The following is a 57671-nucleotide window of genomic DNA, read 5'->3' on the forward strand; positions in this document are numbered from 1 at the left end:
AGCCATTTTCATAAGGCGAAGTCCCTCTATCCTTGCCCGATGTATCTTCAACCGCATAACCGCAGGTTATAGAGTTGCCAAACACTTCAATGCGGCGCTTTTTCGGCGAGGGCGCTTCTGTTAACTCTGCGCCTTTGTTGAACGAGAATTGGTAAAGCCAGGTGCGGCCCATACTCCATTCGGTTCGTTTAAACAATTCGAGTTCATGTTTGCCGTTAGGCAATTCTTCGGCAAGTGTATATTCATGTCTACCTTTTTGCGGATGCAAAATCTGTTTAATTTTACCGTCTACAATAACGTTGTAATAGTTGTCGCCGGCTTCATCGTTCAGCAACACCTTAGCTGACGTGCCTTTAAAATTTACTTTTACTGATGTTGCCGTCCATGACAGCATGGTGTTACTGTCGGTAACAGCTACCCGCCCCACGTAGCGGATATGCTGCAAGTCATCATTCTTTAGAATAACATTCTGCGCCGAGCATGATAGATATGTAACGCTTAGTAAGGCAGCGCTTAGGTATTGGTAAAGTTTATTCATATTGTTGCCGGTTAGGTACGACTATACAAATATAAAATATCCCGCTACTTTTAAGTCGCTGTTTTAAATTGCTTTGAGAGAATGCGGATAAATTACTTATTAGCTTTCTCCCCACCTGAAGCTATTGCTCTCTAACCCGATAAGGTCAACCACGCGATCAACCACCGTAAGCGCCACCTCTTCAATCGTTTTTGGTTTGCTGTAAAACGATGGAACGGCCGGACAAACTATTGCACCGGCCTCAGTCACTGTCACCATATTTCGTAATTGAATGAGGTTAAATGGTGTATCGCGAGCCACTAATATTAACTTACGCCGTTCCTTAAGTATTACGTCTGCCGCGCGGGTGGTCAGATCGTCAGATACCCCGCTGGCTATCCGGCCCAAAGTGCCCATAGAACAAGGAACAATTACCATCGTATCGAATCTGGCAGAACCCGATGCAAAAGGTGCGCTAAAGTCATACTTGTCGTAAAATTTAAATGGATAATTTTGATAATCATAGTTCTCCAATTCAACCCGCCAAACTTCGCGCGCATTGGTCGACATGATAATGCCAACCTCAGCTATCTGACCCTGCAATTGTTGTAATTTATCTAATAACAGCCGGGCATAAATGGCGCCGCTGGCTCCGGTAATGGCTATAACAATCTTTTTCTTCATAAACAGAATTGCAAGTATAACAAAAGCGGCGGGATAAAGTTGCGGCACAAAAAAAGGGTCGAATACTATGTACCCGACCCTACATCTACCTATGAAAAACATACCCTATGAGAGGGCACTACAAATATACTAAGATTTTTACAAAAACTTAATAATTTGTTTTCAAATTTTTCACTAGCGATATTGAGGGAAATTCTTCTCTATCAGTGTTTGTATAATGCCGTCAACCATGCCTACACTTGGCACGTAAATCTGCTTTATCCCGGCTGTTTTCATTACCGTGATATAGATTTCGCAAGCAGGAATTATAACGTCCGCCCGGTCATGATTCAGGCCTAACACATTTATCCTGTCTTTTAATGAAAACGAACTCAGATAGCTATAAAGCGATTTAAGTTTGTTAAATAGCATGGGCGACTTGTCCTTTTGTTCGGCCAGGCGATAAAGCTTATTGATGTTTCCACCAGTACCTATGCCCGCGATATCTTTAAATCCACGGGTATGTTTGCGGATAAATTCGCGCATCTCGTCCCATGTTTCCTCTTTGTCCTGATTATCGAGAATACGTATTGTACCCAGGTTAAATGATTGGGATGCAATAAGCTCTCCGGCAGAAAATAAAGACAATTCGGTACTGCCGCCGCCAACATCTATATATAAATAGTTTTTGCTTTTATCTATTTCCTGATCGGCATGGCTTGCGTATATAATTTTGGCTTCTTTTTCGCCATGTATAATCTCCAGGTTAATACCAGCCTTTTCCTTTATTGCCTTAACCACTTCATCGCCGTTTTTAGCTTCACGCATTGCAGAAGTAGCGCAAGCCATATAATCCGTTACCTTGTAAACGTCGATCAGGTTGCTGAACGCCTGCATGGTTTTAACCAGGTCAGCGGATTTCTTTTCCGAAATTTGCTGATGAAGAAACGCATCGTCACCCAACCTTAACGGCACACGTATGAGCGTATTCTTTTTAAATGATACCGAATGATTATTTTCAACAATTTCGGCAATCAGCATTCGTACAGCGTTTGATCCTATGTCTATGGCAGCGTATCTCACTTTAAAGTATTTTTGTTTTTTAGGTAATTATAAATGTCTATTTGTGCCCGGTGCGGGTTTACGTTATGTGTGCGGTGGTATTTATTACTATTGTTGGAGTTAATATCACGCGACTTTGTGTTATCAGCTAATTGCAGGTTGATAATGTCTTTTATCTCTTTCTTCAGATCCTCATCATATACCGGGAAACCCACTTCTACCCTATTATCAATATTGCGCGTCATAAAATCCGCAGATGTCAGGTAGATCAGCTCGTTGCCGCCGTTACCGTATATGTGTACGCGCGCATGCTCCAGGTATTTATCAACTATACTAATAACACTGATGTTCTCGCTATATCCCTTAATGCCGGGTACCAAACAGCACATGCCCCGCACAATCATATCTATCTTAACCCCTGCCTGGCTGGCCTGATAAAGCTTTTCTATCATTTGCTCATCGGCAAGGCTATTCATCTTTAAAATCATGTACGCCTCTTTACCTGCTTTAGCGTTGCGTATTTCACAATCTATAAGCTTGTAAATCGCCGGGCGCGAGTCAACTGGCGATACGATCAGGTTTTTGAAACCTTTAGGCAATACGCTTCGGTTTAGCGCTTTAAATACCCCGGCAAGTTCATCGGTGATTTTTTTGTTTGCGGTAAACAAAGTATGATCGGCGTATATCTGCGCGGTTTTTTCGTTGAAATTACCGGTTGAAAGGCAGCCATAATTAACAACCTTACCCTTTTCAACCCGGCTCACCATACAAATTTTTGAATGTACTTTATAACCCGGAATACCATAAACCACGCGTACGCCTTCTTCCTCTAAACGGTTACTCCAATGTATGTTATTCTGTTCATCAAAACGGGCACGAAGTTCAACCAGGCAATTTACCTTTTTGCCATTTTTTGCTGCGTTGATGAGTGCATGTACAACTCGCGAGTTATCAGCCAGGCGATAAACTGAGACGCTGATCTCTTTTACCTTGGGATCAATGGCTGCTTCGCGTAAAAAGTGGATGATATAGTCGAACGATTGGTAGGGCGTACTAACCAGGTAATCCTTTTTGGCAATGAGACTGATCAGGCTTTTGCCAAAGGAAATACTATCAACAGGTAGCGCCGGATACTCATTGTATTCCAGCTCGGGCCTGCCTACATTAGGGAATTTAATAAAATCTTTGAAGTTGTGGTACCTGCTGCCCGGTATAAGGCTCTCGCCCTGCAAGCCCATTTTAGCAACCAAAAACTGCAGCATATCCGCAGGCATATCGGTATCGTAAAGCAAACGCATGGGTTTTCCCTTTTTGCGTTTTACAAGACTTTTAGAAAGTGCGTCGACAAACTTTTCGCTTACCTCCTTGTCCAGATCAAGTTCAGCATCGCGGGTAAGTTGTATGGAATAAGCCTCAATGTTATCATGGTCAAATATGAAAAACATATCTTCCAGATTATACCTGATAATATCATCAAGCAGGATAATAAACTTTAAATTGTTGGTTTCGGGCAGTACCAAAAAGCGCGAGAGGTTATCCGGAAACTCAACAAGCGCGTACCTTGATTTTTTATTTTTTGTTAATTTAACGAAGAAGTAAATGGCGCGGTCCTTTAATTCAGGTAGTGGTCCTGCATCCGTCAGCATAATCGGCACGAGTGTAGACAGCAGCTTTTCGCGAAAGTAGCTTTTAACAAAACCGCCCCTGCTCACGTTTAACTGCTTTTCGTCCAATATAAATATCTTCTCTTCAGCAAGTTGTTTGATGATGATATTTTCGTACAGATTATTAAATTTTTTTTCCTGCTTAACTACGATGTTTTTAATTTGATTAAGCAGCTTTTTAGGGTTATAACCTAAAATTTGTTTTGACTTTTGGTTTAAGTTGGCCAGCCTATTTAAAGTAGCAACCCTAACCCGGTAAAACTCATCAAGGTTTGATGAAAAGATGGCCAGAAACCGGATGCGGTCTATAAGCGGTACTGTCGGGTCTGCCGCTTCCTGCAGTACACGGTCATTAAAATACAACCAGCTTATTTCACGATTGGTTAAAGGTATCTGTTTGGCATCCATATAATATACTATCCTGCTTTGCAGCCGAATTGACAAATGTGCTTATTTATTTGTTAAGTTAGTATTAACTCATTGTTAGCATCGTTTTTATAACCATTAACTTAGCTTTTTGTGCTACTTTTGCAATTTAAACACTACCCATATGCCATCATTTGATATAGTAAGCAAAATAGACGGACAAACCCTTGATAACGCTATTAATAACGCTAAAAAGGAAATTTTAAACCGGTACGACTTTAATGATTCCAAAAGCACCGTTGACCTGGATAAAAAAACTAATGAGATAACCATCGTAACAGAAAATGATATGCGCCTTAAGGCAATTACTGATTCTATTATCTCACGCATGACCAAACAAGGGCTTGATGCAAATGCGCTTGACTTTGGTAAAGAGCACTATGCCGCAGGTAACATGATCCGTAAAGAAATAAAGGTTAAAGAAGGCATTGACAAGGAAGCCGCAAAGAAGATTGTAAAAGCAATTAAGGATAGCGGCCTTAAGGTACAAGCTTCAATTATGGATGACCAGGTACGTGTGCAGGGGAAGAAAATTGATGACCTGCAAGCCGTTATAACCCTTTGCCGCGGGAACGATTTTGGGCAACCGCTGCAGTATATTAACATGCGTAACTAAGTTTATTCAGTTTACATTTTGATGGCCCGCTTTGCACTCGCCCGAAAGCGGGCTTTTTATTGTTTTTTATAATCAAAGCCTTTCAAACTCATATATATAATTTGAGAGCAACAAAAATGTTACAGAGTTTATAAAAATCGGCTTGTTTTTGATAAAACGATATAACGAAATATTGCTGTGATCACAAAATTTTTCGGAAAAAAGATAATTCGTTTTATCAATATGGATGCCAAATATTGTTTTATTGACAGTTAAATTTTACCATATTTTTAATCAATCAAGTTGTATTGTAACAAAATGGTTAAGATTTAGCCATGTTAAGATAATATCATAAACAAAATTGGGGCTTGGTGGAGATAGTTTTGAGATAATTATTCAAACTATTAACTCTGCAACAATTAATTTATGACCAAAAGATTTACTTTTTTAAAAGCCGTCTTGGTTGTTTGCTGCTTACTTTACCTGTTTGTTCCGTATAGCGCGCACGCGCAAACGGTAATTACGGGTACGGTTGTCGATAAAGACAATCTTCCGGTGCCGGGCGCAACCGTAAGAGAAAAAGGCGGAACAGCTACCACATCAACCAATCCTAAGGGTGAATTCTCTATCAAAGTCACCACTTCAAAGCCGGTTTTGGTTTTTACTTTCGTTGGCTTCCTCACAACCGAAACAGAAGTAGGAAACAAACAAAAACTAATAATTTCATTAAAAGACAACCCACAGCAATTAAGCGAGGTTGTATTGATTGGTTATCAAAAAATCACCCGTAAAAAGTCTACCGCAGCGGTTTCCAGTTTATCAGCAAAAGAAATTGCCAATTTACCCGCTGCGAGTTTTGACCAATTGTTACAAGGACGTTTATCAGGTGTAAACGTGCAAAACTTTTCGGGTGCACCGGGCGCTACGCCAACTGTATCCGTACGTGGTAACTCGTTAGTTAGCCGTGGTTACAACGAGTATAACGTTGTAAATAGCCCACTCTATGTAGTTGACAACGTACCTCAACCCACTGAAGATTATGTAGGCCCGGGCACGGGTACAGGCGCTAACTATTTAGCTGGTATTAACCCGAATGATATTGAAAGTATTGACGTTTTAAAGGATGCATCAGCAGCCGCAATATACGGTTCACGCGCAGCAAATGGCGTAATCCTAATCACTACGAAGAAGGGCTTATCAGGTGATCCTAAAGTAACGATTAACAGCTACTATGGTTTAACGCAGCGCCCCCAGTTACGTGATGTTACACTTGGCGCTGCTGAACGTCGCCAAAAAATGCAAATAGTGAACGAACAATTAACCTATGATCAAAAACAACAACTGCCTTATTTGCTTACCGACAGTTTAAATGAGGCATTTAATGGCAATACGAACTGGCAAGATTTGTTTTATCAAACCGGCAAAATTTCAAACGTTGACTTAGGTTTAAGTGGTGGCGGCGCGGGTAATATGGTGTACCGTTTTAGTGGCGGTTATTACAATGAGGAAGGTATTATTAAGGCTACCGGTTTTAAACGTTATACCGGCAGATTGAACCTTACAGCACACGCCCTCAACAACAAACTTACTATTAACCCACTAATAGCTTACTCTCGATCTGACAGAGCACGAGGCAATGGTAATAACGCCAGTCCGATAAGCTTGGGCGCAGGAGATATGCCTTCATCATTATTTAACTTATCGCCTGATAAAAAAGAATATTACCTGGGTGCATATCAAGCCAATCTGGATAAGAATATTAGTAACCAGCTCACTTTTAATTTAAACTTCGCTCTTGAGATAAACAAACATTTAACTTTAACCTCTCAATCGTCGTTTCTGCAAACCAATGCCCGGCGAGATCAGAGCCGAAGCAGCCTGTTACAAAATGGACAGGGCAACTATTCATACAGCTATGCTGATGCAGGTTTACAGGCTAGTACATCAAACTTTTTTACTTATAACAATTCATTTGGTAAACATAATTTAAGCGGCGTTGCCGGACAGGACATCTTATATAACACCTTCCAAACCACCACCGCATCCGGTTATAATGGCCCATCTGATAATATACAGGTTGTTCGGGGCTTTCAGCAATCAAAAATCGGCGCCGGATCAGACTATCAGGCCTACGGATTACTATCCTACTACGGAAGAGCTAATTATGATTACGATAGCCGATATATGCTATCTGTAAGTGCACGTACCGACGGCTCGTCGCGTTTTGGTAAAAATCATAAGTGGGGTTTCTTTCCAGCAGCGTCAGCCGGTTGGTTAATCTCTGAAGAGTCGTTCATGAAAGAAAACGAAAATAATCCTTTCACCCTATTAAAACTTCGCGGTAGCATAGGTGTGTCTGGAAGTTTACCTACTAATAACTATCTGCAATATAACTTATACAATGTTAATAACGGTGGTTTTGAAGGTAACGGCGGCGCTGCATCATACAACGGCGTAACTGCTATTACACCCAACTTTTATGATGGGGCGGCGCAAAACAGCTTAAGCTGGGAACGTTCAAAACAATGGAATATAGGTACTGATATTGAGATAAAAAATGGCAAGTACGCTGTATCTTTTGATGTTTACAATAAAGAATCATCATTGCAATTATTCAGCGTTGACCTGCCGGTTAACACCGGTTACGACCTGGCACTTACAAATTCAATCGGTGTGCGTAACGCAGGGTTCGATCTGACTGTATCTGCCAACCCGTTAGAAGGTAATTTCAGGTGGTATACCCGTTTAAATCTTACCTATAGCAGAAACAAAATAATGAATTTGCCTAATGGCAACCGCGACCTGGTAATGAGCGGTGACCGTTTTGATAAATCGCACATATTATCGGTAGGCTCTCCAATTAACGCGTTTTATTTATACAAAACCTTGGGCGTTTTTCCTACCGTTGAGAGCATACCGGTTAACCCGTACACCGGCGAGCGCTATCGTAGCAGTAATGGCGAATATGGCGCTGGAGCATTTTATCTGGCTGACTTAGACGGAGATTATTTTGTTGACCTGTTTAATGACGGCATCAATCCTGACAAAACTCCTATAGGTGACCCAAATCCGAAGTATGTAGGCGGATGGAGCAACGATTTCAATTACAAGAATTTTTCATTAAATATCTTTTCAACGTTCACTTTTGACCGTGATGTACTTAATCTTTTTGAGTCTGATCGTTTTTCTAACTCTACAGCTAATGATGCTATTAACAGACTTGCTTACTATTCAACGCCTGATTTTAGCAAGCTCAACATTTGGAGAATGCCGGGAGATAATGCGCAGTACGCTAAATACGATATAGGTACTTTCAGGTATTACTACACCGGCGCTCAAACCTTCTTCCTTGAAAAAGGCGGTTATTTCCGCATCAAGAGTGTGAGGTTGAGTTATGACTTCCGTCCGGAGGTTTTAAAAAGATTAGGATTAGGAAGATTGAGGGTTTATGGAATCATGGATAACGTAAAGATGTTCCAGCAATCAAAGCGTTTGCCTGATGCTGAAGCGGTTAACCCATACGGCGAATACAATGGTGCCGGTTATCCTATACCTAAAAAATACACTTTAGGCCTCGATATTCAATTTTAATAACGCACAAAATCATGATAAGAAAAATATATAAAGTAATAAGTGTGATAGGTTGCGTGGCGGCTTTATCAACATTCAGTTCATGTAAAAAACTGCTCGAACAAACACCAAAAAACTCAACTTACTTTGATGTTTATTGGAAAACCGCTCAGGACGCTAATAATGCAATAGCAGGTAATTATGCCTTGTTACGTAACGCCATGAGCAATAAATACAACCGGTATTATATGTATGGCGACGCAGTTGCTAAAAACTATTTTACCATACAATATGGCGGCGATGGTATTGAAGGCATACAAGGCGGTGATTTTACCTTTCAATATAACCTTAACTCATTAGCCAATTATACACTCTACTTTAAATCAATAGCAATGTCAAACATTGTATTGAAGAATGTGAGTAAGATGACTGATGAACAGTTAAAAGACGTTGACGACCCGGAAGAGTTCAGAAACCGGATATTGGGCCAGGCATACTTTTTACGCGCCTTAAGTTATTTTATGATGGTAAGAGTTTGGGGTGATGTACCGGTAGTAACCGAGGCATATGATGATCCTATAAACGCGCCACAACTTGCTCGCAGCCCTAAAGCGGAAGTAATGAAGTTAATTGAAGATGATTGCCATAAAGCAGCTCCATTATTAAGCTGGACTTACTCAAATGTAGGCGATGCGAAGGTTACCGCTAATCGTGGGTCAGTTTACGCTTTACTTACGCATCTCTATTTATGGAGAGCAACAATGCTTGATGTAAGCACGGCCAATCCGAACATGACCGACGTTAACAGTGCTGATACTACCATCAACGCTATTGTATCTAAGGGCGGTTATTCGCTAACTGATACCGCTAACTATAAAAACATTTTCATAGGCCGGTCATCAGAAGGTATTTTTGAAATTAACGTGAGTGAAAATACGCTCGAAGGCTCTAACAGCTCCATTGGTATGTACTTTTTAAATTCCCTGTATATCAATAACGGCACAAATAATCCGCGCATGTTTGTGGTACCCAGCTATCTTAGCAATCACTTCCGTAATGCTGATACCAGCGATGTACGCTATAAAAAGAATTTCGCCCTTACAACCTCTGAGCGCCCAATGTGCATTAAATATGCAAATGTAATATATCGTAACCAAGGGCAGCAATTGGATCCATTTCTAAGTAACAATATGGTAGTTTTCAGATTAAGTGATATCAATTTGTTAAAAGCTGAAATAGCGCTTTATAAAAATAACGTAAGCACTGCTATCAATATCATCAATGCATCAAAAAAACGGCATAATGCCAACGCTATTCTGCTCGATAATACCCTTACTAAAGACGAAGTGATGGATGAGTATATTTTGGAGCGCGGCAGGGAATTGTATCTGGAAGGCCACTTGTTTTACGATTTGCTCCGTACACGTAAATATGGGAACGTGGTTGATTGGCTTACGGACCAAAGGTTCCAACTTGAAGGTTTCTATTTCCCGGTTGACCCTGCTTTGTTCAGGCAAAATCCGAAGCTTAAACAAACTACTTACTGGTTAGGCAAAGTATAATATTAAACTTAAATGAATTTGTTTATGAAAAAATATATAGGATCAATTGTATGCGCTGTCGCGATTTTGCTGAGCGCATGTAAAAAGGATGACTATAAAAACGACGGGGGCACAAGCAACCCCTATGTTGATATGACTACGTATGATTTTTTAAAGTCAAAACCACAGTTTGATTCGCTGGTTAAGATAATAGATCACGCAGGGCTTAAGGATGCTGTTAATGGCAACATTACCTTTTTTGCTACCACTAATTACAGTGCCGCACCTTATGTAGCAGCCAAAAAGAATCAAAAGGCTATTGAAACCGGTAATGAAAATTTCGAGTTTGGAATAGAAGATATTCCCGTAAAAGAGCTCGCTGACTCTATGAAAACCTATATGTTTCCAGGCAAAATTAATCGTGATGTAATAACAGTTTCCGGTAAGTTCTACCCTACGCTGCTAACTACACCACCTGCTGACGTAAGTTATCTGATAAAATTCAGACGTACATTTGACTACAGCCAATTTGTAGATTATGTAGATTATGTAAGCTACGTGAAGGTAGTAGGAACGCGTGACGATAGAGAACCGGACCCTGATAAAGTGCCAGAAAACCAAAAAGACCGATCTGTTGATTGCCAAACTTCAGGCATTATTACCAAAACCGGTATAGTACATGTAATAGACGGCAGGCACCGCCTGTTCTTTAACGCGCAACCATTAGGGAATTAATAATAAACAGATCAATAATTTAAAAGATATGAAAAAAGTTATATTGGGTTTGTTTATCATAGCAAGCGCTGTAGCTTGTAAAAAGATTGACAATGGCTTTCAGAGTGATAATATTCGCTATAAGGATAATAATATTTATGCTAAACGAGGATTGATATTATTCCAGTCAGACAGGATAAACGCCGACGGGTCTACCCCACCATACAAATACAAAATGTTAAATCTACGTAATGTTGACGGTGCCCCGTTGCCTAAGGAGTTCAACACCGAATACGAGATAACGCTTTTTAAGCCTGGCATGTCATTTAATGCTGAAACTGATACCACTATAGAGCTTTTGAACATGAAGCGAGAAACGGTAAAGCGCTTACCTATGGAGTTTAATGAAACCAGCGGCCAGCTTACCTTCAATAGGGCTTCAGCCAACCTTCCATTAGGTAAATATGTTTTTGATGTGCAAATGACTAACCCTACCGGTACAAAGTTATATCCTTCGTTAGCTACCATAAACGTGGTTGACCCTACTACCGATGACTTATTTACCATTACGGATAACGTTGCAAACGCTTTTCATGATGTGACAGGCGCGGTAACGCCGATGAAGAATCCACAGATTACTTGTACTAAAATTTCAAATGAAGGTGCAAGGGCCATCTTAAAAATGGTGGATAAAAATGGTAAGCCTTTTAACCCTAAAACAGGCGAGATTATTAAACGTGGTGACAGACCCGTGTTTGAGAACTACGCCAAGTTTAACCCGGTTACACTTACCGATACCGCAATGATTTGTGATTTTGAGATTGCGCCATTCCCGCTTACCAAATACGTTACACCTACTACAGACTGGGGCTTCCTGATGTATTATCGTATACCAAGCCAGTTTGTAAACATCGACGGATTCCCATCATCGCTTGGTACTTTCTCTGTTAATCCGCGCTGGTCATGGCAATTAAAGCTTGAGGGCACTTACACTATACAGGTTAAATTTACCGATGTGACCAAAAAGAATTGATGACGAATATATAAGCGATAAATAAATGCAGCTGTAAATTCAGGCTGCATTTATTTGCATAAATAATTTTATTACAGGAAGTTAAAATTATCTATATTTAGAAAACAAACCAAACCACATGAAATCAAAATTATTTTACCTCCAGTTTTTGCTGCTTGTTTTTCCTATAGCAGCTATTGTTGCCTCAACAACAAAACCTAAGGACGAAAAAAACTTTAAGGTGATAAAACTCACGGCCTTGAACAGCTCGTTAGGAGCGTATGAAAATCGTTTGAGCTTTGCTACCACATATCAAATGATATGTCCGAATGGATCTACAGGGTGTGGTACAGGTCCGGGGCCGGTTTGTACGTCTACAAATAACTGTACTCCATTGGTTGTATACCACGAGGTTTCTTGCACAATTAACCCAACGGCGAAAGCATGTCAATTGGTCGGAACAACCTCGCCTACCTGTAGCGGCCCGAAGTCTTGTCCCGACAATCCAACTTTACCTACCAAGCATCCGCTACCTTGTGATTTTGGACAAATTGCATTTGGTTGCTTTAGCGGTTGGGTAAGTGGTCCATCTTGCGGAACCCTGGTAAACTGCCAGTCTCCTCCAAACTAATCAGCGTATATGATTAGAGTCGCTAATTTGTATTTAATTATTTTTATCGCACTATTACTTTGTGCTTGCCATAAAGCTGATAAAAATATATTTATAATTAATTCTAAAGTCGCAGATGATGCTGATGACTATAAACTTAAAATTGATAGTGTATCAATTCCTTTAAAAGAAGGGTTTGATACACTATATTATACCTACACCACATACGCGCAGCAAAACCAGGATTTTTTGATTGGTTATAATGCAAAAAAAGCGTGCCTGGACATCATAAACCTCACTAAAGCAAAATGCGTAAAACACTTGTTTTTAAATAAAACAGCTTTGTTTACGCAAAAGTTAGACCGTCAAGACCTCGACAAAAGCAAAAGCATTACGGATATAACAGTAATCGGCAATGATTCTATTTTGATTAATGACAGTAATAACCGCCTGTTACTTGTTGACACAAATTTGAACCTAATAAAGGCATTTGATTTAAACGCGATTGCTAAAAACAACAATTTACCAGGTAGAGTGATATCTTATAGCTCTAATTTTAGGATGCTTGAGCATGATAATAAACTTTTGCTTAATCAAATTTATCCACAATACAGTTGGGAGAAAAAGGTATCTGTGTTTTCTGCTTTAGACATGAAAAATGAAAAGCTCACTGAATTACCACTTTCTTTTTCTGACTATCTATATGAGATAACAGGCAAGGGAGGTTACTTGGTGAATGTTGGCACAAGTGAATATCAAAAAAATGGATTATTGACTTACAATTATATGTATGAATCAAATATCTATCAGTTTAAGGACAAAGATTCTACTCTTACTATATACGGTGGTACAATGTCAGGCGGCTCTAACTATGTAACCCCTATTGAATACAAAGGCGGTGATGACCTAAAAAAATGGGACATACATAATGTAGAGAATACTCAATTTTTCAACGTTATGTATGATAAATTCCGAAACGTTTATTACCGCTTTAGTCTGAAAAATATTGATTATAAAAATGGGAAGTATTTCAATTCCATACTCGACAAGCCACTTGTGCTGATGATTTTTAACGAAAAATTTGAAGTTATTAAAGAGATTACACTGCCTTTATATATTTATGCCCCAAACACCTGGTTTATTAATAAACAGGGTTTATATATTTCGTCAGCCAATAAGAAAAATAAATTCTACGCCCCAGACAAAATAAAGTTTCACATCTATAAAATAACCCGATAACATGTTAAAGAGGTTTTTCATTCTGTCAACAATCATATTCATATGCTATAGCTGTAGAACTTCTGGCGAACAAAAGTCGATAGAATTAGAGCATATCAATATGTATCTTTCGGAGAAACATAAGATAACGCTCCCAAACAACAACAAGGCGTTTGTAGTGGTTATATCAGGCAATTGCGGTTCATGTACCGAAAAAACAATCAAATTTCTTTCGCAATTAGGTGACAAGTCGAACAAAACTTATGCAGGATATCAGAAATTAGTTATAATTCCAAGTAATAATGCTTATGTGATAGATTCACTAAAAAATTCAGACATGAAGTTTTACACTGACGAAGGGTACGAATTGGAAAAGTACGGCATAAATTTTCCCCGAAACATGTTCTTCGAACTTAAGCGCGGAACGCTTTATTATAAAGACACGTTGTATTTAGAAAAAGTGGACACTATTGCATTAAAGTACGGGTTCAAGATATAAACCGGTACTAAAAAGCTTATTTGATATTATAAAATCGCCACTTGGTTTCAAAGTCTGCGTCTAATTGTTGTTTGGTAAGTATAGCCCTGAGCATCTCTACAGGTATCAGGTTTTCCTTTATTGCTGCATCGTGAAATTGCTTATAGGTCATTTTACCGCTATCAACCATTTCATGCTTTAAGGCCATGTATTGCAATCCACCTAATAAATATGCTACCTGGTAAAGCGGACTATAGCCTCCTTCAAAAGATCTTCGAACCTCACCTTCTGCATTAGCGCGTTCATGGCCTACGCGGTCAACCAAAAAGTCGATACATTGCTGTGGCGTCCACCGGTTGAGGTGGTAACTCATCGAGAAAATAATGCGCGCGCATCTGTGCATGCGCCAAAACAACATGCCCACACGTTCTTCGGGCTTTTGTGCAAAGCCCTGATCCCAAAGCAACATCTCCCAGTATAACGCCCAACCTTCTGTAGAAAAAGGGGTTGAAAACTCATGCCTGTATGGTTTATACCGGCTATTCATAAAATATTGCAGATTGTGGCCTGGTATCAGCTCGTGTTGAACAGTGCCTCTTGAAAAGTAAGGATTGTTACCGCGCATGCTCATCAACCGGTCATCATAAGCCATTGAGTTGGTTGGGTAAGATATACTGATCTCTTTACCGCCTGTAAAAAACGGATTAACCAGCTGTCGCTTGGGAGACATCATCACCATGCCCCAGGTTTCTTCGGCCAGTGGTGGTACGGTTATTAAATCACGGGCTTTAATAAAGTCGATGGCGTCGTTGTATAATTTAACTATAAGCTCAGGCTGATGGCCTAACGGCATATAGCTGTTCTTTACTTTCTCGAGCGCTTTTTTCCAATCGTCGCCAAAACCCATCTGGCGCGATGCTTTTAGCATTTCCTTATCGCACCAGGCAAATTCTTTGTTGGCCAGTTCAATAAGTTCTTCTGGCGTATACGGAATAAATTCGTCGTTCAACTGCGCAATCAATGCTTTTCGCCCGATAGGTTTGCCTTTTATGCCGCTGCCATCATCTTTCTGGGTGGTACTTATCTTGCCTTTTGATGATGCAAGCTCAGTGAAACTACTTAGCTGGCCGTTTATTTTTTTATATGGTACAGGTACCCACCAGGTAAAGGCCGGATCGTAAGTGTTATAAAAATCAAAAAAACTTTTTAATCGTGCTTTTAGTGCGGATGCCGCGTCACCAAGGGTATTGGCTAATGGCTTATCTAAACTTTTGACGTTGCTTAGCTTTGCTGAATCGTTAGCTATATTAACAGCAAGCCTACTGAAAATTTTAGCTACCTCTTCCCCATCCACATGTTCCCCCCGCCTGCGCTTTTTCTCCAGCGCATATACATCATCGGCAAAGCTCAGGTATATTTTTATTTGGTCATACCTTGTGTTTTCTTCTGAAAGATTTTTTACATGCTTCGCAATCTCCTTTTTGAGCATCAGGTAGTCGGCCTGACCGTAGATACTCAATCCTCTGAAATCCACTTTTTTTAGATCTGCAAGATAAGTGCTGTCAATCTGCAGCAACCGGCTTCGCTGCTCGGGCGAGTTCAGTACATAAACCTTAAATTGATACTCACTTCGTTCGTTTACCTCATAAGGCAAATAAAAATCACGTATGGCATCGATATCTTGCTCATACTGAATTATCGGCCCGGCAAGTTCGCTTGTTTGATCGTATAATACACTTGATGGATGACTTTGCCCATAAACATTGCCAGCCAATGCCAGCAATGTCCATAGCGCAAGCTGCGTTTTTCCTGTTTTATTTAGTTTGTTTTTATACCTGCGTATAAGTGTGCGTTTGCGTAAAGGTTTATCCATGTAATTAACTTGCGGCGCGATTTAAACTGATCATGTTATTATTGTAAGCATCCAGGTAACCACGTGGCGAGTTGCCGATTATGCACTTGAACACGCGGTTAAAATTGGTTATGCTTTTAAAGCCACATTTGTAAGCGATGATGTTAATATTCTCAAAACGTTGCGAAATCAGTTTTTTACAGGCCTCGTTAATCCTGATCTCATTTAAGAATGATACGAAAGTGTGTCCGGTGTGTTTTTTAAAATACCGGCAGAAAGATTCGGGTGTCATGTAAGCAATCTTGGCTACGTCCTCAAGTGTTAAAGGTTCGGCGTAATGCTGTATTATGTAATTATATATTTTACCGATGCGGATACCCTCGCTATCAGTTATTCCCGGCAAGCTTCCGTACGTTGAAAGTGGCTCAAGCTTGGATTTTATGCCGTTCATGCATTTCATCAGGTTAAAAAATTCAACTAATTGATCCTGTCCCGAAGAGCGTTGCAGGGATGACATGATTTGCGAAATATCATTAACCAGGTAATGCGGAAATTTAAAACCCTGTTGATATTGTTGCAGTAGCACAGTATAACCCTTCATTTCGGGCAATGCAAATAAAGGAGCCAAAGTCCCCTCGGGATTAAAAAATATGGTTAATGCTTCAATCTGTTTACCGTTATCAGCATTAAAGTACTCCGGGTTGCTCTTGAATACGTGCGGCAGGTTAGCACCTATAAAGAAAACATCTCCGGCAGAGTAATCGTGCATATTATTGCCGGCTATGAGAGTTCCCTCTCCCTTTTGTATCCAGGTAAGCTGCACTTCTTTATGACGGTGCAGATAAGGATAATGGTGTTGCTGACAAACCTTGTCGACTACCACACTCTTGTCGTATGGCATTGGAATGGTGAATTGCAGTACTTTCATGGTTCAAATCAATTAATAGGGATTGTTAGTGAACAATTTACAGTTAATTAACATGTAGTTGCAATATTTAACACGATGTGGGTAAAATTTGATAAAGAGTAGTTAAAATGTTGCTATAGTTTGAAGTCATCTCCCAATTATATGCTGAGAACGGCACCCTACATAAAATAATTGATGGCTAAACACGCTTTCAGCGTGATATGTAAAAGCTATTAAAATCAAAAGAGCACCTCCATCGCGGCAGTGCTCCTTTGTTAACTTACTGATCGTACTATAAACCCGAAATGATTATAATACATTTTCTATTTGACAAAAATGCGTTGACGATTGTTAACGCATAACAAACATAGCCAATCAGTTAGCCGATATAATACAGATAATTACCTGCTTATAAGCAGATATTATCACAAAATAGTTACAAAGTTAAATAAAAATAATAAGAAATCATTACAGCAGGTTATTTACCGGCTGTAATGATTGATAGTATTACCGCGGCAGCCATAAGGGTGCCTACGCCCAATAAAAATGTAATGTTTCTGGAGCCATACGGATACCTCACAAATTTCCTTTTCCTCTTTTGGCAATGCATTTTAGTAGATATTTATTTATACCAGCAAACGGATTGCAGTAATATTTGTTTCGGATTTTGATTTTTTTAACAATTGTTTAATTCCAAGTAAACATACCGGTCAAAATCACCGTAGCGTTCTTAAAATTATTGACGTCGCGGGCAGATTCGAACTGCCGTATAAGGTTTTGCAGACCCCCACCTCACCACTCGGTCACGCGACTATTTTTTTGGATCAGGCAGCGGCTGCGTTGGAGAGCGCCGACAGAAGACTTAGCGTTTTGTCCACTTCATCGGCGGCATTATACTTACTAAAAGAGAACCTGATGGTTTGCCTGCTATTATTGGTTCCGATTGCTTCTAATACATGTGAGGCATGGCCCGTAGAACATGCGCTACCACCTGAGACCGAGATGTTGTTTTCGTCCAGATAGTTCATCAAAAAACCATGAGCCAGATCTGCCGGGAAACTCGCGCTTAAAACGGTGTACAAACTTTCATCCGCTAATGCAGAGTTTCCGTTAAACAAAACACCCGGTACTGTTTCTTTAAGCCCATCTATCAGCCTGTTTTTTAGCGACTGGATATGGGTTCTATGTTGATCTATATCGGCATAGGCAATTTCAAGCGCTTTGGCCAGACCTGCTATGCCTGCCACATTTTCGGTGCCTGCGCGGAGCTTGCGTTCTTGTGAACCACCATGAATAATTTTGTGTAAGTCAACGCCATCACGGCAATACAAAAAGCCTATACCTTTTGGCCCGTGAAACTTATGCGCAGAGGCTACAACAAAGTGAGCACCCAGTTCTTTAACATCGTGCTTATAATGCCCCATGGTTTGCACCGTGTCAGTATGAAAAATTGCCTTGTGCCTACAACATTGCTCAGCTATAAGTTCGATGTTGTTGATGTTTCCGATCTCATTATTGGCATGCATTATAGAAACCAGCGCTTTACCCTTGCTTTGTAGTAAAACATCCAACTGCTCATGGTCTAAGTTGCCGTTTCCATCAACCCTTACAAAGCTAAGCTCTATTTCATTTGCGGCTTGCAGGGTTTTCAAGGTATTAAGTACCGCGTGGTGCTCTAAGGGCGAAGTAATTACATGCTTAATATTTTGCAGGCGAATGCCGGATAAAAGAGCGGTATTATCAGCCTCGGTACCACCACTGGTAAAAATAATTTCGGAAGGCCTGGCGTTGATTAACCTTGCTATTGTAGCCCTTGATTCCTCTACAATTTGCCTGGCAATACGGCCATGCTGATGCGATGATGATGGATTGCCGAAATGATCTAATAGAAACGGGGTGATGTGATTGAATACCTCACTGTCAATACGGGTGGTTGCTGCGTTATCAAAATAAATGCTCATGTTCGTTATCGTTTTTAAATGCATTAATTAACTTATCCACGACACGAGTTTTTATCAAACGCTATCTTATCTATCCCGGCATGTTACCGGGCAGGAATTAGCACCTTATACCAAGTACAGGTTGCTAAGACGTCATAGGGCCTTTCCCTCCGTCTTTCTGGATAAGTATGTAAAAGAACTACGTTGCAAACATACTTATAAAATCTATAAATCCTATAGATTTTATATTTTTTATAAAAAATTTTCTGAGCCCGCGGTTACGGCAGCGTTACTTTGTAAACTGTATAAGGTAAACTAACCTGGTTTTGCCCGTTATTCCACTGCGGATCGCGGTTTAGCTGCGCACAGGAAAAATAGAGGAAACCATCGCTTCCTATTCCCATAGAGTCAGGCCAGATAATGCGTGAGTCTTGTACCAGCATATTCAACTTACCATCAGGTGTAATGTATTTAACAGAATAATCGGTAGAGGTTGTTAAATAAATATTCCCTCTTTTATCGGCTTCCAGTCCGTGCGTTACACCCACAATGCCAACATCCTCAACATGCGATGATAACGATTCGTCATTGAGTTTGGCATCAGCTAAAAAGCGCGTTTCAATACGGTATAAATGTAGTTGATTAACAGGCTTAAAATACAGATACTTATTATCCTTGGTTATCGCAATGCCATTAACGTTCGAGCGAAATGGCTTGCCTTCCTTATCCCTCATTTCCACCCCATCATAAGTTAAAACAATGCTTGTATCAGCTAAAGTTGATGGTTTTTGTTTTAAAACAGTACGTGTTTTGCCACTTACCAGGTCGAGTATCACAATGGCCGCCTGCCCCGGGTCTGACAGGTAGCCCAGTCCCTTCTCCGTGTCAACCCGTATATCGTTTAATCCTGAATGAGCTTTATCCAGATCATCAAACGTATAAACCTTTTCAACGGTATTGCTTTTTAGATTAATCTTAACCAGTTTAAAATACCCTTGAGCTGGAATTCCCCCATTGTTACCGAATATTGATCCGCCTGACGAAGGCTTTGAATCAAGCACCCAAAGTTTATCATCGGTATCAATATACAAATCCTGCACATTTACAAAACGTTGCTTCGGGTCGCCAATATTGCTATTCCAGGTATCATCCGGAAAAGGTACTTCCCTACCGTTCCGTACCTCAACCAAACCATATTTATAGCTTGCACCACGATTTGGAAAAGAAACGAATAAACGGTTGGTTGACGACACCTTTACACCGATGGGCCTCCTGTCGCCAAAGGTGGCTGCAGGTATCAATTTTTCGCTGTGATATTTAGGCGCCTGCCCTGATACGTTGTTGTTTGCAAGTAAGCTAAAAGCGAATAAACCGAGTGTAATTTTGGCGATCATCATAATTAAAAATCGCTTTAAGACTAAAGAATGTTTCAATAAAGTTGAAATATCGCCATCTGAGCTATAAATGACCTTGATAGTTAAGCAGATACTGGTCTGTAATTATAAATTACATTCGGTACATAAATTGCCTCAACATTTTCAATAAAATACCGTTTAAAAATTACATTTTTGCCAAAATTTTAAAGCATGCAAAGTTACCAGGAATTTCTTGACCTAAGCGTGGGCTTTCCGCAAGAGGGTTTTGAGATAATTGAAGATGAATTATACTTTCACGATCTGAACCTGATGGAGATGATTGAAACGTATGGTACTCCCCTGCGTTTTACTTATTTGCCCATTATTTCAAAAAAGGTTCAGCAGGCTAAATTGCTGTTTCAGCAGGCCATCATCAAAAATAATTATAGGGGCACATATAAATATTGCTACTGCACTAAAAGCTCTCACTTTAAACACATTGTTGAAGAGGCGCTCAAAAATGAAATCCACCTGGAGACTTCGTCGGCATTTGATATGCCTATGATTGACGCGCTTGAGAAAAAAGGCACAGTTACCAAGGATATTACGGTAATATGCAACGGCTTTAAAACATACCAGTACAAGCAGTATATTGTAGATATGCTGCATGATGGCTTCAAAAACATCATCCCCGTATTAGATAACAAGGAAGAATTTAACATCTACGATGATGAAATAGAACTTGATGAGCCTTGTAACCTGGGCATACGTATAGCATCTGAAGAGCAACCAAATTCGCAGTTTTATACTTCGCGCTTAGGCATCCGTATGGAAGACGTGATCGATTTTTATCATAATAAGATCGAAAAAAACCCTAACTTTAAAGTTAAGCTGCTTCACTTCTTTATCAACTCCGGTATATCTGATACGCCTTATTACTGGAACGAGCTTGAAAAATACGTTACCTTATACTGTAAATTCAAAAAGGTAAATCCTGATCTGGATACGTTAGACATTGGCGGTGGTATGCCATTTAAGGATTCGTTGGTATTTGATTTTGATTATGAGTACATGATCAACGAGATTGTAAGCCGTATTAAAGAGATCTGCGCTATACATGACACCATTGAACCGGATATTATCACCGAGTTTGGTAAATACACCGTTGCTGAAGCTTCGGGAATACTCTATAAAGTAATTGGCCGTAAACAGCAAAACGACCGTGAAAAATGGCTGATGCTGGATGGATCGTTCATTACCAACCTGCCTGACGTTTGGGCGCTTAATCAAAAATACATCCTGCTGCCTATTAATAACTGGGATGCCGAGTATGACCGTGTTAACCTTGGCGGTATTACCTGTGACGGACAGGATTATTATAATCAAGAGGCGCATATGAATAGCGTGTACATGCCTAAAACACGTAAGGTACAATACCTGGGCTTTTTTAACACAGGTGCTTACCAGGAAGTGTTGAGCGGTTACGGCGGCATACATCACTGCCTTTTACCTTCACCAAAACATGTTATCATCAGGCGTAACCGCGATGAAACGTTCAACTTTGAGGTATTTGGCGAAGAGCAAAACAGTAAGCAGGTATTAAAAATACTGGGTTACAACACGTAAAGCTGACATTAAATATTGTATAAAAGGAGCATAAGCAATTATGCTCCTTTTTTGTGAATTAATAGCGCGCTTAAAATGTCCGTTCAAAAAATTATAGCCGTTTGGTTTAACATCAAACTTTCCGTTTTAATTGATGTTTAGCTATGGCTTTGTAATTATAGATGCCGGAGCAAATTATTTAAGATCATCAATTTATGTTAGTAGCTAATAAGATTTCAGTTGTCTATTTTTTAAAATTAATTAAGTGGGACATCTTTGGCATATTTCTGTATGCTTGTTTGGTAGGAATGTTAGATTATTACACCTTTTTTAAAGATTTAACTATCCCGCTAAGTGTTTCAGCATTGGTTGCTACGCTATTATCCCTGCTGCTTGCCTTTCGTACGGCACAATCATACGAACGCTGGTGGGAAGCACGCATTATTTGGGGCGCTGTTGTAAACGACAGCCGCACCCTGATCAGGCAGTTATTACAGTTTTTGCCAAACGATGATAGGAAAACCGGTTATGTACAAAATTTCGCCATAAGGCAATCCATATGGTGTTATGCACTTGCTGAAAGTTTACGCAAATGCCCACCGACGGAAAAAGTGCAACAATACATTCAAAAAGTTGGCGCCGATAGCGATAACCGCCCTAACCTACTCTTATCAAAACATGCTGCCGAACTTGCTAAGTTAAGCGAACATTATAACCTTAATAATAACAAGCAGGTGCAATTGGATAGCACACTGCAACGCTTAACCGACTCGATGGGCAGGTGTGAGCGTATTAAGAATACCGTTTTCCCTCGCGCTTACAGTATACTTATTCATTTTTTAATATACGTGCTGACAACTATCTTCCCGTTCGGGTTGGATGACCATCACTGGGCAGTTGAAATTTGCCTGGCTACACTTGTACCGGTATTATTCATCGCTATTGAGCGTACAGCCATACTGATGCAGGATCCGTTTGAAAACAAGCCTACTGATACGCCGATGACAGCGATATCAAAAACGATAGAACGAAATTTAATGGAGATGGCGGACCTGCCTAAACCACAGCAGGCCGCTCCCGCTGATACATTCTATTTGATGTGATTGAAGGTACAGTTAAATTAAAAAATCCCGGTAGTTGATACCGGGATTTTATTACATTTTAGATGTAGTGTCTTTCTGAGTATCGCCAGCCGGTACAGGTGCTGATGCTGTATCAGTTACAGGTGTTGCCTGTGATGTATCGGTTACCGCAGTAGTTGAATCTGCCGCGCTGGTATCAGAACCTGTTGCCTCGCCTTGCGAATAACAGCCCGTAGCTAACACGCCGATTATTGCTGCGGCTGCTACAAAATTTACAAATTGCTTTTTCATGGTATATGCTTATGTTTTATTAAGTATTAATTAATAATATAACATATCCCTTCTTTCTTTGTTTAAATAAAGGCCGTGATAGCGCTTTACGGTCATAATATTCAAGGAGTTATCAAAATCTTGAAAATAATCTGAAGATTTTTTAGCCGCATAATGTTATATTTAATGCATTATGGTTGTAAGCGAAAATACCCTTAAATGGGCTATGCGTTTTTACCCTCCTCTACTCTTCCAGCGCGTTTGGGTACAAAAGGTTGAACCTGGTTTTACAGGAATTACCGTTACCATAAGCAATAGCTTACTTAACAGAAATTATAACAGGTCGATTTTTGGCGGTACGCTGTTTGCCGCTGCTGACCCGTTTTATCCGGTTTTATTACACCAGTTATTTAGCCATAAAGGGTACAATGTTATAGCGTGGCTAAAATCATCAACCATACAGTACTTAAAACCGGTCCGCAGCAAATTATGGTTCAGCATTAAACTATCTAACAGCGATGTAAAAGCGATAGAACACGATCTCAAACACATTGGCAAACATGTGGAGCACTACCCGGTTGAAATGTATAATGACACCGGCGAATTGTGTGTTACCATTAATAATGAAGTGTATCTGCGGAATCTCGATTTCGTGTTGCAAAAGGAGGCCGTACAATGAGTACAATAATGAATGACGCTTTTTTTGTGAACAAAGGTTACCTGATATCTACAGATAAAACCCTGATCGATATAAATTCAGTATATAATTATCTTAATGAAGAATCGTATTGGGCTAAAGGCATGCCTTTTGAGAAATTGAAGACGGCAATCCAAAACTCGATGTGCTTCGGTGTTTATTTAAATAACAGACAGGCAGGATTTGCGAGAGTAGTAACGGATAACGCAACGTTCGCTTACCTATGCGATGTTTTTATATTGCCCCACCACCGAGGTATTGGTTTATCAAAATGGTTGGTACAATCTATATTAAACCATCCCGAATTACAGGGATTGCGCAGGTGGGCCTTAGCAACGGCAGATGCACATGGCCTGTATGAACAGTTTGGGTTTTCGGTATTATCCAACCCCGAACGTTGGATGGGTATTTATAAACCATACGCTATAGTTAATAAAAACGAAGAAGTGAAATGAACATACGAAGATTGATTTTTGAAGGCGAAGGCGTTTCACTCGACTTTAAAAAAACTATTACCCGGTACGAAAAGATCGCCAAAACAATGGTATCATTCGCTAATAACAAAGGTGGTAAACTTTTGGTTGGCGTTGCTGATAATGGTGCTATAGTAGGTGTAAAATCTGAAGAAGAAGAAAAATACATGCTAACCAAGGCTGCGCATTTTTACTGCAGGCCCGCCATTGAACCATTATTCGAAGAAGTATATATTGATGATAAAGTAGTATTGGTGGCTGAGATACCACCGAGCGACGAAAAACCGCATTATGCGCTTGCTGAAGATGGCAAATGGTGGGTATACATCCGCGTAAAGGATAAAAGCGTGCTTGCCAGCAAAATAGTGGTGGATGTATTAAAGCGCTCTAATGACGATCATGGCGTGCTCATAGAATATTCGTCTAAAGAAAAGGCTCTGCTGGAATACTTGGATAAAATGGGCCGCATTACCGTTAAGCAATTTTGCACGCTGCTCAACATCGGGCGGAGAAGAGCGCAACGTATCTTGGTTGACTTGGTTCTGTCGGGGGTGATACTGGTACATACCACCGAAAAAGAAGAATTTTATACCGCCGCGTAACGAATAGCATAACATCTGCGTATTTGTTATTTTTGCCGGCCGCTTTACGGCCAAATCGTTATGAAACAGATCTACGCTAAATTCAAGCCACACTACCAGGACACACTTAAACTCGCTATACCCATTGTAATATCACAAGTTGGGCACGTGGCCACACATTTAGCCGATAGTATAGTAGTTGGCCATTTTGTGGGCACGGTGGCTTTAGCCGCCGTATCATTGGTGGGCAGTATTTTTATTATCCCGATGCTGATCGGCATAGGAATATCTTATGGCATAACTCCTTTAATATCCCAAGAAAACGGCCGCGGCAATTATGAAGAATGTGGCCGTCTATTATCAAACAGTCTCATTATAAATTTAATTACCGGCATCGTACTTTTTACAGTGATGTACTTCGGCTCAGTATACGTGCTCGACCATTTGAATCAGGCACCTGCGGTTGTTGCACAGGCTAAGCCTTTTTTTGTGATACTTGGGTTTTCAATCATCCCGTTAATGATATTCAGCACCTTCAAGCAGTTTGCGGAAGGTTTGGGCTTCACTAAACAGGCCATGCAGATATCTATATGGGGAAACGTGCTTAACATTATATTGGGGCTAACCTTTGTTAAAGGACTGTTCGGCATTGAGCCGATGGGTATACGCGGCGTTGGCTACAGTACACTTATTGACAGGAGCCTTATGGCTGTGGTAATGGCAATTTATGTGCTTAGGGCACCCCGCTTTAAGATGTATTTAAAAAGCTTTGTGTATACCCACATAGATAAGGTTCGCACTGCCAAGATTTTAAGGATAGGTGTACCTGTATCTATGCAGAGCACATTTGAAGTGAGCGCCTTTGGTGGGGCTAATATCCTAATTGGCACCATAGGCGCGGTTGAACAGGCGGCTCATCAGGTTGCTATTAATATGGCCGCTGTTACTTTTATGGTTGCTACCGGCATATCATCAGCAGCAGCTATTAAATCAGGTAATAACACGGGCGCGCGTAATTACAATCAGCTGCGCCTGTCAGCTCTGTCAAGCTACCATATTGTATTACTTTTTATGGCATTTACAGCTATTGTATTTGTAGTGGCGAACCCATGGTTGCCATGGATAGTTACTAATGACACCCAGGTAATTGCCATCGCCTCTCAGCTACTGTTGCTCGCGGCGGTATTCCAGATATTTGATGGTGCGCAGGTCGTGGGCTTAGGGATATTACGGGGCATGGGCGATGTAAACATCCCTACAATAATAACGCTGATTGCTTATTGGGTAATAGGTTTGCCGGTAGGCTACCTAATGGGAATCCAGTTTGGTTTAGGTGCCGGCGGCGTTTGGGTTGGATTAGTTTGCGGACTCGGTGCAGCTGCTATTATGCTCTACTTCCGGTTCAACAAACTAAGTAAGAAATTGGTATTAACACCTTAATTTAGAAAAACATATCATTCGCTATTCGGTAGGTGTTACAGTGAGCTTCCACAATGTCACGTATATCTGTCGAATAGCCACCACCCATACTTACTTGCACGGGTATGCCGCGTTGCCGGCATTGATTTAGCACGAAGCGATCGCGTTGTGCACACCCTTCACGTGTCATGGCTAACCGGCCTAATTTATCAGTTGCGAGTACATCAACTCCCGACAAATAAAATATAAAATCCGGTTTATGATCGTTAATGATTTGAGGGAGCGTTTTTTTCAATTTAGCCAAAAACTCGTCATCACCCGTACCGTCAGCCAACGGGATATCGAGATCCGATTGCTCTTTACGATAAGGAAAATTATTGGCCCCATGCATGGAAAAGGTAAATACCCGATCTTCCTTTTCAAAAATTTGAGCGGTGCCATTACCTTGATGCACATCTAAATCAACAATTAATATAGATTTAGCTAACCCTCTATTTAATAAATAATTAGATGCAATAGCCTGGTCGTTCAACAAACAAAAGCCTTCGCCCCAATTGCTGCCGGCATGATGCGTTCCGCCTGCCACATTAAACGCTATTCCGTTCTGCATGGCATAATGGCAACCATCTATTGTGCCTTGCGCAATACGTATTTCTCTTTTAATAAGCTGTGCCGAAAGTGGGAAACCGGTTCGTCTAACTTCTTTGGGTGGTAAAGTAAGATCGCGCAGATGGTGCCAGTAATCACGGTCATGCGTAAGCAGGATAACATCTTCCGGGCATTCATTGGGCGAAAACAAGTTTTCCTGGCTTATCAAACCTTCATGCAGTAACTGACCGGGTATCAATTCGTACTTCAGCATCGGAAACCGGTGCCCTGCTGGCAGCGGATGAATGTAAACCGGATCAAACGCTATCTTTAACATCGCTAATAAAATATTTCGCCTATGTGCAGCCTGATGTTGTCGCTGATTGTTTGCAATGGCAGATCGTTTGCATCGGTACCGAAAGGGTTTTCAATTTCTTCGGCAATTAATTCAATACTGGCAAAAACAAACAGAATGAAGGCTACAAATGGCACCACGTAATAGCTCAGGGTAAACGCCCAGGCGAAAGGCAATGTCATGATATAAGTGAAGATAAACTTCTTGATAAACACGCTGTACGAAAATGGTATAGGCGTTTTCTTAATACGTTCGCAAGCGCCACAAATATCTGTAAATGAAGTAAGTTCCGGATTCAAACTTAACAATTGCTCCTGGTTAATTATTCCTTGCTTGTTAATTTCATAAACGCGCCCAATTATCGAAGCAGCAATTTGGTTAGGCACATGTTTGTTCGGGTTGATGCTGAGTATATCCTGCTCCTCCGGGTGATACTGATCGCGCAGATGATGCATCAAAGCCCTTGCATACAAGGGGATTGTGAAGTTAAAAAAAGCAATATCTTCCGGTTTATTGCTTAAATGCTTTAGCTTAATAGCCAGATTCCGGCTGTTATTAACCAGGCTTCCCCATAGCTTTCTACCTTCCCACCACCTGTCGTAAGCGGAGTTGATACGGAAAGCCAGTAACAAGGAAAATAAGAATCCTATAGTTTGATGCACATAACTGATCTTCACCAACGCGCTATCGGGCGTTACCCTAAAAACTTCTGTCATCAAAAATTCAACCACCACTGCATAAACCGATACCGCAAAAAGTAACGGAAACAACTCACGTAACGTATCCGCCCGGTGAATAGTGAATATAAACCTAAACCACTCTTTCGGATTGTAGTTTATCATAATTATTTATATATCAATAATTTGAATTGCTTCTCTTAACCCAAGGTAAGCCGTGTAAACATCAGCAAAGCTGTTGTACAATGGCACCGGGCTTAGCCTTATAACGTCCGGTTCGCGCCAATCGCCTATTATGTCTTTACTTACCAAATGGTTAAAAGTTTCCTTTGGCTTGTAACGACAAATGATGGATAATTGACAACCGCGTTCATCGGAATTGGCAGGTGTAATAATTTGATAAACCTCTTTACCCAAATCTTCATTAATGCTTTTTATGAGGTACTCAAAATACCCGGTTAACTTAACGCTTTTCTCGCGTAACACATTAATTCCCCCGGCTTGTTCAAATATATCCAACGAAGCCTTGTGGAGTGCCAGCAGCATAACCGGACTTGTACTAACCTGCCATCCTTCTGCGCCCACAGCCGGGTCGAAACCGGGCTGCATCAGGAAGCGCTTGTCTTCACGGTATCCCCACCAGCCTGCAAAGCGCTTAAAGTTGGTGTTATGGTGTTTTTGGTGCACAAAAATACCGCTAATACCACCCGGACCCGAATTCATATATTTGTATGAACACCAGCAAGCAAAATCTACACCCGAATTATGTAGTTGAACCGGCACATTTCCGGCTGCATGTGCGAGGTCGAAACCCGCGTAAGCGCCCGCTTTGTGAGCTGCTTCTGTTATAGCCTGCATGTTAAACACCTGGCCTGTATAATAATTTATACCGCCGAAAAGTACCAAAGTCAGTTCGTCTTTGTGTGTTTCGATAGCTTCAATAATATCTTCGGTACGCAGCGTATGCTCATTTTCACGCGGCTTTAACTCTATAATAGCCTCTGCCGGATCGAGATCATAAAATTTGACCTGGCTTTCTACTGCGTACTGATCTGACGGAAAAGCACCAGCTTCCATTAATATTTTAAATCTCTTACTTGTTGGATTATAGAAACTTACCAACAGCAAATGCAAATTCACTGTAAGTGAATTCATAACCGATACTTCGTTACTTTCGGCTCCTACGATTGGTGCCACAAGAGCAGCCACTTCACGGTGGTAGCCTAACCAAGGCTTGTCGCCGTCAAACCAACCTTCAACAGCTTTATCCTGCCAGTAACCAAGCTGATCTTTTAAATATCGCTCAGCAGCCTTAGGTTGCAAACCAAGGGAGTTGCCACAAAGGTACACGGCGTCCTTGCCATCATGTTGTGGTATTAAAAACTGTTGACGGAAAATCGCCAGCGGATCATCAGCGTCGGCTTGTTTTGCAAAGTCGGCAGTAGTATTATAAGTCATGCGGATCAATTATAGCAAAAAGTAGTTTAATGTTGTTTATTTATTGGGTTTACTTACATAGGGGCATCCTTTTACATAAAAGCGGTAAGGCAACAAGGCGTCATCACCTGCATAAGCCACACCAATACGTGGCCCGGCATGCACTTCGTCATCCGTAAAAGTAAGGCCCCTGTCTTCAAGCCATATCTTATCTCCTGTGAGCGAAGCAGTATTTAATTTGCGGTTTATCCCTAATGCTTTAGCTACCGAGCCCGGCCCTGCAGTGATGTTAGGCTTAATCATCGGCATATTACGCCTGCCTTGCATTATATCAATTCCATCGGTAGGCACTATAGCGCGTATAAGTATAGCATGAGGCGTACCCTCGCTCGCGGTAACTACATTGAACATCTCATGAATGCCGTAACACAGGTAAATATAAGCGCAGCCGCCTTCAGCAAACATGGTTTCCGTACGTGCCGTCCGGCGATTACCAAAAGCATGAGATGCCCTATCTACAACTCCATTATAGGCTTCTGTTTCAACAATATATCCTCCGGAAAATAAACCATCTACATAAGTAAATAAATACTTGCCCAGCAATGTGCGGCTTAGTTCAACTACATCATGGCCTAAGTAAAAAGACTGAGGTAACTTCATTAGTTAATTATGCCTTTCAATATCATGTTAATCTCGGCGGCGCGATCGAATATCATAATATGTGTACCATTCTCAATGATTTGCGCGCCAACGGCTTTACGGCAGTTAAATATCCTGTCCTTACTGCCGGTTATATGGTAAACATTGGTGGGTATAGTTGTGTTTTCCCAGTTGAGTATAGCACCCATGGCCCATTTAATGAATGTGGGCGATGTATTTTTATACATATCCTCAAACAGATGCTGATCATCAGGCAGCATATTGCCGAAAACGTACTTAATAAATAAACGGGCTTGAACAAGTAGTCCGGTAGGTATAAATCTATAAATTGGTATGGTTCGGAAGAACGGAAAATATGCCGACGCCTCGGCGCTTGATTTAATACTTGAGATTAAAATGGTTTTATCCATAGGTAGCAGCTTAGCTATTTCTATGGCCACCATTCCACCCATTGAATTACCAATCAGAATAGAATTTTTCTCTATTTTATACTGATCTATAAGCTTTTGCGCGTACCTTGATAAAGTATCAGTTAAAGCTGGCTCAATCCAATTTACAAATGTTACATCGTGGCCTTTAAAATCAATGTTCTTATAAATCCGGCAATCTGCCCCTAAACCGGGTATCAAGTAAATGCGACTCATTAAAACTCTATCAAACGGGTAATTTGTTCAAGGTACTTGGCATCGGTGTCATCAAATTCGGCAAGCTCTGCGCTATCCACATCCAGCACGCCAACTACTTGGCCATCGTTTAACAAGGGTACCACAATCTCTGATCGGGAAAGCGAACTACACGCTATATGACCGGGGAAGGCTTCAACATCAGGTACAACTAAAGTTTGCTGCTGTTGCCAGGCCGAACCGCAAACGCCCCTGCCCTTCGCAATTCGCGTACAAGCTACCGGCCCCTGAAATGGCCCCAAAACTAACTCGTTACCTTTCACCAGGTAAAAGCCCACCCAAAACCATTTAAATTGCTCTTTTAAAGCGGCGGAAATATTAGCCAGATTGGCTACCAAATCAGTTTCATTGTAAATAAGCGCCTCAATTTGTGGTATGAGGCTTTTATATTGCTCTTGCTTGTTTGCGTTATCAATTATTTTTAAATCTTCGGCCATAGCGCAAATGTAAATAAGGATGCGCCAAAGTAAATAAGTCAATTATCATATTTAAAGTTTTAATTTAGCCGCATGATAGTTAGCCTCACAATAGTGCGCTATAAAAAGATATTTATCCCGATGGCATTATTTGCAATGGCTATTCATCGTTTACCGCTGATGTTGAATCGCAAATGCAGATTTTGGAAGTTATTGGGTACCGGCAAGAACGGCACATTCGATCTCAACCCCGACTGGCAGCAATGGGGATTATTGGCTGTATGGGAGAACTTAGAAGATTTTAAACGATTTGAATCTCAATCATTTATTAAAAAATGGTGGCGGCAGTTCTGCGTTGAACAGTGGACAGTACTGTGCGAGCCGCTGCAAAGTCATGGTAAATGGGATGGCGACAATCCATTTGTTGATAATAATAAATCAACGCAGGTCTACAACGGACCGGTGGGCGTACTTACTCGTGCAACAATTAGGTTTAACCGGTTAAAAAACTTTTGGGCCGAGGTTGCCGGTGTTGCGGATTTGATGAAAAAGGCGCCCGGCTACATAACATCAGTAGGTATTGGCGAAGCGCCGGTATATCGCCAGGCTACTTTTTCGTTTTGGCAGACCGAAGAGCAGATGAAGGCTTTCGCCTACAAAAGCCGCGAACACGCGGATGTGATCAAAAAAACAAGAAATGAGAACTGGTATAGTGAAGAGCTTTTCGCCCGTTTTAAACCTTTAGCGATTTATGGCACCATCAACGGCGTTAATCCTTTAAAAAACATTATAACCAATGAGAATTATAGCAGAACTTCCGCATCCGGAATTTAAAATATCCATACTCAACATGAATAATAAGTTCATTGTCAAAGTGGAGCAAGGCAGCTTGGAACAAAGCTACAAAATACCTGAAATGGATTTGACAGACGGTGTAAATAGCGTGTTTGAAATATTAGATGAGGAGTTTTTAAAAACTGTAGCTTCCCGTTTTTCAGACATGCGCAAAGATTTTAAGGACGCTTATTTTAGATATAATTATTAAAGTATATCTATTGGTAAATTTTATAATTGATTGATAAAATGTCTATTATAAATTCTAAATTACATAAACAGAATTTTATTTGGCATCATCTATAAGCTTCCTAACAACCGACACAACTCCCACCGACGCTTTACTTTCGACGCGGATAACATTGCGAATGTAAACTTCGGGGATTTTCGGATCGATGATATATTTTATAACTTCCGCAGGTACGTAATCAATCAATCCGGCGGCAGGGTATACCGCTAATGAAGTACCAATCAGCATAAAGATGTCAGCTTGCGCACATACACGGGCGGCAGGTTCTATCATCGGCACTTCCTCTCCAAACCACACCACATTAGCCCGCAGTTGTGATCCGAGCTCGCACTTCTCTCCCATTTTTAGCTCCCACCCGTTCATAGGATATATTAAGCATGGGTTCACACTACTTTGCGATTTGGTAATAAGACCGTGTAAGTGCATCACATTGCCAGAGCCGGCACGTTCGTGCAGATCGTCGATATTTTGGGTAATTATTGTAACCTTATATTGCTGTTCTAATTCAGCTAAAGCAAAATGTGCGGCATTGGGCTTGGCCTCAAGTACCGCCTTACGCCTTATGTTATAAAATTGCTGTACCAATTCAGGGTTGCGGCGCCACGCCTGTGGCGTGGCCACATCTTCAATGTTGTACCCCTCCCACAATCCATCACTGTCTCTGAATGTTTTTAACCCGCTTTCAGCGCTGATGCCAGCGCCAGTAAGCACAACAATATGTTTCATAGTATCAAAGATATCGAGTAATAGCTTTAAGGTAAAGTCGGAAATTTTTGGTTACCTATTAATAAAGATGTTCCTCTAATGAATTTACCTTTTTAAATGGTAATAAAAAAACACCTGTGGGTTAAGCAGGTGTTTTAGTTAGGTTTAGTGATAATTGATTATTTTGTATTTGCCTTGTTAAGAACTTATCTGCTACTTTATACGTCAAAAATAATTCGACCTTTTTCGCGGATATGATCTATTAAAGTTGTATGAATAATAATATTCTACTGGTTTTAAACACATACCATTGGCAAAAGACAAAACATTGACCATCACCATCCAGTGCCATATGTATGACAGCTAACCCATTAGTTGATGATTAATGGCGAAGGCAGTGAGCTGGCTGACACTATTAATGCCTATTTTTCGGAAAATATTTTTTCGATGTGTTTTCACGGTATGTTCAGACAGGAACAGCTTCTCTGCTATTTGGGTAGTCGTCAATCCATTAACAATCAGTCGGATAATCTCAAATTCACGTTCGCTGAGTTGAAATAAGGGCTTTTCATCCTTAGCGTCGAAATCCCGGATAGTATCAAAATATGAGCGGCTGGTTTTCACACGGGCAATTGCATGCAGCAAATCCTGGCTTCCGCGACTTTTGAGCAGGCAGCCATCTGCTCCTGCACGTATTAATTGATCAACATACGATTTTTCCGGGAACATGGTAAGCACTATTACTTTAGTTGCGGGAAATTGTTGTTTTATCTGCTGGGTGCATTTAATGCCGTTCATTTTTGGCATATTAATATCAAGGACGACGATGTCTGCCCTGCGGTTTTGCATAAGTTGAATAACTTCCTCACCGTTGGCGGCGGTGCCTATGACATGCAAATCTGGTTGCGATCTCAAGATTTCAATTAGTCCTTCAACCACTATTGCGTGATCATCGGCCAGATAGACAGTGGTTTTATCAATCATTTTTTACTTCTAAGATACAAGTAGTTCCTTGTGGTGACGAATCCATGGTCAGGCGACCGCTTATCAGCTCAGCGCGCCGCCGTATGTTAAGGAGGCCCATACCGCCTGTTTTTTCGGTTTTACTGTCAAATCCGCAACCATTATCTTCATAAATCAACGTTATTTCCTGATCTATAAGGTTAAGTTCAATCCGCGATTGCGTAGCGCCGGCATGTTTAAGGGTATTTGTGATCAGCTCTTGTATGATGCGGTATATATGCAAAGCCACATGGTCACGCAGGGGTGCAGGTAATTCAATTAGTGCAGTACATTTCAGCTTTCCAGAGCTCGTAACAGCCTCACAGAGCTGCTGTAAGGCAACGGTAATACCAAATCCGGACAAGGTGCGCAGATCCATTTCGTGAGAAAGTTTTCTAACTTCTTCGCTAAGCTTGTCTGTAAGTAGGCTAATCTTTTCGTTTAGCCTTTTGATGTCTGTGGGGTCTTCCTTCACAAGGTTGAGATCACTATATATTTTCAGGGTAGCCAGTAATCCGCCAATGTTATCGTGCAGTTCTTCTGCAATACGTTTTCGTTCGTCTTCTTGTCCCTGAATTACAGCGTAAGCTGGTTGCAATTCTTGCCGCTGCATTAATTGTTCGATGTTCGTATATTCCTTAGTTTTTTGTTCCAGCTTTCGCTGATAATTATAAACGAACCAAATAATTGCCACGATCATCATAAGCATTGATGAAGTGCCTAAAATAAAGTAGGTTATTTGTGACATGTTATTCCGCTTATGGCCAGTCCGTATGCTATAAGCCCGTTTTTAATGATATTAGCGAAGCACTGGAATATCCAGGCATTGGTAAAAAAGCCGTCCGGAGTTCCGGAGAGGATATCAGTACCCATCAAATATGAAAAAAGTGATCCACCGGCATAAATGAGCCAGCCCGCGGTTATGAAGAATTCCGGTTGCCGCACCAATGGCACCGTAATTTCGCTATGATAAATATTGCGAAAGTGCCCGATTCCAAGCAACATAATCAGCATTACTGTGCAAGTCCAGGTGTTTGAGTTAAAGGTATAATTTATATCCTGCAGGTAAACATTGGCGGAGTACAGCAGCAATAAAACCAAAAGACCAGCGTACGGAACTTTCTTATCGGCGAGCTGATTGTAATACACCCAAAGGAAAGCAGCTTCCAGGTACGCCAGCACATGGTATGCCGGCATATTGTAAATTGATAGTACAGCCGTTAGAAGGGTTGCGAGCTTTATGGGGGCGGAAAGCAAAAAAAAGCAAACCCAGTGTAACAAAAGGTTTGCTTTTTTTTCCCCACATCAGCCATGCCAGTAATGGAACAGTTTCAGAAAGATCAGAAATGTCCGATACGGCAAAAGAAAATTGCGGATAACTGAGCATGCTTATTCTTGAATAAACTGTAGCGGCGGCGTTCCGCATTGGTTGGGACATGGGCGGGAAGCCGAGAGTATTTGTTCGGTTCCGGTTAACAAATGGATGTTATAGATATCCACGCCATTGTCTAATACTGGCATAAATAGCAAATCAGCACAAGCCTCGTTTAGCGGAAAATCCGGGTCATGTCTTTCAGAAAAGCCGTAATAAACGCGAATTCCGGCAATGCGGGGTTCACTTACGGTTAAGCCGGCATTATATAAGTCAATATCAAAAAGCATACGCCTGATCTTATTTAAACCGAAGGTGTGCCCGTAAACGTGTTTAGGATCATCGTGCGGAGGAGTGGTTGGTAGTTTGAAATAACGCGTGAGCGAATCTGCGGCGTTCTTAACTGTAATGAACTCTCCGGCATTACAAAGGTTTACCTTCATCTGTTGGCATAGTGCGTTGTCGTTTGTCATATGTTTAATTAATTAAATGGTGATTTGGTTTTCAGCAAAAATATGCCGGCGAAATACCATATGCCATACCACGATGGGGGTATAATAAAACAGTTGTATTACAGTGTGATAAGACCAGCCTCATAAATGTAATCAATTTTTAAGAATACCACCGGCGGGGTATTGCCTAACACGCTTATCTACTGGAATTTTGATGAAAAAAAATCATCATGAATGCACTAACCGAACTAATCACCTTGGTTTTGGCAATAAGCCTCGCAGGTGAAAGGCTTGTCGCCTTTATCAAAACATTAATTCCCTGGCTGGCCGGGAACCCCAACGTCAACTTACCATCAAACAGTAAAGAAGAGGCCGTACGGAAGGTCACTGTTATGGTCATAGCCTTCGGGTGCTGCTGGCTAACAGCTTATTTGGTTAAACAGAACGCTGAGAACGATGAACTGACGAATATGCCCGATGTCTTTCTCGGCCTGCTTGCCAGCGGCGGCTCTGCGTTCTGGACCACCATGCTGGGCTATACAAAAGCGGTACGTGATATCAGGATACAGCAAAAACAACAAGAACAAGTAGCCACAGAAAATGTGGTGGCCAATACGGCTATGTTGCGTACCGAAAACCGTATAGCCATAGCCACAGACAGGATTTGCAGATTAGCACCTCCGGAATTCAACAATAATAACCTTGTAAATATTAACGGAATATGAGTATATCAACTATTACCATAACCGCCCAGGGCGGGCCGTTAACTGCCATTATTGAAAGCAACTCGCCGGTGGCTTATACCGGAGCTGTTTGGCGGTATAAGGCAGACAAGACATTTGACCAGCAATGTGGTTTTTTTCGATACGACCGGCAGGAAGTTCAACTTGGCGCCGCCGCCGCTGCGGCAGATAAATTATTTCTGGTTAAAGGTGTGCTTATTAACCAGGGAGCTAGCACACCCATACCATACGAGTTGCAGGTTTCTATTTTTCAGGATGGTAACAGGCTTTATACCGAAGTACCCAAAGAAGGTGGTAGCGGCGCCATCGATAACAAGGCCCTTGCATTTATTTACCGTTTTAAACTTCAAACCTCCTGATCATGAAAAATACCTACAAAATTTATCTGTTAGTTCTGCTGAGCTCTATTGCAATAAGCGGGTATGCCCAGCCCGGAGCGGGCGATGGTGCAGCGGCCATTAAAGAGCTGTTAACGGCAGTAAACTACGGCGTGCCGGCCTCACCGGCGTTTGAATTACTTCCGGGTAAGGCCAGCGAGGTAACGCACCTTAATTTCGCCCACGATATAGGTGTGAATGCAGGCACATTTTTTAATGGCAGCAAACTACAGGCGGGTGCCGCTGTAGACCTGCGGCCTTTTTCATTTACGGGTGGCGACCTTAAACAATACCAGGAAAACTATCTTACCAGGCTGGCATGGCGTACTACCGTTGCTCTGGGCACCACATCGGGCAAAAGTGGCGGAAACGATGTTTTTCTTGGCGTAGGGCTGCGCATTACACTGATCGACAAGAGTGATCCGAAAAACGATAAAGCTTTCACACAAAAACTCGCTGATGCGTACGATTCGGTACTCTTCAAAATTACTCCAGACTTAGAAGAAACGCTGGAACAATTTCAGGAACGCGTAGATATGGCGGGCAAATCACCGAGTGTGCAACGGATCAGAGATGAATTCACGGCAAATACCTGGAATGCATTACGCTGGGATGTAGGGCTGGGTGCTTCGGACCGTGCGGCTTCAGGTTATCTTAAACGCGATAGTTTATTTAGGGACAGAATAGGTTTATGGAGCGCGTTAGGATTACCTCTGGGAAAAAAGGCACAGCTTACTATCAGCGGGAACAGCGCTTGGGTTAGCCACCGTAATGATACTACAGAACGCCATCGCTACGTTGCCGGGGCACGAGCACGCTTTTTCCTCAGCAGCGCATTGGCTATTTCCGGTGAATATGCGCGAATTTTTTCAAAATATCCACAACCCGGACTCAATGAAAGATGGAACCACCTCGCTATAGTAGCAGAGGTTAAGATACCTAAGCTTGGTGGTTGGTTTAGCTTCGCTTATGGCGGCGACTCAGCCCACCGTACGGATAAGGCAGCTAAATTTGCCATTAACTACGCTGTGTACGCCGATCAGCTAATTAAAAAATAATGTAAAACACCGTTAAAAACCATAAACTGATATTTCTCACTATAATTGACTGTGAAACATAGATGAAATTAACAAAGCATCTGAAACAGCGTAAGATAAGGAAGCAGCGGTGCTATTTTTGTATTGCTTAAAGTGTAATGGCTTACCAGCTGTAGTTACTCATTCATTAATTGTTTATGACAATCGCCCCAATATTCAAGCTCCTTGATAACAGACCTCAAAGCAAGCCCTATAGGAGTTAATTCGTACTCAACACGTGGTGGAACTTCGGCGTGAACTGTTCTACAAACTATTTTGTTTTTTTCAAGTTTACGCAATTGTAACGTTAACATCCGTTCCGTAATATTTGGTAATTTCTTTTTTAGTTCGCCAAATCTAAGCTTGCCGTTAAGCAACCATGAACATATAACTAAAGTCCACTGCCCTCCGATAATATGTGATGCATAAGCTTCCGGGCACTCGTCACTTAAAGCAACCTTATTAGAGAAATTAGTTGAACTTCGCTTGATTTTACTCATTACTTACATTTTGTATAGTACCTATAAATTGGTATGTAATATACGATATAATATGTTGCTTACTATTTTTTGTACGTTAATTATTAACGTCAAAAAAAATGAAAACTTTAGTAATAGTTACGCATCCTAATATCAACGATTCTGTTATCAATAAAAAGTGGGTAGAGGAATTGCTTAAATTCCCTGAACGGTATACAGTACACCAGTTATATGAAGTTTACCCCGACGAGAAAATAGATATTTTGACCGAACAGCGTTTGGTTGAGCAATATGAGAAAATTGTATTTCAATTTCCATATTACTGGTTTAACTGTCCGTCCTTATTAAAAAAATGGTTAGACGAGGTTTTGACTCATGGGTGGGCATACGGTAGCAAAAGCGGATACCAAATGAAAAATAAAAAAATAGCCCTGGCGATATCATTGGGAGTAGAAAGAGACGAATTGTGCGAATCCGGGTTATACAAATATACGCTACAGGAGCTCACCAGACCCTTTGAGTTAAGCTTTGAATATATAAAAGCGGATTATCAAAAACCATTTGCTTTTTATGGCATGGAACATAATACAACTCAACACCATATCGCTACGGGCGTAAAATCATACATGGCATTTCTGTCCGAATTTTAAGCGCTTACAAAAATAAAGTGTTGCGTAAAATGACTTAAATCTGAAACAATTGTTTCAGATTTATCTACCTTTGTATAGTTATGGCCAGGAATGTAGAATTTGATGAATCGGCAGCAATACAGAAGGCGATGGAAATTTTTTGGAAAAAAGGCTATAATGCCACTTCGCTCCGTGACCTCATTGATGCCATGCAAATAAACAGCAGCAGCCTGTACAACACTATAGGTGGCAAACAGGAGTTATTTGTGCGTTGTGTGCAACATTATACTGATATCAGAGCGCAGGATTGGGATAAACGTTTAGCGAGCAAAAGATCACCTTTAGACGTTTTAATAGAGTATATTAACGAAGCGGTTAACATTATTATAAACGGCGAAGACAGTTGCATGGCTGTAAAAAGTGCATTTGAAGTGGCAACAAACGATGAACGGGTTAAACAAATATTAGCAGCTGACGACCAACGGTCCTACCAGTTTTTATATAAGCTGATAAAAAAATCCATGGATAAAGGCGAAATCAGCAGTGACGAAGATCCGGCTTTGCTGGCAGATTATTTTAACAGCACCTGGACTGGTTGGTATGAATCTTACATTCTTCACAAAGACCCTGTTAAGATAAAGCGCATGGCAGAATATTTTATAAAGCAATTAACGAAATAATTTTTTTAACCAATTCTGAAACGTTTGTTTCAGAATATTTAACAACGAAAACATGGAATCGAATGATCTTAAAGGAAAAAGAGTACTGGTTACAGGCGGTACAAAAGGCATTGGTAAAGCAATTGCCGATGAGTTAGCACAGGCAGGTGCAGCAGTTATCACAAGTGCCAGAACGAAATCAGCCGAAGGCACTCATCATTTTATTGCAGCAGATTTGACCAAGGCAGATCAGGTTTTGGCGCTTGCAAACGAAATAGAAAATACTTTCGGCGGCATTGATATATTGATTAATAATGTAGGCGGGTTAACCACCCCGGGTGGTGGACATAGCACACTTACTGACGCACACTGGCAACAGGAATTAGATCTGAATTTGATTTCCGCCATCCGGTTGGACAGAATATTACTACCCAAAATGATTGAACAAAAAAGCGGCGTTATCATTCATATCTCATCGGTAGCTGGCAAACAGGCATTATGGAACCTGAATATGGCTTACGCAGTGTCTAAAGCAGCGTTAAATAGTTATAGTAAAGCCCTGGCAACTGAACTGGCTGATAAGGGCGTACGCGTTCTGACCGTATCTCCAGGTGCCACTAAGACAGAACCGATGATCAGGTTCTTGAATGACTACTCAACTTCGGCAGGAATAACACCAGAAGAGGGCATGAAACAACTAATGGCGCAAACAGGTGGTATCCCGATCGGCCGAATGGCCGAACCTGTAGAAGTCGCACAGCTTGTTCACTTTTTAGTTTCACCATCAGCTGCTTACCTGACTGGAAGTATCTATGCCATTGACGGTGGTTCTTTACCTGTGGTGAGTTAACAAAGTAGTTTGACTGCTCCTAACATCTTTAAATTGCATGTAAAGGCACGTGTAATTTATTTGGATATTATCTCTTATAAAGCGATGCTTACGCAGATTGAAGCGATGGCTGCTGACCGGTTATTTTCGATAACTCAGATATATTATCAGCGAAGCTACATAATTGACCCGATTTTGATTATCGGGTCAATTATTACGCGTTCAATTAAAACAAGCTGCGTTGATCAATACTGCGCGCAGTGTCCGAAGAACACTGCACGGTAGCGTTCTATGCTGAATGATGACTTTCGAGTATTGAAATACCTTCCTCATTGCCTTGCTGTGCAGCCAGATCAAATACGGACATACCCCGGCTATCCAGCAAGGTTTTATCCGCCCCATATTTTAACAGAAGCTCAATCATTGCATTTCGACCGAACATGGCAGCAAACATTAACGCAGTACCACCATTCCCGTGCTGCCGGTTTAAGTCTGCTCCATTTTCAATAAGTAAAGTGGCAATTTCCGGGTAGCCTTTAAAGCATGCACCCATCAGCGCGGTATTACCGCCAAAGTCGGCTACGTTAGGGTCTGCTCCTGCTTGCAACAAGTATCGCGCTGCTTCCAGCCGATTGCTATAACAAGCGATGATCAGCGGTGTATAGCCTTTTTCATCGGTCGCATTCAGATCTGTATCGGCGGTTATCAAACTTTTTAATGCATCAACGTCGCCCATACGGGCGGCGTTAATGATGTGTTGAATTGATTTGTTCATAAGTAGATAGCTTGTTAAGCAGGTATAAGTCTTGGTTTTTCACGCTCCCAAAAACGGTGTTGCGCAATCATTTTGATCAGCATCGCGGTAAGGTTTTTGTCGGGTTTTCCCACCAAAATACCTTCTCTTAACACAGATTCTTCAGAAAAATCGGGAGGCAGCTTTTTACTGAAATAAGTGGCGTCAATCACTTGAATGGCATCTTCCGCGGCAGCAATAGGTTTGCAATGCTTAAAAGCTTCGTTTAAAAAATGAACAGCATTGGCCTCTGCTTCCAGGGTAGCTACGGCGTTAGTACCGCCAGCCACGTAAACTGCATCAAACAGTACCGAAGCAGCGGTCAAAAAGCTGTGATCTACCATGATCTGTGTATCATCCATAGCGGTTATAAAACCCTGACGCGGTGCGATCACTTCTACGGTAGCTCCCTCAGCAATAAGCGCATCTTTAACTGCATTAATGGAGGTGGCATCAGCACCATCAGCGGCAAGCAAAGCAATTTTACGGCTTTTGATAGTGTCTTTAACCGTGTTGGCCATACTCAGCGCTTCCGATTTAGCCAAAGCGCCTTCCACTTGTATTGACTCATAATCTGCCGGATCGCCATCAGCCGGGATGCTTTGATTAGTTGGCAAAACCTCAGGCAAGTGTAACCCTAAGCCGTAAGCCACCTGGGTAGCCAGGCCTTTATCAATCTGTACCAGTATGCCCAGCATCCGCTCGCGGATGGCGATGGTTTTAACTTTCCCCAACTCAAACGTGAGCGCGTCTACAATGTGGTTTTTTTCCGGGTCTGACTGACTATTGAAAAACAGTCTGGCCTGACTGAAATGATCAAAGAAACTTTTGTTGCGCAGGCGTTCCTTACGGGCCTCGATGCGTTCGCGGTAGCTTACGAAACCTCCTGCGGATTCTTTAACCTGCTGCGGGTCATTACCGCCCAATGAATTCGGATTGTAACTTGTTTTACCGCGGTTGATGGTCTGCCGCATAAAGCCGTCCCGCTGATTATTATGTACCGGTACAATGGGCCGGTTTATCGGTATCTCCTGGAAGTTTGGTCCGCCTAAACGGGTCAATTGAGTATCGGTGTAAGAGAACAAGCGACCTTGTAACAAAGGATCGTTGGTAAAATCAATGCCGGGTACTACGTGGCCAATATGGTAAGCTATTTGTTCTGTTTCTGCGAAAAAGTTATCTGGGTTTCGATTCAGAGTCAGTTTACCAACGCGCTCCACGGGTACTAATTCTTCAGGCACCAGTTTGGTAGAGTCCAAAAGGTCAAAGTCATATTTGAATTCGTCCTCTTCCGGAATGATCTGTAAACCCAGTTCATACTCCGGGAAATTGCCGCTTTCAATGGCATCCCATAGGTCGCGGCGATGGAAGTCGGGGTCTTTACCTGAAATATTTTGCGCTTCATCCCAAGCCACTGAGTGCACGCCTAATAAAGGTTTCCAGTGGAATTTCACAAAACTGGCCTTACCCTCGGCATTGATCAAGCGGAACGTATGCACGCCGAAACCTTCCATCATGCGGTAGCTGCGTGGAATAGCGCGGTCACTCATCGCCCACATGATCATGTGAGCCGACTCGGGCATCAGGGAAATAAAATCCCAAAACGTATCATGAGCAGACGCTGCCTGCGGAATCTCATTGTCCGGTTCGGGCTTAACGGCATGGATTAGATCCGGGAACTTGATGGCGTCCTGTATAAAAAAGACAGGCATGTTATTTCCTACAAGGTCAAAATTACCTTCCGTCGTATAAAACTTTGTAGCAAAACCACGTACATCGCGCGCCAGGTCTGTAGAGCCCCTTGAGCCGGCAACAGTTGAAAAACGTACAAATACCGGCGTTTCCACCTCCGTATCGTTCAGAAAGGCGGCCTTGGTATATTCAGCAAGTGGCTTGTATAATTTAAATATACCATGCGCGCCCGACCCTCTGGCATGCACCACTCTTTCAGGGATACGCTCATGATCGAAATGGGTCATTTTTTCGCGGAATAAAAAATCTTCCAATAACGATGGCCCCCGGTCTCCGGCCTTTAACGAATTTTGATCATCGTTTATTGGTAAACCGGTATTGGTATTCATCTGCTCGCCCGCAGCGTCAGCAATATGCGGGGCAAGGTTTTGTGTTTTTGCATTTTCGGGTTGAGGGGCCAATTGTTTATCAATGGCAGCCTCGGTGCCCATTTTGGGTGACGGTTTCTTTGCCATATTATGCTTCAGTTGCTGCGGTGTAATTAATGTCGCTCTCGGCTACCTGGGTTAATTTTTCGTCTGCGGCTTTCTCTTCCACCAATGTTTCGGCCAAAATCCCTGCAACTTCTTCCAAACCAAGCGTGATAGCGAGTTGATGTAAGCCGCCGTAAGTTGCTATTTCATAATGCTCTACTTTTTGGGAAGCCAATATGATTCCGACGTCACGTGTGGCTGTTCCCGCCAAGGTGCTTTCGATGATGCTTTCGCCCTCCTTAGCAAGGCCTTCCATTGCATCGCACCTCTGCGCCTGTACTTTTTCGCCGAGTAGCTCGAAAACCTGTTCCAGGCGTGATACATGTGTTTTGGTTTCTTCCAGATGATCGGCTATGCTTTTCGCAAGTGCTTTTGACGTTGCTGCTGCGATCATCTTTGGCAGGTTTTTAACCAGATGGTTCTCCGCCCAGTAAATGTCTTTGATTCCGTCAGTAAACAACTCAAGCAATGCCGGCTGTTCCTTAGGCGATGTTTTGGTGCTGAATTTAGGTTCCCCTGTTTCTTTTTTCATGTTTTTTTAACCGTAGGTAGTGGGTGAATCGCGAAGAAGAGTTACGTAGCGGCAGGTAGTATAATTTAAACCTTAAAGTTGTTAATTTGTTCTGCACGATTCAGAATATAGTAATCGCCAGCCACAAACGCTGCCATTATACGACAATTTTACAGCCGCCCTTAGCTATAAGCCGAAGAGTGTGGTACGATCATGGCTATAGACAAGCCATGCTGCAAGAAAAAACCATTGATCACCTTTTATCCATACATCAAATATACCATGAACCGGATGTTCGCGACTATGCGCGCGGCCGTGAGATACTGGCAAAATATCCGGATGCAGAACTGATTGAAGTAAAAACGCATAACCTAATACCTGAATTATACGGGTTTGAGGGGGCAGTTGAAGACTGGCTTTGGAATAAAAAGAATGTCCTGATTTTAGGAACCAAGCACAGCCTGAGTGCCCGGCCCAACACCCGCAGTTCGCATTGGGTGGCACCATCTCAATCAAACGGTTGTGCAATGTCCTGCTCCTATTGTTATGTACCGCGCCGTAAAGGTTATGCTAACCCAATAACGACCTTTGTGAACATCGAAAAAATCATGGGCTATTTAGAGCGGCACGCAGGGCGGCAAGGTAAAAAGTTAACTCCTGACCAGATTGATCCACAGTACTGGGTTTATGAGATTGGTGAGAATGGCGACTGCTCTGCAGATGCTGCGATTTGTGATAACATGAAAGACCTGGTGCAGCTTTACCGCGGCTTACCTAATGCCAAACTAACCTTTGCCACCAAGTTTGTGAACAGGGAGTTACTCAATTATGATCCGCAGCGCAAGACGCGAATTCGCTTTAGTTTGATGCCGCATCACATGTCAAAATTAGTTGATGTCAGAACCAGCCCGATCAGTGATCGCATCGCTGTGATGAACGATTTTCACGAAGCAGGATACGAGGTTAATGTGTCTTTTGCCCCGGTAATATTTTATGAAGGTTGGCTCGACGACTGGCGGAGATTGCTGGAAGAACTGGATGATTCTCTTAGCGAACCGGTTAAGCGACAACTTGCAGCCGAAATCATCTTTCTGACCCATAACCAACAATTGCATGAAGTTAATTTAGAATGGCACCCTAAAGCGGAGCAACTGCTTTGGCGGCCTGACATACAACAGGTAAAATATAGCCAAACCGGACAGCGTAATGTACGCTATAAAAATAACCTCAAACGAGAAATCGTAGATGATCTGGTTAACCTGTGTACGCAAACAATCCCCTATTGTGTCATTCGCTACGCGTTCTGATATGGACAGACCGAGCGATCTGAATTTCGAACGAGACAATTACCCGTGGAAGCCCGGTATCGATTACCGACGGCATCCGGAGCTTTACCGGGTTGGAAAAGGTGAGCAGGGCGTATTGATTTGTGAACCTTATAAAAGCGAAATTGGCAGGCATTGGCGATTCAGAACGATGGCAATTGCTGAGGAAAGCAGCAAAAAGATCTTTGAACTTTTTGAATTATACCTTGCTAAAAATGACTTTGTCGGCGCCGATATGGCGCGAAAATATTTACAGATGGGTTATACCCGCGCACGTCGTTATGCCAATTATAAAGGTGGCAAGAAATATGACGACAATGATAACTATGCGCCACTGGAACGTGGAACAGGCGACCCTGAAAAAGCAGCTGCTGCTAAGATATTTTATAATAAGTGGAAAGCGGCCGAAGCATGTTCTGCCTATGCACAACTAAAAAAGAAATGGAAGCTTAACAAGGGTTAGCTGTGACCGCCAGAGCGTTAAACATAGCACCGCTTAGCATTATAGTTTTCTAAAGACTAAGATTATTACGCTTTTGAGAGTTTGTTTCATATTGCAAAAGATATTTAAATGGCTTTTAAACTATCTTGGTTAAAGCGGTAAAAAGTGACGACTAAAAACACTACAATCTTATCATATTTACCTTTCAAATTGGATAAAATAGCTTACCTTATATGGTTGCTACCTAAGCCAAACTTCCACAACTGCGATATTGAATGCCGGCTTTCCTGTCAATGTTTTAGATGATTCCTTTTAGGAGCTAATAACAAAATTTTACAGCTTAATATTCTGTCCAATTAGGGTATTGCGTAAACGCACTGTATATTACTATAGTAACAGTGAAGTCAATTAATTCATTCTTTAGCTATACGTAAAGTCCGGATGCCAAACTTTGGTATAAAAAACTGAACTTTTGTAATACCATTGCTCAACTTTTTCACCTGTATGTTTCCTGCACTTCGTCCGTCAAGTTCTACCATTTGCACGGTATTGATATCAAAATTTAAGTTTATCATTTTTTTTCCTGATGTACCCTCTGCATTATACAGTCGTACCATGATACTCTTTCCTTCAGTAGTAATGGAGGTAATTACTAATCCAGACTGTTTAACATCGATAAATGATTTATTCGGCAATAGAGGCTTCGTGGCCGAACGTAACACGGTCAGCGGTTCATTCCAAGCTGCGGAGGCTGACCATACACCAGATTTATCCCAAATGCCTTTATGGGGCAGAAGGGCGTAACGTACCGAAGTCGAACCATCGGTAAAATAATCTCTACCCCATAAACCCAGCCCTGAATATTGACAAACGAAACCCAGCGGGAAGTTATTGCCATGGGTATAGCTTGTGGTATGGTCTGTAAAAAAGGCTACACCGTAACCGTCATCGCCGGCCATTACATCAACCCAGTTAAGTATGATGTTATTTTTAATACTGTCCCAACTATTAAAAAACGTGTTACTAAGTTTGCTGGCCGTTACCGCAAACGGCGCATTTTTATAAATTTTTTGACCTTTCAATGCCAATGGAAACACTGTAAGTAGTTTGTTGCTATCGTTATAAAATGGTTTTTCATAATCGGTCCATTTGTAGTTCTTCTTGTCTGCATACTCACCTACCTTAACGTTGCGCTTCCAACCAATATTTAATTGCATATCAACAACAGCGTCATTTGCTAACAAGCTTATGCGTTGATTAAACGTTGTGCCGGCTATATGAGTGCTTATCATTACGGTAGCCCTAACAGGACCCTGTTCTAAAATTGTTATTTTCGCCACCGAATCTTTATTTGATTTAAACCCACCATCCTCGTAAAAATTCCCTCGAAGCGAGTTAAACCCATTAGTATTCCGCTTATCAACCAATTGTTTTTTATAACGTTTATCATACCAGCTTGTAATGTTGCCGCCTTTATTCGCATCTATAATTAAGCGGTAAATGTTTGTTTCGATTTGGTATTTATGATTATCTAATTGGTTTATCGTTATACCTTTTGCCTGTTTTGCCCCGCCCTTTTCCAGTTTATACATAGCGTAACCAAATGAAGGAACATTAGCTATGAACAACGCTGTATCACCATTTTTTTGAAAGGGCACGGCTTCACCGTTATAATTCTTGATCATCATTCCCTCAGGTATAGCTATGCTAACCACCCCCCGCCGATTATGTGATTGTGTATTGTAAACAGTGATTATATTTCCTTTTTGTGCTGATTTATTTATAGATAATTCAACTATACTATCACTTTGCCTGATGGTATTGGCTGTCCATTTTTTTACTTTGTCGGCCCAGGTATTACCATTGTTCCCATTGTAAGGTACTATCCAGCAATCGTGGTGTTGTGCCAACATGAGCGTACGCCAGGCATCGTCAAAATTATGAGACAATTTACTACTATCTCTTAGCGCCGCTATAGCAGTTAACTTTTCGGCTTGTAAAATCCTATTTTCGGCAGCACGTACTTGCTGGGCTATCCGTTGTGTAACTTGCGAGCCCCAAACCAAGCTTACTAAAATATCTTCCTGGCTTACTCGCCAATCCGTTGCCTTTTCACGGTTACTAACCCGCTCAAAATAGTTGCGCCATGTAGTATATTGTTTCTTCGTAGCCGGACTTTCCTGATCTAAGAATGGGCCGTTTTTCCAGCCAGCATCCTGCAAGGTCATGCCAATTGGATGTTTTATTCCATATTTAATAGCTGCGTTGATGTATTCATTATTGTTATTCCAAGCAATGGTTTGCCAAGTTGAATTCGGTTCAAGCTTTTCGATTGCGTAACGCGGAGCCGTGGTAATGCAACTACCGTCCGGCCCTATCCAATTAACCAGTTCACCGCCAAATGCTTTTGTATAGCCGCCAAAACAAGTGTTAGGATTTTTCAGGGATGCATATTTAAACCCATAAGATCGCAATATTCCGGGCAGCGCATTAGTAAAACAAGGTTCTTCAGATGAATATGTATGAAATTGTATGCCCGGAAACGTTGCCTTTAATTTCTTGATACCATAACCCAACTGGCGTATGATACTTTCACCATCTAAGTTATACATGTAACTTTGTGCATAAGCAGGGTTAACATACTCTATGCGGCCATTAACTGATTGATCTGCAATCAATGTTTTTAAAGCTGCAAAAGCTTCGGGATCAACCACGGCAGCGCTATCCCATGTTTCGGGCTCTATCTCCAAATTGATTTTCCAATACGAATGCTTGTTAAGCATATCCACCATAAAGCGCGTGTTCCAATCAGGGTAATGCCCCCAAATGCCGCCATGATACCCATCAATAAAATAGGCCTGTTGAGCATAAATGTTTACACTTAAGCAAATGAGCATAAATACGGCAAAAAACGACTGAATTATTTTTTTTATAATATGCTTCATCAGCTTAGTCTAATTTCATTCGAGGATAAAAAGAAGAATACTGTAATAACACAGTACCTAAACGCCATAGATTTAGTAATTTATAACATTAACTTTTTTAAATAGCCGTTCTTTTAACCAAAGCCTGATTGGGATATCCACTACTTTTAAAACGATATACGCCAACAAGATCAGCAGTAAAGTGCTCAACATAATTACAATAGTTTGTTCATAAAGCGATGGTTTAAGCTTTTCTACATAACTCATAAATACCCATACAAAAGGATAATGTATCATATATAGCGGGTAAGATAAATCACCTGAAAAATTGCATAACTTGTTTAATGACTTAGGTAATCTTGCTCCTGCACCCAAAGATACCAGCAAAGGTAGGCAGACAATAACGACCAAAGGATCAATAACTCGATTGAAATCCGAAAACGGAATAAGAAAGATTATGAGCAAAAGCATTCCAACCAATAAAAAACTCAATCGTGTATGGATAATCCAGCCGGAGCGATACACAAGTATCCCGGCAAGAAATGAAAAAAATACACGTATACTACCGCCAAATATATTGTCTCCGCCCCAACCTACGGCTAAGTTACCTGATCGCTGAGCTTCAAAGATCAGCATTCCGGCTGCAAACAGCGTCAGTGTCCAAAGCAACTTATTTCGGATCTTTACAAGGAAAAATGCATAACAAACATTAGATATATATTCCCAAAATAACGACCATGTAGGCGGGTTTAGGTGAAAAAGATTGTAATAGCGTTCGTGAACAAGCGGGTAAGGGATCATCAGAAGCGACGACAGGAACAGCGTGAGGGTACTGTTTTGATATTTGCCGTAAAGATTACTGAACGGATCAAACATAAAAGCGAGCAAGCCAATGACAGATCCAACCAGTACCAGCGGATGCAACCTGATAAGGCGTAGCTTAAGAAAATTTTTGATTCCGATTTTGTTCAGCCGGTGGTCATATGCATAAGCAATTACAAAACCGGATAGGCAAAAAAAGAAATCTACCGCAAGGTAAGCATGGGCAATGAAACTGTCCTTGTAATCGGGGATGGTGATTTCCATAAAATGAAATATCACAACTGAAATAGCGGCCATACCTCTTAATCCATCAAGAATTTTGAAATGTTGTTTAGTGTTTGTCAGAGTAACGTTCATTAAACATTCTTTACTTGTAACATAAGGCCGTAAAAATGAGGATTACCAGTTTGATTACACCTTATTACTTTATCAATATTTCGCTATTCTGTATCAATTTTCCGAATGACTGCGTAAAAAAATATAATATCGTGAGGTTGTGAATAACTAAAATTTCATATAAACATATTTGTAACACTTGCTTTTGAAGTAACGGAACTGTTTTTTGATTGCAGGCCTCAGCTTCTGCAAGCGGTAAATGTAATACCAACGGCCAAGGACGCTAATATAATGATGTGCATTCACCCGGACGCCCCAGCTTATGATATAGGGCCTGCCCCTGATTGTGCCCAGTGAACAAGATTTATATCTTTATTCAATTCTGTCGACGAGCGTCAAAATTGGTTAACATTCTGCAGATGTTCATTTAGTTTTTTGGCTAACAATGATCTGCCGAATACACTTTATTCATTTTACGAAGCACGAAGCGGGGTGTTAATAGGAATTTTTTAAATCCAACTTGCATGTGTACGAAGTGTTTCTCTTCTAAACCATCTGCTATGATATCGCGAAATATTTGAAGCGATACTTCAGATCGTTATAACTCTCTAATACATTATTTCTTACGTGTTACAATTTAATAATGAATTAACATTAGCTCTCTATCTTGATTGCATCAAACCTTTCCTATGAAAACGGATGTAATGCAAGTAAAAGAGCGTCTTTTCAAAGAAATTTACAACAAAACCTTTCCTAAACTCTATCATATTTTTCTGCGTAGCTTAAAAAATGAGGAGCTTACTAATGATGTTTTGCAAGATACTTATTTAAAACTGTGGGCAAGGTTGGATGATCTGGACGGCAGACAGGATTACATGCCTTTCTTATTTTTCTACGCCAGAAATTTTGCCCGAAAAGAAATAGCGCTTATGCTTAATTGTCAGGATTTAAGCACAACGCTTTTACCTTCAAGTTTTAGTGTAGATATGGACAACGAACTTGATTTAAAAGAATTCAGAATTATGGTTACCCGCGTTGTAAATACCCTCCCGCCGAAAAGACAACAAGTTTACAGGATGTTTAAAGAAGAGGGCTTTAGCTATAAATATATTGCCAACGCGCTTAAAATATCAAGTAAAACCGTTGACAATCATTTAAATGAAGCTTATAAAGCGGTAAAAAAAAGTTTATTATCTAACTACAAACTTCGAAACACCGTAACAACAATAGCTGCAACCATAATCGCTTTATTAGTTGATAAATAATTTTTCAACTTGCAAGGTTAACAAAAAATGGAAGCTATAAATGTCTTCCATTTTTGTTTATATACCCAATTCATAACTATATCGATTCTTGACAAATAAATATTCCCTATTTTGAATAAATAATTTAAACTAAGATTAATTATTTGTTATTGCTTGAAATCGAATATTTTTCGTATAAAATTGATACGGTTATTTGTTTACAGACAAATATTACGTTATTTTCGCTCAACCTTTAAAATATATTTTAAGGCGTTGATTTAAAAAATAATGGCTTACCTTGTCCGGGGTAAGCCATTTATTTTTATTATTGAAGCAGTCAATCATTGCTGTGCAACTCTCCGGAAAATATTGGACGGGTCTCGCAAAGTGCTGAATTCCGTAGGAGCGCCTATACCAAGCGACAGTACAAGATTTGGGGTATAAGCAGCAAATGAATCTAAATCTATTACATAACATCCATTACCCTCTTCAATACTCATAACCTTTTTGTTACCATTAGCCGGGTCAAAGCCCTCTATAAAATAGTAAAATGAGGACGGATCCGTGCCCGGGGGAAGCAACTGAATAGGGTTAGGTAATTGTATAAAATTGCTGAACTTGTCTTTGCGAACGCCATTAATGCTCTTATTAGGTAATTGATACTGATTACCGGCAAAATCATACAGGCTTATCTGAATATTCATTATTTCGGGCAATGCAGGGTCAATGCTAACTATTCTCACCAACATGCTGTCGGGTTGAGGTTTCTCGACGAGATCATCAAATAATGTTCCCGTTCCAGTATAAAGAAATGTTGGTAGTTCAAAGTTTTTTTGTCGTTCAATATTAATTATGGTATCCGTAATAACCTTGCTGTTACGTTGATTAATAAATACCAGATGACGCTCACCTTCTTTTAACCGTAATCCATTGATGCTTTGTTTCACGGATGTCAGCGTATCTAAAGTGCGGCCATCAACTTGTATTAGCAATGGATCGGCATCGCCTGTAAACGAAGAAATTATTTTTAGTGAGCCAAACGCCGGATTTTCGAGTTCCTTGCCTTTTTGGCAGGCATTAAACAAAAAAACAGTGATAATTATTAAAGAAAAAATTTGTCTTAGGTTTTTCATAATTTAATAAAAACCCGGAGCATTACGCCCCGGGTTATCTTTTAATGTTACTATCAATTAAACAAGGCCTGGTTATTATTAATAAACGTTAGCGTTAGAATTGTAAGAAACCCACGGAGAAACATCCCAACGGGTTGTTGATGAAGCACCGAAAGCACCACGGTATGATGGAGTTTCTAATGCAGTTACGGCACCACCCGGGTGAGGAATAGTTAAGCCAGCATAAGTAAAACCTGAAGCAGCCGGAGATGCAACCGGAGAAGTTAAATAACGAAAATCAGGCACCGCGGTTGAACCAGTGAAAGCTACATTGAACGGGCTGGCCAAACGCAATGCATTGTTCGCGTTAGCTGTTGCATTTACTGTTGATGAAGTAAACGCAGGGCCTGCAGTTGTGAAAGCCTGGCCATAATTGCCCTGGAAAGTTGTAGTAGCACTGGTTAACAATGCCGAACCTATATCAAAACCACCAACTACCGAGTTAGCAAACGTTCCTGCTGAACTTACGCGAAAAACCACGCCGATACCGTAAGTTGTTCCGGTAAGCGGGCCTCTTGGAGGATTTAAACCAAGAATGGTCAGGTTAGTTAACAGCGGGCTGGTTAAACGGCTCGTTGTGGCTGTAACAGGGGCAGTAACGTTGTTACTTTCGATACCATTAGGATTTGAAGAAAATTGCGGAGCCGGCGTTGAAGCATCTTTTACAGATACGGCATACTGAATAGTACCTTGGTAACCTTGATCAAAATCAAAGTCATCGTCATTATTGCCCTGCGCAATAAGGTATTTAGCGTTTACTGAACCGCCGAAGAACTCAAAAGCATCGTCAGCACCGTATGACACCTGTATGTGGTCTAAAGTAGTTGCTGAGCCCACACCACCTAAAGTAAGCCCATTCAATTCGTTATCAGTTTCTAAAACGGCACCGGCGTACTCTATACGTACATAGCTTAAACGGCTTGCAGCGTTAGCATCTGCTTCAGATACATTTGTACCATATTGAATTGTACTTGGAAAAGGCAGGCCAAAGGTCGTAACATAATCTGCAGAGATACCTTCAATCGGACGTAAGCCAGCATTGGTTATACCGTTACCTAATATTACAACACCAGCCCAGTCACCCGGCTTGCGTGCACCCGCTGCCGCAGTGCTGGTAAATACAATTGGCTGAGCGCTTGTTCCAACCGCCTGTACGTTAGCGCCTTTGGTAATTAAAAGATATGAAGGCAGGCTTGAAGTTGTTGCAGTTCTCGCCCTTCCTTTAATAAATGTACCTGATTGAATGGTTAAGGTACTGTTATTAGTAACATAAGTTGGGCCGTTTAGGATGTAAGTAGTATCGCGCGACAGTGTTCTGTTGCCGCCGATAATATTTGGCAGAACGCTGGTTACCGTTGGCGCTGTGCGTGAGTCAACATAAGCGCTACTTGATTTATTAAAATCACCTTGGTTATCAGCTATTGAGCTATCTTTTTTGCAAGATGATAAAGAAACTGCTACCAAAGCTGGAGCATATAAAGCCTTTAAGGCAATTGATTTAAAGTTCATAATCTTAATTTTTTTTGGTTTGTTTTCACTGTTCAAAATGTCCGTCTCGAGCAGCGTTTAATTTACGTTTTGTTGTCTTTCATAATTTCCAGGTTTGTTTATATAATAGATAGCATTAAAAGCGATAGATAAAATTCAACGTAAATGTGGTACCGAAACGAAACCTTCGGAACTTGGTATCATAATCCTTGTTATAAGAGGTGCCCTTGGGGTCAATTCGTTCGGCAGGCAAAGGTGTCTGATCGGCGGTGGACGGATACTCTTGTATTGATGCATCACCGGAAGAAAACCCGAACGGGTTACCATCAGCAAATCGATTGGTATAGATAAATTGCTCCTGGTTTAGCAAATTGCTAACATTCAATCTAAATTCCGCTTTTTGCTGTTTTAAAAATTTATAGCTTACCTGAGCATCAATTATATCCCTTGAATTTTCATACTGATCAAGTGAGCGGTTTGGTGAAGCGTATACAATTCGTTTGCCGTAACGATTATACGTCACATTTAGTCCAAACTGCTTGCCTGTATATAGCAAGCCACCATTTACAATGTAAGGCGATTGGCCTGCCAAGGGTCGATTACGTTTGGACGATACCGTATTCCCTTCCGCGTCAACAGCCACCAATGGATCAAACTCAATGCTTGCGTCAAGCCAGGTAAAGTTGCCAGATAGAAAGATATTTTTTAAGATGGATGATTCGCTACCCCATAAGTTAAGTGATTTACGAAAGTCCAGCTCAAGGCCAATATCCTCGGCAGACAGTAAATTGTTGTAAAACAATGTTTGGCCACTACTGGTGCCTATGTAAACTACCTCTATCGGGTCTTTAAACTTTTTGTAAAAACCAGATATGCTGATAATCTCGCCGGGAGACGGGTAGTACTCAAATCGCAAATCAGCATTATTAATCTTAGTGGTTCGCAGAGGTGCACCCTCTATCACATCATAAATGTCATAATCAAAATAGCGAAACGCGGATAACTCACGAAGGTCCGGACGGGCAATTGTTTTGTATACTGCGGCGCGGATGTTGAATTGACTGGTTGGCGAATAAATAGCGTTGACCGAAGGTAACCAATCAATTTGATTAATGCCTGTCGCAACCCGATCAACCGTAGTTGCACCTGAACTTAAAATATTATCAAACACCGTTTGGGTGTTCTTCTCGGCGCGTATCCCACCAATTACCCTAAGCATTTTTATCGGCTTAAAATCCAGCATACCATAAAATGCATGTAGCCGTTGAAAGCCATCGTAACCCTCAGATGACGGCCTGGATCCATAAACTGAACCTCCTGTGCCGATTGGCCTCAGGTAAAGGTCATTGGTAAAGTTCGCCGTGTTAAACACATCATAATACGGCAAACCGCTGTAATAGTTGCTTCCTCTATTAAACGAAAATATCCTGTAAAGGCTCGCACTAAAGTCAGACTCGCGATACTTGCCTTGATAACCGGCCTTAAATGTTTGATTTAAGTCAAGTAGTTTGAACGGCACCTGGACGTTCGTTCCCCAATTAAATAGTTTTTCGTTTAATTCAGAATAGTAAACTGAACCATTTCTTATTCCGGGATCACTAAAGTTATAACCAAAATAATCATCGGGAGTGTTGTCTCCTACCGATCCGTTTTGTCTTAATAAAATCCGGCTATATGGCTGGTCGCGGTTAAGCCTCGCGGCAGAGAAGTTCCAATCTATCTTTATTCCTGTTTTTGTTACTGTATGTTCGCCACTTAACTGAGACTGCAGCAAATTATTGATAACGGTTACGTTATTATAGTTGTCTACCCTTGAATTATTATTATCAAAATCAACGCCCTTGTATTTCCAAAAATCATCACTATATCTGCCGTTATAGGTGTTTTGCAATGTGATTTTATTTTTGCCGAAACTATATCCCAGATTTAAAGAACCTCCAAGTGTGGTTAAGTAGCGATACTGTTCTCCTTTGTAGTCGTAAAAATTATTGAAATATAAATCCCGCTGGTCGGCGCGTTGCTCATTGCGGTAGGTTAAGGCGCCTACAACTCCTAAACGCGAGTCGTTTTTAAATGAAAACACCTTGCCACCTTGCAGCTGATAATTTTGGATTGGCTGGCCGGTGTATTGTTTAAACCGCCAATTTTCAGGCACCTCACTTAAAAAGCTATTTATTTTTGTACGTTGATCAGCAGTAGGCGTATTGTTTTGAACAGCAGTTATTACGCTGTTATATTCACCAAAAGTAAGCCCTTCCGGTTTCTTATGAATATTAGAAGCGAGGCCTAACCATGACCGGTTACCGCGGTCCAAACCGAGCGTATTTTTTCCCGTAGCTCGTGTGTTATAGCCGCTTCCAATAGTCACCTGGAAAAAATCCTCTGTCGGAATATCCTTTGTATTTACCTGTACCAAACCACCTGTAAATTCGCCGGTGAGATCAGGAGTAGCAGTTTTATTTACTACGATATTATCTACCAACGCACTGGGTATCATATCAAAAGCAAAATCCCTGCGGTTTGGTTCGCTACTTGGCAGCACCGCGCCATTAAGTAATACATTATTGTACCTGTCACTGAGCCCGCGCACCACTACATTCCGGTCATTAGATATTTGCAAGCCACTGATTTTTGACAGTACTTGCGCGGTGTTAGTGGCCGGCGTTCTGCTGATTTGCTCGGCAGTTATACCATCAGACACAGCTGAATTATTTTTCTGTTTAGCATACATACCCTCTATTGATGCCCTGCGATAACTTGCAGTAACTACAACCTCTTTAAGTGACTTTGAGTCGACCGTAAGAAGCACATCAAGCGGAGTAACCTGATTGGGTTTAACCGCCACATCGGTTATTCTTTTTGATTGAAAGGATATATAAGACACCTCGATTATATAGGTACCTGGGGGCAGGTTTAATTGATAAGTACCATCTGCAGCTGTTTGCGTGGCATAATTAGCGCCTACAACGCGTATGCTTGCACCTGGTAACGTGCCGCCTTTGTCATCAAATACCTTACCTGATAATTTGCCCGGCTGCTCCATCCGGGTACGGCTATTATATTTTTCGTCACTTTCTATTTGTATAGTAACTTCATTGCGGTTAACCTGATAATCTACCGGTAAATCTTTTCGTAATTTCTTTAAAAAGGGTTGAATTGACGAAGCGGTAAGCCTGAAATGCTCTACGCTTATTTTTTTTGCCGCAACCCTGTCAAAGAAAAACTCGTACCCCGTTTGTTCTTTAATAGCATCTAATAAATCTGATAAGGTTGATTTAGAGATATTGATAGAAAAAGTAGGCCTCGCTGGCGCTGACTGCGCCTGCACAGGACTGAACATGATTAATAAAGCTGCGAAAATTATGAACGACAAGCGTCGCTTTTCAATACGATTATTTAGTTTTGTAGAGATGAACATAAAATTGTTATAGTTTAACTATTCAGTTTTTGGGGAATGCCATGCCAGTGGCATTCCTTTTTACTATATCCTGTTAAGTAATATTTTTTTAATAGATCAGATATTCTTTTTCTCCTTTCTTTTTTAAATGAAGGCCATGCATAAACAAAATGCTGTTTAATACATCCTGGCTGTTATTACGATAGTAGTTGCCGCTTACCGTTTTATTATTAAGCAAAGCTGAGTTTGTCACCTTTAACGACAGGTTGAATATATTTTCGAGGCGATGTATTACATCCTTAAGCGGTAAGTTTTCGAAAACTATTTTACCACTTGTGTATAGCTCCTGCTTGCCGGTAATGTCAGTTTTATTTACGTTCATGTTACGGCTGTACTGATTATATTCAACAAACTGTCCGGGAGTTAAGTCATGCTGCTCCCCCCCATCGCTCACCCGTACATGTCCTCGTAACAATAACACCCTAATGCGTTTTTCTTTGGTATACGCTTCAACGTTG

54 protein-coding genes, 1 tRNA gene and 1 riboswitch (2 of these 56 cut by a window edge) are annotated in these 57671 nt (G+C 41.1%); of the genes, 24 read left to right on the forward strand and 31 right to left on the reverse strand.

Annotation, left to right across the window (positions count from 1 at the left end; translation table 11 throughout):
• The 4 genes from LT679_RS04230 to ppk1 form a co-directional block, all read right to left on the reverse strand.
• Positions 1-538, reverse strand: the 5' portion of a protein-coding gene (locus tag LT679_RS04230; protein WP_232175815.1) for an SGNH/GDSL hydrolase family protein. 551 nt of this gene lie to the left of the window's left edge; 538 of the gene's 1089 nt are visible here — the first part of the coding sequence; it begins with the start codon at positions 536-538; the stop codon falls past the left edge of the window.
• A gap of 99 nt (positions 539-637) precedes the next feature.
• A complete protein-coding gene (locus tag LT679_RS04235; protein ID WP_232175816.1) occupies positions 638-1201 on the reverse strand; it encodes a UbiX family flavin prenyltransferase in 564 nt (187 codons plus the stop codon).
• A gap of 174 nt (positions 1202-1375) precedes the next feature.
• Positions 1376-2263, reverse strand: a complete 888-nt coding sequence (locus tag LT679_RS04240) for a Ppx/GppA phosphatase family protein (RefSeq protein WP_232175818.1) — start codon at positions 2261-2263, stop codon at positions 1376-1378.
• Positions 2260-4314 (reverse strand): polyphosphate kinase 1, encoded by a 2055-nt coding sequence (ppk1, locus tag LT679_RS04245; RefSeq protein ID WP_232175820.1) that lies wholly within the window; start codon positions 4312-4314, stop codon positions 2260-2262. The genes LT679_RS04240 and ppk1 overlap by 4 nt, the downstream gene beginning before the upstream one ends.
• Positions 4315-4456: 142 nt before the next feature.
• Between ppk1 and LT679_RS04250 the strand changes: the two genes are divergently transcribed.
• The 7 genes from LT679_RS04250 (at position 4457) to LT679_RS04280 (ending at position 14091) form a co-directional block, all read left to right on the forward strand.
• The gene (locus tag LT679_RS04250) at positions 4457-4948 is read left to right on the forward strand and encodes a YajQ family cyclic di-GMP-binding protein (protein ID WP_232175822.1); all 492 of its coding nucleotides are present in this window, start codon (positions 4457-4459) and stop codon (positions 4946-4948) included.
• A gap of 405 nt (positions 4949-5353) precedes the next feature.
• A complete protein-coding gene (locus LT679_RS04255) occupies positions 5354-8518 on the forward strand; it encodes a SusC/RagA family TonB-linked outer membrane protein (RefSeq protein WP_232175824.1) in 3165 nt (1054 codons plus the stop codon).
• Between the two features lie 14 nt (positions 8519-8532).
• Positions 8533-10059 (forward strand): RagB/SusD family nutrient uptake outer membrane protein, encoded by a 1527-nt coding sequence (locus tag LT679_RS04260; protein WP_232175826.1) that lies wholly within the window; start codon positions 8533-8535, stop codon positions 10057-10059.
• A gap of 24 nt (positions 10060-10083) precedes the next feature.
• Positions 10084-10773 (forward strand): hypothetical protein, encoded by a 690-nt coding sequence (locus tag LT679_RS04265; RefSeq protein ID WP_232175828.1) that lies wholly within the window; start codon positions 10084-10086, stop codon positions 10771-10773.
• A 28-nt stretch (positions 10774-10801) separates the two neighbouring features.
• The gene (locus tag LT679_RS04270) at positions 10802-11785 is read left to right on the forward strand and encodes a DUF5007 domain-containing protein (protein WP_232175831.1); all 984 of its coding nucleotides are present in this window, start codon (positions 10802-10804) and stop codon (positions 11783-11785) included.
• 619 nt (positions 11786-12404) lie between these two features.
• Positions 12405-13613, forward strand: coding sequence for a DUF4221 family protein (locus tag LT679_RS04275; RefSeq protein WP_232175833.1), 1209 nt, complete (start codon positions 12405-12407; stop codon positions 13611-13613).
• Position 13614: 1 nt separating this feature from the next.
• Positions 13615-14091 (forward strand): hypothetical protein, encoded by a 477-nt coding sequence (locus LT679_RS04280; RefSeq protein WP_232175835.1) that lies wholly within the window; start codon positions 13615-13617, stop codon positions 14089-14091.
• A 16-nt stretch (positions 14092-14107) separates the two neighbouring features.
• Here LT679_RS04280 and LT679_RS04285 read toward each other — a convergent pair whose 3' ends face one another.
• The 5 genes from LT679_RS04285 to LT679_RS04305 form a co-directional block, all read right to left on the reverse strand.
• Positions 14108-15943, reverse strand: coding sequence for a DUF885 family protein (locus LT679_RS04285; RefSeq protein WP_232175837.1), 1836 nt, complete (start codon positions 15941-15943; stop codon positions 14108-14110).
• Between the two features lie 4 nt (positions 15944-15947).
• Positions 15948-16850: an AraC family transcriptional regulator gene (locus LT679_RS04290; RefSeq protein WP_232175838.1), complete on the reverse strand. Its 903-nt coding sequence runs from the start codon at positions 16848-16850 to the stop codon at positions 15948-15950.
• Positions 16851-17571: 721 nt separating this feature from the next.
• Positions 17572-17642, reverse strand: a tRNA-Cys gene (locus tag LT679_RS04295).
• An 11-nt stretch (positions 17643-17653) separates the two neighbouring features.
• Positions 17654-18790 (reverse strand): cysteine desulfurase family protein, encoded by a 1137-nt coding sequence (locus tag LT679_RS04300; RefSeq protein WP_232175840.1) that lies wholly within the window; start codon positions 18788-18790, stop codon positions 17654-17656.
• A 63-nt stretch (positions 18791-18853) separates the two neighbouring features.
• Positions 18854-18958: riboswitch (SAM riboswitch) on the reverse strand.
• An 89-nt stretch (positions 18959-19047) separates the two neighbouring features.
• The gene (locus LT679_RS04305; RefSeq protein ID WP_232175843.1) at positions 19048-20166 is read right to left on the reverse strand and encodes a major royal jelly family protein; all 1119 of its coding nucleotides are present in this window, start codon (positions 20164-20166) and stop codon (positions 19048-19050) included.
• Positions 20167-20355: 189 nt separating this feature from the next.
• Between LT679_RS04305 and LT679_RS04310 the strand changes: the two genes are divergently transcribed.
• Both LT679_RS04310 and LT679_RS04315 read left to right on the forward strand, forming a co-directional pair.
• Complete coding sequence (locus LT679_RS04310; protein ID WP_232175845.1) at positions 20356-21750, forward strand: arginine decarboxylase; 1395 nt, start codon at positions 20356-20358, stop codon at positions 21748-21750.
• A gap of 194 nt (positions 21751-21944) precedes the next feature.
• A complete protein-coding gene (locus LT679_RS04315; protein ID WP_262909232.1) occupies positions 21945-22832 on the forward strand; it encodes a bestrophin family protein in 888 nt (295 codons plus the stop codon).
• A gap of 51 nt (positions 22833-22883) precedes the next feature.
• On the opposite strand, the gene LT679_RS04320 is transcribed toward LT679_RS04315, so the two are convergent.
• Positions 22884-23102 (reverse strand): hypothetical protein, encoded by a 219-nt coding sequence (locus LT679_RS04320; RefSeq protein WP_232175849.1) that lies wholly within the window; start codon positions 23100-23102, stop codon positions 22884-22886.
• 172 nt (positions 23103-23274) lie between these two features.
• Between LT679_RS04320 and LT679_RS04325 the strand changes: the two genes are divergently transcribed.
• Genes LT679_RS04325 through LT679_RS04340 form a run of 4 tightly spaced genes read left to right on the forward strand, consistent with a single transcriptional unit; the run spans position 23275 to position 26272 of the window.
• A complete protein-coding gene (locus tag LT679_RS04325; protein ID WP_232175851.1) occupies positions 23275-23760 on the forward strand; it encodes a PaaI family thioesterase in 486 nt (161 codons plus the stop codon).
• The gene (locus LT679_RS04330; RefSeq protein WP_232175852.1) at positions 23757-24233 is read left to right on the forward strand and encodes a GNAT family N-acetyltransferase; all 477 of its coding nucleotides are present in this window, start codon (positions 23757-23759) and stop codon (positions 24231-24233) included. Before LT679_RS04325 ends, LT679_RS04330 begins: the two co-directional genes overlap by 4 nt.
• Positions 24230-24853 carry an AlbA family DNA-binding domain-containing protein gene (locus tag LT679_RS04335; RefSeq protein ID WP_232175855.1) on the forward strand — a complete coding sequence of 208 codons (624 nt, stop codon included), beginning with the start codon at positions 24230-24232 and terminating at the stop codon, positions 24851-24853. Before LT679_RS04330 ends, LT679_RS04335 begins: the two co-directional genes overlap by 4 nt.
• A 60-nt stretch (positions 24854-24913) precedes the next feature.
• Complete coding sequence (locus tag LT679_RS04340; RefSeq protein WP_232175857.1) at positions 24914-26272, forward strand: MATE family efflux transporter; 1359 nt, start codon at positions 24914-24916, stop codon at positions 26270-26272.
• A 1-nt stretch (position 26273) separates the two neighbouring features.
• Here LT679_RS04340 and LT679_RS04345 read toward each other — a convergent pair whose 3' ends face one another.
• The 6 genes from LT679_RS04345 to LT679_RS04370 are packed head-to-tail and all read right to left on the reverse strand — an operon-like array spanning position 26274 to position 31088.
• Positions 26274-27176 (reverse strand): histone deacetylase family protein, encoded by a 903-nt coding sequence (locus LT679_RS04345; RefSeq protein ID WP_232175859.1) that lies wholly within the window; start codon positions 27174-27176, stop codon positions 26274-26276.
• 2 nt (positions 27177-27178) lie between these two features.
• Entirely contained in the window at positions 27179-28036 is an 858-nt protein-coding gene (locus LT679_RS04350; protein ID WP_232175861.1) for a bestrophin family protein, read from the reverse strand.
• A gap of 6 nt (positions 28037-28042) precedes the next feature.
• A complete protein-coding gene (kynU, locus tag LT679_RS04355; protein WP_232175863.1) occupies positions 28043-29329 on the reverse strand; it encodes a kynureninase in 1287 nt (428 codons plus the stop codon).
• Between the two features lie 36 nt (positions 29330-29365).
• Complete coding sequence (locus LT679_RS04360) at positions 29366-29968, reverse strand: DNA-3-methyladenine glycosylase (RefSeq protein ID WP_232175865.1); 603 nt, start codon at positions 29966-29968, stop codon at positions 29366-29368.
• On the reverse strand, positions 29968-30612 hold the full coding sequence (locus LT679_RS04365; RefSeq protein WP_232175867.1) for an alpha/beta hydrolase: 645 nt from the start codon (positions 30610-30612) through the stop codon (positions 29968-29970). Before LT679_RS04365 ends, LT679_RS04360 begins: the two co-directional genes overlap by 1 nt.
• Positions 30612-31088, reverse strand: coding sequence for a GAF domain-containing protein (locus tag LT679_RS04370; RefSeq protein ID WP_232175869.1), 477 nt, complete (start codon positions 31086-31088; stop codon positions 30612-30614). The genes LT679_RS04365 and LT679_RS04370 overlap by 1 nt, the downstream gene beginning before the upstream one ends.
• 72 nt (positions 31089-31160) lie before the next feature.
• Between LT679_RS04370 and LT679_RS04375 the strand changes: the two genes are divergently transcribed.
• Both LT679_RS04375 and LT679_RS04380 read left to right on the forward strand, forming a co-directional pair.
• Complete coding sequence (locus LT679_RS04375; RefSeq protein WP_232175871.1) at positions 31161-31901, forward strand: DUF3291 domain-containing protein; 741 nt, start codon at positions 31161-31163, stop codon at positions 31899-31901.
• Positions 31864-32112, forward strand: coding sequence for a hypothetical protein (locus tag LT679_RS04380; RefSeq protein ID WP_232175873.1), 249 nt, complete (start codon positions 31864-31866; stop codon positions 32110-32112). The genes LT679_RS04375 and LT679_RS04380 overlap by 38 nt, the downstream gene beginning before the upstream one ends.
• Before the next feature lie 75 nt (positions 32113-32187).
• Here LT679_RS04380 and LT679_RS04385 read toward each other — a convergent pair whose 3' ends face one another.
• From LT679_RS04385 to LT679_RS04405, 5 genes are all read right to left on the reverse strand, one after another.
• Complete coding sequence (locus tag LT679_RS04385) at positions 32188-32877, reverse strand: SIR2 family NAD-dependent protein deacylase (protein WP_232175875.1); 690 nt, start codon at positions 32875-32877, stop codon at positions 32188-32190.
• Positions 32878-33219: 342 nt separating this feature from the next.
• Positions 33220-33840: a response regulator gene (locus tag LT679_RS04390; protein ID WP_232175877.1), complete on the reverse strand. Its 621-nt coding sequence runs from the start codon at positions 33838-33840 to the stop codon at positions 33220-33222.
• The gene (locus tag LT679_RS04395; RefSeq protein ID WP_232175880.1) at positions 33833-34606 is read right to left on the reverse strand and encodes a sensor histidine kinase; all 774 of its coding nucleotides are present in this window, start codon (positions 34604-34606) and stop codon (positions 33833-33835) included. The genes LT679_RS04390 and LT679_RS04395 overlap by 8 nt, the downstream gene beginning before the upstream one ends.
• Complete coding sequence (locus tag LT679_RS04400; protein WP_232175882.1) at positions 34594-35055, reverse strand: hypothetical protein; 462 nt, start codon at positions 35053-35055, stop codon at positions 34594-34596. Before LT679_RS04400 ends, LT679_RS04395 begins: the two co-directional genes overlap by 13 nt.
• Positions 35056-35247: 192 nt before the next feature.
• On the reverse strand, positions 35248-35703 hold the full coding sequence (locus LT679_RS04405) for a hypothetical protein (protein ID WP_232175884.1): 456 nt from the start codon (positions 35701-35703) through the stop codon (positions 35248-35250).
• 209 nt (positions 35704-35912) lie between these two features.
• On the opposite strand from LT679_RS04405, the gene LT679_RS04410 reads away from it, so the two are divergent.
• Genes LT679_RS04410 through LT679_RS04420 form a run of 3 tightly spaced genes read left to right on the forward strand, consistent with a single transcriptional unit; the run spans position 35913 to position 37860 of the window.
• Positions 35913-36407 carry a hypothetical protein gene (locus LT679_RS04410; RefSeq protein WP_232175886.1) on the forward strand — a complete coding sequence of 165 codons (495 nt, stop codon included), beginning with the start codon at positions 35913-35915 and terminating at the stop codon, positions 36405-36407.
• Positions 36404-36784 carry a hypothetical protein gene (locus tag LT679_RS04415; RefSeq protein ID WP_232175888.1) on the forward strand — a complete coding sequence of 127 codons (381 nt, stop codon included), beginning with the start codon at positions 36404-36406 and terminating at the stop codon, positions 36782-36784. Before LT679_RS04410 ends, LT679_RS04415 begins: the two co-directional genes overlap by 4 nt.
• Before the next feature lie 2 nt (positions 36785-36786).
• Positions 36787-37860: a hypothetical protein gene (locus LT679_RS04420; protein WP_232175890.1), complete on the forward strand. Its 1074-nt coding sequence runs from the start codon at positions 36787-36789 to the stop codon at positions 37858-37860.
• 155 nt (positions 37861-38015) lie between these two features.
• Here LT679_RS04420 and LT679_RS04425 read toward each other — a convergent pair whose 3' ends face one another.
• Complete coding sequence (locus LT679_RS04425; RefSeq protein WP_232175892.1) at positions 38016-38378, reverse strand: winged helix-turn-helix transcriptional regulator; 363 nt, start codon at positions 38376-38378, stop codon at positions 38016-38018.
• A gap of 98 nt (positions 38379-38476) precedes the next feature.
• Between LT679_RS04425 and LT679_RS04430 the strand changes: the two genes are divergently transcribed.
• The 3 genes from LT679_RS04430 (at position 38477) to LT679_RS04440 (ending at position 40495) form a co-directional block, all read left to right on the forward strand.
• A complete protein-coding gene (locus LT679_RS04430; protein ID WP_232175894.1) occupies positions 38477-39007 on the forward strand; it encodes an NAD(P)H-dependent oxidoreductase in 531 nt (176 codons plus the stop codon).
• Between the two features lie 80 nt (positions 39008-39087).
• Positions 39088-39666: a TetR/AcrR family transcriptional regulator gene (locus LT679_RS04435; protein WP_232175896.1), complete on the forward strand. Its 579-nt coding sequence runs from the start codon at positions 39088-39090 to the stop codon at positions 39664-39666.
• 52 nt (positions 39667-39718) lie between these two features.
• The gene (locus tag LT679_RS04440) at positions 39719-40495 is read left to right on the forward strand and encodes an SDR family oxidoreductase (RefSeq protein WP_232175898.1); all 777 of its coding nucleotides are present in this window, start codon (positions 39719-39721) and stop codon (positions 40493-40495) included.
• Between the two features lie 268 nt (positions 40496-40763).
• On the opposite strand, the gene LT679_RS04445 is transcribed toward LT679_RS04440, so the two are convergent.
• From LT679_RS04445 to LT679_RS04455, 3 genes are read right to left on the reverse strand one after another with little or no spacing between them, the layout of a single operon-like run.
• The gene (locus LT679_RS04445; RefSeq protein ID WP_232175899.1) at positions 40764-41249 is read right to left on the reverse strand and encodes an ankyrin repeat domain-containing protein; all 486 of its coding nucleotides are present in this window, start codon (positions 41247-41249) and stop codon (positions 40764-40766) included.
• Between the two features lie 14 nt (positions 41250-41263).
• Positions 41264-43474 (reverse strand): catalase, encoded by a 2211-nt coding sequence (locus tag LT679_RS04450; RefSeq protein ID WP_232175901.1) that lies wholly within the window; start codon positions 43472-43474, stop codon positions 41264-41266.
• 1 nt (position 43475) lies between these two features.
• Complete coding sequence (locus tag LT679_RS04455; RefSeq protein ID WP_232175902.1) at positions 43476-44024, reverse strand: YciE/YciF ferroxidase family protein; 549 nt, start codon at positions 44022-44024, stop codon at positions 43476-43478.
• Between the two features lie 209 nt (positions 44025-44233).
• On the opposite strand from LT679_RS04455, the gene LT679_RS04460 reads away from it, so the two are divergent.
• Both LT679_RS04460 and LT679_RS04465 read left to right on the forward strand, forming a co-directional pair.
• Positions 44234-45310 (forward strand): spore photoproduct lyase family protein, encoded by a 1077-nt coding sequence (locus LT679_RS04460; protein WP_232175903.1) that lies wholly within the window; start codon positions 44234-44236, stop codon positions 45308-45310.
• Positions 45288-45791, forward strand: coding sequence for a DUF4385 domain-containing protein (locus LT679_RS04465; RefSeq protein ID WP_232175904.1), 504 nt, complete (start codon positions 45288-45290; stop codon positions 45789-45791). The genes LT679_RS04460 and LT679_RS04465 overlap by 23 nt, the downstream gene beginning before the upstream one ends.
• 392 nt (positions 45792-46183) lie before the next feature.
• Here LT679_RS04465 and LT679_RS04470 read toward each other — a convergent pair whose 3' ends face one another.
• Together LT679_RS04470 and LT679_RS04475 are read right to left on the reverse strand one after the other, a co-directional pair.
• Entirely contained in the window at positions 46184-48715 is a 2532-nt protein-coding gene (locus LT679_RS04470; RefSeq protein ID WP_232175905.1) for a glycoside hydrolase family 38 C-terminal domain-containing protein, read from the reverse strand.
• A gap of 72 nt (positions 48716-48787) precedes the next feature.
• Positions 48788-49873, reverse strand: a complete 1086-nt coding sequence (locus LT679_RS04475) for an acyltransferase family protein (protein WP_232175906.1) — start codon at positions 49871-49873, stop codon at positions 48788-48790.
• Positions 49874-50541: 668 nt separating this feature from the next.
• On the opposite strand from LT679_RS04475, the gene LT679_RS04480 reads away from it, so the two are divergent.
• Positions 50542-51117: an RNA polymerase sigma factor gene (locus LT679_RS04480; RefSeq protein WP_232175907.1), complete on the forward strand. Its 576-nt coding sequence runs from the start codon at positions 50542-50544 to the stop codon at positions 51115-51117.
• Positions 51118-51437: 320 nt separating this feature from the next.
• On the opposite strand, the gene LT679_RS04485 is transcribed toward LT679_RS04480, so the two are convergent.
• The 4 genes from LT679_RS04485 to LT679_RS04500 form a co-directional block, all read right to left on the reverse strand.
• Positions 51438-52229 (reverse strand): hypothetical protein, encoded by a 792-nt coding sequence (locus LT679_RS04485; protein WP_232175908.1) that lies wholly within the window; start codon positions 52227-52229, stop codon positions 51438-51440.
• 78 nt (positions 52230-52307) lie between these two features.
• A complete protein-coding gene (locus LT679_RS04490) occupies positions 52308-53777 on the reverse strand; it encodes a hypothetical protein (RefSeq protein ID WP_232175909.1) in 1470 nt (489 codons plus the stop codon).
• A gap of 115 nt (positions 53778-53892) precedes the next feature.
• Complete coding sequence (locus tag LT679_RS04495; protein ID WP_232175910.1) at positions 53893-57174, reverse strand: TonB-dependent receptor; 3282 nt, start codon at positions 57172-57174, stop codon at positions 53893-53895.
• Between the two features lie 88 nt (positions 57175-57262).
• Positions 57263-57671: the 3' end of a FecR family protein gene (locus LT679_RS04500; RefSeq protein ID WP_232175911.1), read on the reverse strand. Its footprint extends 572 nt past the window's final position; only the last 409 of its 981 coding nucleotides appear in the window; its start codon lies off the right edge, out of view; it ends in the stop codon at positions 57263-57265.

This window comes from Mucilaginibacter roseus, assembly GCF_021215455.1.
GTDB lineage: Bacteria > Bacteroidota > Bacteroidia > Sphingobacteriales > Sphingobacteriaceae > Mucilaginibacter > Mucilaginibacter roseus.

Coding starts and splice junctions, on each gene's coding strand:
- LT679_RS04410 (WP_232175886.1), top strand. CDS start 35,913: ATGAATGCACTAACCGAACTAATCACCTTGGTTTTGGCAATAAGCCTC.
- LT679_RS04365 (WP_232175867.1), bottom strand. CDS start 30,612: ATGAGTCGCATTTACTTGATACCCGGTTTAGGGGCAGATTGCCGGATT.
- LT679_RS04450 (WP_232175901.1), bottom strand. CDS start 43,474: ATGGCAAAGAAACCGTCACCCAAAATGGGCACCGAGGCTGCCATTGAT.
- LT679_RS04305 (WP_232175843.1), bottom strand. CDS start 20,166: ATGATGATCGCCAAAATTACACTCGGTTTATTCGCTTTTAGCTTACTT.
- LT679_RS04330 (WP_232175852.1), top strand. CDS start 23,757: ATGAGTACAATAATGAATGACGCTTTTTTTGTGAACAAAGGTTACCTG.
- LT679_RS04440 (WP_232175898.1), top strand. CDS start 39,719: ATGGAATCGAATGATCTTAAAGGAAAAAGAGTACTGGTTACAGGCGGT.
- LT679_RS04460 (WP_232175903.1), top strand. CDS start 44,234: ATGCTGCAAGAAAAAACCATTGATCACCTTTTATCCATACATCAAATA.
- LT679_RS04490 (WP_232175909.1), bottom strand. CDS start 53,777: ATGAACTTTAAATCAATTGCCTTAAAGGCTTTATATGCTCCAGCTTTG.
- LT679_RS04335 (WP_232175855.1), top strand. CDS start 24,230: ATGAACATACGAAGATTGATTTTTGAAGGCGAAGGCGTTTCACTCGAC.
- ppk1 (WP_232175820.1), bottom strand. CDS start 4,314: ATGGATGCCAAACAGATACCTTTAACCAATCGTGAAATAAGCTGGTTG.
- LT679_RS04275 (WP_232175833.1), top strand. CDS start 12,405: ATGATTAGAGTCGCTAATTTGTATTTAATTATTTTTATCGCACTATTA.
- LT679_RS04315 (WP_262909232.1), top strand. CDS start 21,945: ATGTTAGTAGCTAATAAGATTTCAGTTGTCTATTTTTTAAAATTAATT.
- LT679_RS04350 (WP_232175861.1), bottom strand. CDS start 28,036: ATGATAAACTACAATCCGAAAGAGTGGTTTAGGTTTATATTCACTATT.
- LT679_RS04385 (WP_232175875.1), bottom strand. CDS start 32,877: ATGAAACATATTGTTGTGCTTACTGGCGCTGGCATCAGCGCTGAAAGC.
- LT679_RS04380 (WP_232175873.1), top strand. CDS start 31,864: ATGAGAATTATAGCAGAACTTCCGCATCCGGAATTTAAAATATCCATA.
- LT679_RS04250 (WP_232175822.1), top strand. CDS start 4,457: ATGCCATCATTTGATATAGTAAGCAAAATAGACGGACAAACCCTTGAT.
- LT679_RS04260 (WP_232175826.1), top strand. CDS start 8,533: ATGATAAGAAAAATATATAAAGTAATAAGTGTGATAGGTTGCGTGGCG.
- LT679_RS04255 (WP_232175824.1), top strand. CDS start 5,354: ATGACCAAAAGATTTACTTTTTTAAAAGCCGTCTTGGTTGTTTGCTGC.
- LT679_RS04485 (WP_232175908.1), bottom strand. CDS start 52,229: ATGAAAAACCTAAGACAAATTTTTTCTTTAATAATTATCACTGTTTTT.
- LT679_RS04345 (WP_232175859.1), bottom strand. CDS start 27,176: ATGTTAAAGATAGCGTTTGATCCGGTTTACATTCATCCGCTGCCAGCA.
- LT679_RS04400 (WP_232175882.1), bottom strand. CDS start 35,055: ATGCCGGCATACCATGTGCTGGCGTACCTGGAAGCTGCTTTCCTTTGG.
- LT679_RS04495 (WP_232175910.1), bottom strand. CDS start 57,174: ATGTTCATCTCTACAAAACTAAATAATCGTATTGAAAAGCGACGCTTG.
- LT679_RS04340 (WP_232175857.1), top strand. CDS start 24,914: ATGAAACAGATCTACGCTAAATTCAAGCCACACTACCAGGACACACTT.
- LT679_RS04420 (WP_232175890.1), top strand. CDS start 36,787: ATGAAAAATACCTACAAAATTTATCTGTTAGTTCTGCTGAGCTCTATT.
- LT679_RS04480 (WP_232175907.1), top strand. CDS start 50,542: ATGAAAACGGATGTAATGCAAGTAAAAGAGCGTCTTTTCAAAGAAATT.
- LT679_RS04265 (WP_232175828.1), top strand. CDS start 10,084: ATGAAAAAATATATAGGATCAATTGTATGCGCTGTCGCGATTTTGCTG.
- LT679_RS04395 (WP_232175880.1), bottom strand. CDS start 34,606: ATGTCACAAATAACCTACTTTATTTTAGGCACTTCATCAATGCTTATG.
- LT679_RS04360 (WP_232175865.1), bottom strand. CDS start 29,968: ATGAAGTTACCTCAGTCTTTTTACTTAGGCCATGATGTAGTTGAACTA.
- LT679_RS04310 (WP_232175845.1), top strand. CDS start 20,356: ATGCAAAGTTACCAGGAATTTCTTGACCTAAGCGTGGGCTTTCCGCAA.
- LT679_RS04390 (WP_232175877.1), bottom strand. CDS start 33,840: ATGATTGATAAAACCACTGTCTATCTGGCCGATGATCACGCAATAGTG.
- LT679_RS04270 (WP_232175831.1), top strand. CDS start 10,802: ATGAAAAAAGTTATATTGGGTTTGTTTATCATAGCAAGCGCTGTAGCT.
- LT679_RS04290 (WP_232175838.1), bottom strand. CDS start 16,850: ATGAAAGTACTGCAATTCACCATTCCAATGCCATACGACAAGAGTGTG.
- LT679_RS04375 (WP_232175871.1), top strand. CDS start 31,161: ATGATAGTTAGCCTCACAATAGTGCGCTATAAAAAGATATTTATCCCG.
- LT679_RS04455 (WP_232175902.1), bottom strand. CDS start 44,024: ATGAAAAAAGAAACAGGGGAACCTAAATTCAGCACCAAAACATCGCCT.
- LT679_RS04470 (WP_232175905.1), bottom strand. CDS start 48,715: ATGAAGCATATTATAAAAAAAATAATTCAGTCGTTTTTTGCCGTATTT.
- LT679_RS04325 (WP_232175851.1), top strand. CDS start 23,275: ATGGTTGTAAGCGAAAATACCCTTAAATGGGCTATGCGTTTTTACCCT.
- LT679_RS04300 (WP_232175840.1), bottom strand. CDS start 18,790: ATGAGCATTTATTTTGATAACGCAGCAACCACCCGTATTGACAGTGAG.
- LT679_RS04430 (WP_232175894.1), top strand. CDS start 38,477: ATGAAAACTTTAGTAATAGTTACGCATCCTAATATCAACGATTCTGTT.
- LT679_RS04320 (WP_232175849.1), bottom strand. CDS start 23,102: ATGAAAAAGCAATTTGTAAATTTTGTAGCAGCCGCAGCAATAATCGGC.
- LT679_RS04445 (WP_232175899.1), bottom strand. CDS start 41,249: ATGAACAAATCAATTCAACACATCATTAACGCCGCCCGTATGGGCGAC.
- LT679_RS04370 (WP_232175869.1), bottom strand. CDS start 31,088: ATGGCCGAAGATTTAAAAATAATTGATAACGCAAACAAGCAAGAGCAA.
- LT679_RS04405 (WP_232175884.1), bottom strand. CDS start 35,703: ATGACAAACGACAACGCACTATGCCAACAGATGAAGGTAAACCTTTGT.
- LT679_RS04415 (WP_232175888.1), top strand. CDS start 36,404: ATGAGTATATCAACTATTACCATAACCGCCCAGGGCGGGCCGTTAACT.
- LT679_RS04280 (WP_232175835.1), top strand. CDS start 13,615: ATGTTAAAGAGGTTTTTCATTCTGTCAACAATCATATTCATATGCTAT.
- kynU (WP_232175863.1), bottom strand. CDS start 29,329: ATGACTTATAATACTACTGCCGACTTTGCAAAACAAGCCGACGCTGAT.
- LT679_RS04235 (WP_232175816.1), bottom strand. CDS start 1,201: ATGAAGAAAAAGATTGTTATAGCCATTACCGGAGCCAGCGGCGCCATT.
- LT679_RS04285 (WP_232175837.1), bottom strand. CDS start 15,943: ATGGATAAACCTTTACGCAAACGCACACTTATACGCAGGTATAAAAAC.
- LT679_RS04435 (WP_232175896.1), top strand. CDS start 39,088: ATGGCCAGGAATGTAGAATTTGATGAATCGGCAGCAATACAGAAGGCG.
- LT679_RS04425 (WP_232175892.1), bottom strand. CDS start 38,378: ATGAGTAAAATCAAGCGAAGTTCAACTAATTTCTCTAATAAGGTTGCT.
- LT679_RS04475 (WP_232175906.1), bottom strand. CDS start 49,873: ATGAACGTTACTCTGACAAACACTAAACAACATTTCAAAATTCTTGAT.